This is a genomic window from Pseudomonas sp. NPDC099000, from assembly GCF_044759925.1.
GTDB lineage: Bacteria > Pseudomonadota > Gammaproteobacteria > Pseudomonadales > Pseudomonadaceae > Aquipseudomonas.
On the sequence record NZ_JBIWAF010000029.1, the window covers coordinates 1 to 57,198 of the forward strand.

The 57,198-nt window shown below is 59.7% G+C and carries 47 protein-coding genes and 1 tRNA gene; 32 read left to right on the top strand and 16 right to left on the bottom strand.

Annotated features, from left to right (window positions below; translation table 11 throughout):
• Positions 1-12 precede the first annotated feature (12 nt).
• From rpsU to ACIQV9_RS24490, 7 genes are all read left to right on the top strand, one after another.
• Positions 13-219: a 30S ribosomal protein S21 gene (gene rpsU, locus ACIQV9_RS24460; protein ID WP_403107114.1), complete on the top strand. Its 207-nt coding sequence runs from the start codon at positions 13-15 to the stop codon at positions 217-219.
• A 482-nt stretch (positions 220-701) separates the two neighbouring features.
• On the top strand, positions 702-2,681 hold the full coding sequence (gene dnaG / locus ACIQV9_RS24465) for a DNA primase (RefSeq protein WP_403106995.1): 1,980 nt from the start codon (positions 702-704) through the stop codon (positions 2,679-2,681).
• A 67-nt stretch (positions 2,682-2,748) separates the two neighbouring features.
• Positions 2,749-4,599, top strand: coding sequence for an RNA polymerase sigma factor RpoD (gene rpoD / locus ACIQV9_RS24470; RefSeq protein ID WP_403106998.1), 1,851 nt, complete (start codon positions 2,749-2,751; stop codon positions 4,597-4,599).
• Between the two features lie 122 nt (positions 4,600-4,721).
• The gene (locus ACIQV9_RS24475) at positions 4,722-8,468 is read left to right on the top strand and encodes a bifunctional diguanylate cyclase/phosphodiesterase (protein ID WP_403107001.1); all 3,747 of its coding nucleotides are present in this window, start codon (positions 4,722-4,724) and stop codon (positions 8,466-8,468) included.
• A 15-nt stretch (positions 8,469-8,483) separates the two neighbouring features.
• Positions 8,484-8,560: transfer RNA gene (locus tag ACIQV9_RS24480), tRNA-Ile, on the top strand.
• Positions 8,561-8,916: 356 nt separating this feature from the next.
• Positions 8,917-9,372, top strand: a complete 456-nt coding sequence (locus ACIQV9_RS24485; RefSeq protein WP_403107004.1) for a Panacea domain-containing protein — start codon at positions 8,917-8,919, stop codon at positions 9,370-9,372.
• Between the two features lie 6 nt (positions 9,373-9,378).
• Positions 9,379-9,828: a hypothetical protein gene (locus tag ACIQV9_RS24490; RefSeq protein ID WP_403107007.1), complete on the top strand. Its 450-nt coding sequence runs from the start codon at positions 9,379-9,381 to the stop codon at positions 9,826-9,828.
• A gap of 151 nt (positions 9,829-9,979) precedes the next feature.
• Here the strand turns inward: ACIQV9_RS24490 and ACIQV9_RS24495 are convergent, their stop codons facing one another.
• Positions 9,980-10,165, bottom strand: coding sequence for a hypothetical protein (locus ACIQV9_RS24495; RefSeq protein WP_403107010.1), 186 nt, complete (start codon positions 10,163-10,165; stop codon positions 9,980-9,982).
• Between the two features lie 450 nt (positions 10,166-10,615).
• Between ACIQV9_RS24495 and ACIQV9_RS24500 the strand changes: the two genes are divergently transcribed.
• On the top strand, positions 10,616-10,924 hold the full coding sequence (locus ACIQV9_RS24500; RefSeq protein ID WP_403107013.1) for a DUF3077 domain-containing protein: 309 nt from the start codon (positions 10,616-10,618) through the stop codon (positions 10,922-10,924).
• Between the two features lie 93 nt (positions 10,925-11,017).
• On the opposite strand, the gene ACIQV9_RS24505 is transcribed toward ACIQV9_RS24500, so the two are convergent.
• On the bottom strand, positions 11,018-11,689 hold the full coding sequence (locus ACIQV9_RS24505) for a peptidase M41 (protein ID WP_403107016.1): 672 nt from the start codon (positions 11,687-11,689) through the stop codon (positions 11,018-11,020).
• A 327-nt stretch (positions 11,690-12,016) separates the two neighbouring features.
• Here ACIQV9_RS24505 and ACIQV9_RS24510 point away from each other — a divergent pair, with 327 nt between their 5' ends.
• From ACIQV9_RS24510 to ACIQV9_RS24555, 10 genes are all read left to right on the top strand, one after another.
• Entirely contained in the window at positions 12,017-12,478 is a 462-nt protein-coding gene (locus tag ACIQV9_RS24510; RefSeq protein ID WP_403107018.1) for an Lrp/AsnC family transcriptional regulator, read from the top strand.
• A 220-nt stretch (positions 12,479-12,698) separates the two neighbouring features.
• On the top strand, positions 12,699-14,381 hold the full coding sequence (locus ACIQV9_RS24515; protein ID WP_403107021.1) for a flavin monoamine oxidase family protein: 1,683 nt from the start codon (positions 12,699-12,701) through the stop codon (positions 14,379-14,381).
• A 12-nt stretch (positions 14,382-14,393) separates the two neighbouring features.
• Entirely contained in the window at positions 14,394-15,188 is a 795-nt protein-coding gene (locus ACIQV9_RS24520; RefSeq protein WP_403107024.1) for a carbon-nitrogen hydrolase family protein, read from the top strand.
• Positions 15,189-15,236: 48 nt separating this feature from the next.
• Positions 15,237-17,663, top strand: coding sequence for a pyrroloquinoline quinone biosynthesis protein PqqF (gene pqqF, locus ACIQV9_RS24525; protein ID WP_403107027.1), 2,427 nt, complete (start codon positions 15,237-15,239; stop codon positions 17,661-17,663).
• 154 nt (positions 17,664-17,817) lie between these two features.
• Complete coding sequence (pqqA, locus tag ACIQV9_RS24530; RefSeq protein WP_009045898.1) at positions 17,818-17,892, top strand: pyrroloquinoline quinone precursor peptide PqqA; 75 nt, start codon at positions 17,818-17,820, stop codon at positions 17,890-17,892.
• Between the two features lie 78 nt (positions 17,893-17,970).
• On the top strand, positions 17,971-18,882 hold the full coding sequence (gene pqqB / locus ACIQV9_RS24535) for a pyrroloquinoline quinone biosynthesis protein PqqB (protein WP_403107030.1): 912 nt from the start codon (positions 17,971-17,973) through the stop codon (positions 18,880-18,882).
• A gap of 125 nt (positions 18,883-19,007) precedes the next feature.
• A complete protein-coding gene (pqqC, locus tag ACIQV9_RS24540) occupies positions 19,008-19,760 on the top strand; it encodes a pyrroloquinoline-quinone synthase PqqC (protein ID WP_403107033.1) in 753 nt (250 codons plus the stop codon).
• Positions 19,757-20,032 (top strand): pyrroloquinoline quinone biosynthesis peptide chaperone PqqD, encoded by a 276-nt coding sequence (gene pqqD / locus ACIQV9_RS24545; protein ID WP_403107036.1) that lies wholly within the window; start codon positions 19,757-19,759, stop codon positions 20,030-20,032. The genes pqqC and pqqD overlap by 4 nt, the downstream gene beginning before the upstream one ends.
• Before the next feature lie 4 nt (positions 20,033-20,036).
• Positions 20,037-21,179, top strand: coding sequence for a pyrroloquinoline quinone biosynthesis protein PqqE (pqqE, locus tag ACIQV9_RS24550; RefSeq protein WP_403107116.1), 1,143 nt, complete (start codon positions 20,037-20,039; stop codon positions 21,177-21,179).
• Entirely contained in the window at positions 21,145-22,971 is a 1,827-nt protein-coding gene (locus ACIQV9_RS24555) for a S9 family peptidase (protein ID WP_403107039.1), read from the top strand. The genes pqqE and ACIQV9_RS24555 overlap by 35 nt, the downstream gene beginning before the upstream one ends.
• Positions 22,972-23,077: 106 nt before the next feature.
• Here ACIQV9_RS24555 and ACIQV9_RS24560 read toward each other — a convergent pair whose 3' ends face one another.
• From ACIQV9_RS24560 to bioB, 11 genes are all read right to left on the bottom strand, one after another.
• The gene (locus ACIQV9_RS24560; protein WP_007904205.1) at positions 23,078-23,236 is read right to left on the bottom strand and encodes a YqaE/Pmp3 family membrane protein; all 159 of its coding nucleotides are present in this window, start codon (positions 23,234-23,236) and stop codon (positions 23,078-23,080) included.
• 373 nt (positions 23,237-23,609) lie between these two features.
• Entirely contained in the window at positions 23,610-25,388 is a 1,779-nt protein-coding gene (locus ACIQV9_RS24565; RefSeq protein ID WP_403107042.1) for an acyl-CoA dehydrogenase C-terminal domain-containing protein, read from the bottom strand.
• Between the two features lie 188 nt (positions 25,389-25,576).
• Positions 25,577-27,373, bottom strand: a complete 1,797-nt coding sequence (locus ACIQV9_RS24570; protein ID WP_403107045.1) for an acyl-CoA dehydrogenase C-terminal domain-containing protein — start codon at positions 27,371-27,373, stop codon at positions 25,577-25,579.
• A gap of 90 nt (positions 27,374-27,463) precedes the next feature.
• Positions 27,464-28,753 (bottom strand): GGDEF domain-containing protein, encoded by a 1,290-nt coding sequence (locus tag ACIQV9_RS24575; protein ID WP_403107048.1) that lies wholly within the window; start codon positions 28,751-28,753, stop codon positions 27,464-27,466.
• Between the two features lie 241 nt (positions 28,754-28,994).
• Positions 28,995-30,800 carry a phenylacyl-CoA dehydrogenase gene (locus ACIQV9_RS24580; protein WP_403107050.1) on the bottom strand — a complete coding sequence of 602 codons (1,806 nt, stop codon included), beginning with the start codon at positions 30,798-30,800 and terminating at the stop codon, positions 28,995-28,997.
• 280 nt (positions 30,801-31,080) lie between these two features.
• On the bottom strand, positions 31,081-31,377 hold the full coding sequence (locus tag ACIQV9_RS24585; RefSeq protein ID WP_403107053.1) for a pyrroloquinoline quinone biosynthesis protein PqqE: 297 nt from the start codon (positions 31,375-31,377) through the stop codon (positions 31,081-31,083).
• A gap of 107 nt (positions 31,378-31,484) precedes the next feature.
• A complete protein-coding gene (gene bioD / locus ACIQV9_RS24590; RefSeq protein ID WP_403107055.1) occupies positions 31,485-32,165 on the bottom strand; it encodes a dethiobiotin synthase in 681 nt (226 codons plus the stop codon).
• Positions 32,162-32,974 (bottom strand): malonyl-ACP O-methyltransferase BioC, encoded by an 813-nt coding sequence (bioC, locus tag ACIQV9_RS24595; protein ID WP_403107058.1) that lies wholly within the window; start codon positions 32,972-32,974, stop codon positions 32,162-32,164. Before bioC ends, bioD begins: the two co-directional genes overlap by 4 nt.
• Entirely contained in the window at positions 32,967-33,698 is a 732-nt protein-coding gene (locus ACIQV9_RS24600; RefSeq protein WP_403107061.1) for an alpha/beta fold hydrolase, read from the bottom strand. The genes bioC and ACIQV9_RS24600 overlap by 8 nt, the downstream gene beginning before the upstream one ends.
• Positions 33,691-34,869, bottom strand: coding sequence for an 8-amino-7-oxononanoate synthase (gene bioF / locus ACIQV9_RS24605; RefSeq protein WP_403107064.1), 1,179 nt, complete (start codon positions 34,867-34,869; stop codon positions 33,691-33,693). Before bioF ends, ACIQV9_RS24600 begins: the two co-directional genes overlap by 8 nt.
• Positions 34,870-35,035: 166 nt before the next feature.
• The gene (bioB, locus tag ACIQV9_RS24610; protein WP_010467114.1) at positions 35,036-36,091 is read right to left on the bottom strand and encodes a biotin synthase BioB; all 1,056 of its coding nucleotides are present in this window, start codon (positions 36,089-36,091) and stop codon (positions 35,036-35,038) included.
• A 92-nt stretch (positions 36,092-36,183) separates the two neighbouring features.
• Here bioB and ACIQV9_RS24615 point away from each other — a divergent pair, with 92 nt between their 5' ends.
• The 5 genes from ACIQV9_RS24615 (at position 36,184) to rarD (ending at position 41,932) form a co-directional block, all read left to right on the top strand.
• Entirely contained in the window at positions 36,184-36,924 is a 741-nt protein-coding gene (locus tag ACIQV9_RS24615; RefSeq protein ID WP_403107067.1) for a ComF family protein, read from the top strand.
• Positions 36,925-36,987: 63 nt separating this feature from the next.
• Positions 36,988-37,752 (top strand): TOBE domain-containing protein, encoded by a 765-nt coding sequence (locus ACIQV9_RS24620; protein ID WP_403107069.1) that lies wholly within the window; start codon positions 36,988-36,990, stop codon positions 37,750-37,752.
• Positions 37,753-37,810: 58 nt separating this feature from the next.
• Entirely contained in the window at positions 37,811-39,712 is a 1,902-nt protein-coding gene (locus tag ACIQV9_RS24625) for a PhoX family protein (protein ID WP_403107072.1), read from the top strand.
• A gap of 194 nt (positions 39,713-39,906) precedes the next feature.
• Positions 39,907-40,881: a serine/threonine protein kinase gene (locus ACIQV9_RS24630; RefSeq protein WP_109635384.1), complete on the top strand. Its 975-nt coding sequence runs from the start codon at positions 39,907-39,909 to the stop codon at positions 40,879-40,881.
• 163 nt (positions 40,882-41,044) lie between these two features.
• Positions 41,045-41,932, top strand: a complete 888-nt coding sequence (gene rarD, locus ACIQV9_RS24635) for an EamA family transporter RarD (RefSeq protein WP_403107077.1) — start codon at positions 41,045-41,047, stop codon at positions 41,930-41,932.
• A 215-nt stretch (positions 41,933-42,147) separates the two neighbouring features.
• On the opposite strand, the gene ACIQV9_RS24640 is transcribed toward rarD, so the two are convergent.
• Positions 42,148-42,666, bottom strand: a complete 519-nt coding sequence (locus ACIQV9_RS24640; RefSeq protein WP_094470306.1) for a glycine cleavage system protein R — start codon at positions 42,664-42,666, stop codon at positions 42,148-42,150.
• A 537-nt stretch (positions 42,667-43,203) separates the two neighbouring features.
• Between ACIQV9_RS24640 and ACIQV9_RS24645 the strand changes: the two genes are divergently transcribed.
• A complete protein-coding gene (locus ACIQV9_RS24645; protein WP_403107081.1) occupies positions 43,204-45,381 on the top strand; it encodes a malate synthase G in 2,178 nt (725 codons plus the stop codon).
• A 59-nt stretch (positions 45,382-45,440) separates the two neighbouring features.
• Here the strand turns inward: ACIQV9_RS24645 and ACIQV9_RS24650 are convergent, their stop codons facing one another.
• Positions 45,441-45,914 (bottom strand): response regulator, encoded by a 474-nt coding sequence (locus ACIQV9_RS24650; protein WP_403107084.1) that lies wholly within the window; start codon positions 45,912-45,914, stop codon positions 45,441-45,443.
• 252 nt (positions 45,915-46,166) lie between these two features.
• Here ACIQV9_RS24650 and ACIQV9_RS24655 point away from each other — a divergent pair, with 252 nt between their 5' ends.
• The 8 genes from ACIQV9_RS24655 (at position 46,167) to ACIQV9_RS24690 (ending at position 55,330) form a co-directional block, all read left to right on the top strand.
• Positions 46,167-48,107, top strand: coding sequence for a putative nucleotidyltransferase substrate binding domain-containing protein (locus tag ACIQV9_RS24655; protein ID WP_403107087.1), 1,941 nt, complete (start codon positions 46,167-46,169; stop codon positions 48,105-48,107).
• Positions 48,104-48,811: a PolC-type DNA polymerase III gene (locus ACIQV9_RS24660; RefSeq protein WP_403107090.1), complete on the top strand. Its 708-nt coding sequence runs from the start codon at positions 48,104-48,106 to the stop codon at positions 48,809-48,811. The genes ACIQV9_RS24655 and ACIQV9_RS24660 overlap by 4 nt, the downstream gene beginning before the upstream one ends.
• Before the next feature lie 241 nt (positions 48,812-49,052).
• On the top strand, positions 49,053-49,571 hold the full coding sequence (locus tag ACIQV9_RS24665; protein WP_403107093.1) for an RNA polymerase sigma factor: 519 nt from the start codon (positions 49,053-49,055) through the stop codon (positions 49,569-49,571).
• Positions 49,568-50,539 carry a FecR domain-containing protein gene (locus tag ACIQV9_RS24670; protein WP_403107096.1) on the top strand — a complete coding sequence of 324 codons (972 nt, stop codon included), beginning with the start codon at positions 49,568-49,570 and terminating at the stop codon, positions 50,537-50,539. The genes ACIQV9_RS24665 and ACIQV9_RS24670 overlap by 4 nt, the downstream gene beginning before the upstream one ends.
• 240 nt (positions 50,540-50,779) lie before the next feature.
• A complete protein-coding gene (locus ACIQV9_RS24675) occupies positions 50,780-53,206 on the top strand; it encodes a TonB-dependent siderophore receptor (protein WP_403107099.1) in 2,427 nt (808 codons plus the stop codon).
• Positions 53,207-53,280: 74 nt separating this feature from the next.
• Positions 53,281-54,414: a PepSY-associated TM helix domain-containing protein gene (locus ACIQV9_RS24680; protein ID WP_403107102.1), complete on the top strand. Its 1,134-nt coding sequence runs from the start codon at positions 53,281-53,283 to the stop codon at positions 54,412-54,414.
• Entirely contained in the window at positions 54,411-54,590 is a 180-nt protein-coding gene (locus ACIQV9_RS24685; RefSeq protein ID WP_403107105.1) for a hypothetical protein, read from the top strand. Before ACIQV9_RS24680 ends, ACIQV9_RS24685 begins: the two co-directional genes overlap by 4 nt.
• 110 nt (positions 54,591-54,700) lie before the next feature.
• Entirely contained in the window at positions 54,701-55,330 is a 630-nt protein-coding gene (locus ACIQV9_RS24690) for a glutathione S-transferase (RefSeq protein ID WP_403107108.1), read from the top strand.
• Between the two features lie 223 nt (positions 55,331-55,553).
• On the opposite strand, the gene creD is transcribed toward ACIQV9_RS24690, so the two are convergent.
• Positions 55,554-56,924, bottom strand: a complete 1,371-nt coding sequence (gene creD / locus ACIQV9_RS24695; protein WP_403107111.1) for a cell envelope integrity protein CreD — start codon at positions 56,922-56,924, stop codon at positions 55,554-55,556.
• Between the last annotated feature and the right edge of the window lie 274 nt (positions 56,925-57,198).

Genomic DNA, 57,198 nt, shown 5'->3' on the forward strand with positions numbered 1-57,198 from the left:
TGGTGGCCAGCGGTGAAAGTATATGAGTCCGACCCCTGCGACGTAGCTCTGCGTCGTTTCAAGCGCTCCTGCGAAAAAGCCGGTGTACTGGCTGAAGTTCGTAGCCGCGAATTCTACGAGAAGCCTACTTCTGAGCGTAAGCGCAAAGCAGCAGCCGCTGTTAAGCGTCACGCGAAGAAAGTTCAGCGCGAACAGCGACGCTCCGTTCGTCTGTACTAATACACAGACGTTCGTAGCAAGCTTCTGCCAAGCCCGGCCCTCAGCCGGGCTAATGGCATTTGCGGAAAACGCTTGATGCTTCACCGTCAAAGCCGCAGACGCGACCGAGACAAACCTGCTTCACAGCGTCAGACCTGGCTCTTTTGCCAGCGGTGCACGTCTTTTCTGACGAGCCTTCCAAGGCTACTGACGAGCACACCCACTGATTCCTCTCACGACGATCAGCCCAAGGCACCTTCTTGCGTGCCCGCTTATGAGCTATCCGAGGCCCTCGACTGGCCGCAGCGGATTTCAGCGAAACACTTTCATATAGTCGAATACTGATTGGTACTAACGTCAGTGGATTTTCGGCAGATACACTTCCCGACAGCGATTACGCAGACGACACCGGTCGAGCCGCACATTTTGCGCGCCTAAAACAACGACTCGCGTTCGGCCGCTCATCGTTTTGGGCCCCTTTAAGCGCAGATGACGAGAACGCCATGGCCGGGCTAATTCCCCAGAGCTTCATTGACGACCTTCTGAACCGCACCGACATCGTCGATGTGGTCAGCTCGCGCCTGCAAATGAAAAAGGCCGGCAAGAATTACACCGCCTGCTGCCCTTTTCATAAAGAGAAAACCCCGTCCTTCAGCGTCAGCCCCGACAAGCAGTTCTATTACTGCTTCGGTTGCGGCGCGGGCGGCAATGCCCTCGGCTTCATGATGGACCACGACAACCTGGATTTCGTCCAGGCGGTCGAAGAACTGGCGAAAGCCGCCGGCATGGAAATCCCCCGCGAAGAAAGCGGTCGGCCGCACAAACCGCGACAACCCACTGATTCGCCGCTGTACCCGCTGCTGACTGCGGCCGCCGAGTTTTACCGTCAAGCCCTGAAAAGCCATCCATCGCGCAAAGCGGCTGTGGATTACTTGAAAGGTCGCGGGTTGACCGGCGAAATCGCCAGGGACTTCGGCCTCGGCTTCGCGCCGCCCGGCTGGGACAATCTATTCAAGCACTTGAGCAGCGACACCCTGCAACAGAAAGCCATGGTCGACGCCGGCCTGCTGATCGAGAATGCCGAAACCGGCAAACGCTATGACCGCTTTCGCGATCGCGTGATGTTCCCGATCCGTGACAGCCGCGGACGCATCATTGCTTTCGGCGGCCGGGTATTGGGCGACGACAAGCCGAAATACCTGAACTCACCGGAAACCCCGGTATTCCATAAAGGCCAGGAACTCTACGGTCTTTATGAAGCACGCAAGAACAACCGCAACCTCGACGAAATCATCGTCGTCGAAGGCTACATGGACGTCATCGCCCTCGCCCAACAAGGCTTGCGCAATGCCGTCGCGACCCTGGGCACCGCCACCAGCGAAGAGCACTTGAAGCGGCTGTTTCGCGTCGTGCCCAACGTCCTGTTCTGCTTTGATGGCGACCAGGCCGGCCGTAACGCTGCGTGGCGCGCACTGGAAGCGGCGCTGCCGTGCCTGCAAGACGGGCGGCGCGCGCGCTTTCTATTCCTGCCCGAAGGTGAAGACCCGGACACGCTGGTCCGCTCCGAAGGCACTGACGCTTTCCGCGCGCGAATCAACCAGCACGCCCAGCCGTTGGCGGATTATTTCTTTCAGCAACTGACCGAAGAATCGGACCCACGCTCGCTCGAAGGCAAGGCCCACATGGCCACCCTCGCCGCGCCGCTGATCGACAAGGTCCCGGGCGCGAATCTGCGCATCCTTATGCGTCAACGCCTGACCGAAATTACCGGCCTCAGCGGTGAAGCCGTGAGTCAACTGGTGCAAAGCGCACCTCAGGATGCGCCACCGGCTTACGACCCGGGCATCGATTACGACGCCATGCCGGATTACAGCGACTACCATCAGCCGCAGGCACAAGAGATGTATGTGCCGCAGCAGGAGTGGACGCCGAAGAAACCCGGCGCTGGCGGCAAGAAGTGGGACAAGAAGCCCTGGGACAAAAATGGCAAGCGGGGCGGTGATCGCGATCAATATAGTGCCCCGCGTACACCGATCGCCGTCGAAGCTCCAACACTGATAGCACTGCGCACCCTCATTCATCACCCGGAACTGGCGGGTAAGGTAGAAACCGCCGATCACTTCGCGAATGAGAGCAATACATACGCGCAACTGCTGGTCGCCCTCATCGGGGCGGTACAGAAAAATCCTAAGCTAAACTCTATTCAACTGATGGCCCGCTGGCATGGGACTGAACAGGGGCGCCTGCTCAAGGCTTTGGCGGAAAAGGAATGGCTGATTGACGGCGACAACCTTGAACAACAGTTTTTAGACACCATTACTAGGTTATCGGCAAGTCAACACACGGATAGCCTGGAAGTACTCATCAGGAAAGCAAGGCAGCCAGGATTGACCGCGGAGGAAGCAAATCAGATCGCAAATCAGATGCGCGACCTATTAAAACGCAATATGGCTGTATCAGACCCGACCTCAACTGGCGCGTGAGGTCATAGCTCAGGTATAATCCTCGGCTTGTTTTTTGCCCGCCAAGACCTTCAGTGGATAGGGTGTTATGTCCGGAAAAGCGCAACAGCAGTCTCGTATCAAAGAGTTGATCACACTTGGTCGTGAGCAGGGTTACCTGACTTACGCGGAGGTCAACGACCACCTGCCGGAGGATATTTCAGATCCGGAACAGGTGGAAGACATCATCCGCATGATCAATGACATGGGGATCAACGTATTCGAGGTTGCGCCAGATAAGGATTCCCTTATGCTGGCCGACGCCGATACTGACGAAGCCGCGGCCGAAGAGGCAGCAGCAGCGTTGGCAGCGGTCGAGACCGACATTGGTCGCACCACCGACCCAGTGCGCATGTACATGCGTGAAATGGGTACGGTAGAGCTCCTCACACGTGAAGGCGAAATCGAAATCGCCAAACGTATTGAAGAGGGTATCCGTGAAGTGATGGGCGCAATCGCGCACTTCCCTGGCACGGTTGATCACATTCTCTCCGAGTACACTCGCGTCACCACCGAAGGTGGCCGCCTGTCCGACGTCCTGAGCGGTTATATCGACCCGGACGACGGCATTGCGCCACCTGCAGCCGAAGTGCCGCCGCCTGTCGATCCGAAAGCCGTGAAAGCGGACGACGATACCGACGACGACGAAGCTGAAGCCAGCACCGACGACGAAGAAGAAGCCGAAAGCGGTCCGGATCCGGTCATCGCAGCACAGCGTTTTGGCGCCGTCTCCGATCAGATGGAAATCACCCGCAAGGCGCTGAAAAAGCACGGTCGTGGCAACAAGCTGGCAATTGCCGAGCTGGTGCTGCTGGCTGAGCTGTTCATGCCGATCAAACTGGTACCGAAGCAATTCGAAGGCCTGGTCGAGCGTGTTCGCAGTGCCCTGGATCGTCTGCGTCAGCAAGAGCGCGCGATCATGCAACTTTGCGTTCGTGATGCCCGCATGCCGCGTGCCGACTTCCTGCGCCAGTTCCCGGGCAACGAAGTTGACGAAAGCTGGACCGATGCACTGGCCAAAGGCAAAAGCAAATACGCTGAAGCCATTGGTCGCCTGCAACCGGACATCATTCGTTGCCAGCAAAAGCTGACCGCGCTGGAAACCGAAACCGGTTTGACGATCGCCGAGATCAAGGATATCAACCGTCGCATGTCGATCGGTGAGGCCAAGGCCCGCCGCGCGAAGAAAGAGATGGTTGAAGCGAACTTGCGTTTGGTGATCTCCATCGCCAAGAAGTACACCAACCGTGGCTTGCAATTCCTCGATCTGATCCAGGAAGGCAACATCGGTCTGATGAAAGCGGTAGACAAGTTCGAATACCGCCGCGGCTACAAATTCTCGACTTATGCCACCTGGTGGATCCGTCAGGCGATCACTCGCTCGATCGCCGACCAGGCCCGCACCATCCGTATTCCGGTGCACATGATCGAGACGATCAACAAGCTCAACCGCATTTCCCGGCAGATGTTGCAGGAAATGGGTCGCGAACCGACCCCGGACGAGCTGGGCGACCGCATGGAAATGCCTGAGGACAAGATCCGCAAGGTATTGAAGATCGCTAAAGAGCCGATCTCCATGGAAACCCCGATCGGTGATGACGAAGACTCCCATCTGGGTGACTTCATCGAAGACTCGACCATGCAGTCGCCAATCGATGTAGCCACTGTTGAGAGCCTTAAAGAAGCGACTCGCGAAGTGCTGTCCGGCCTCACTGCCCGTGAAGCCAAGGTTCTGCGCATGCGCTTCGGTATCGACATGAATACCGACCACACCCTCGAGGAGGTTGGTAAGCAGTTCGACGTGACCCGTGAACGGATTCGTCAGATCGAAGCCAAGGCGCTGCGCAAGCTGCGCCACCCGACGAGAAGCGAGCATCTGCGCTCTTTCCTCGACGAGTGATCACAAAACCCCCGGCCCAGGCCGGGGGTTTTGCTTTATGCAGATTAAATCCCCCGCGCGTCCCCCCCGCCGAATTGCCCGTCTACACTCGAAACATTCCCCCGAGCCATAACGAGACCGTTATGCCCAGACTGCCGACCGTGCTTTTTTTGCTGTCGCTGATGACCTGGACCGCAACGGCTGGCGCGCTGACTCTGACCGACGAAGAACGTAGCTGGCTGGCGGCTCACCCGGACTTGCGCCTGGGTGTCGACGCCTCCTGGCCGCCGTTTGAATTTCGTGACGATCAGGGCCGCTATCAGGGTCTGGCGGCGGACTACATCAACGTGATCCGTCAACGGCTGGCCGTCAAACTGACGCCCATCGAGCCGATCAGTTGGACCGAGGTCCTGCAGCAGGCCAAGCAAGGCAAGCTGGACGTCCTGCCGGGCATCATGTCGACCCCGGAGCGCCAGTCGTACCTGTCATTCACTCGCCCCTATCTGGACTTTCCGATTGTTATCCTCGCTCATGTCGGAGGCCCCCAGCCGCGCAAGCTCGAAGAGCTCTACGGGCTGAAGATCGCCGTCGTGGAAAACTATGCGCCCCATGAGCTGTTGCGCACGCACCACCCCGACCTGAATCTGGTGGCGATGCCCAATGTCAGCTCGGCCTTGCAGGCGCTGGCCACCGATGAAGTGGATGCGGTCGTGGGCGATCTCGCCTCCAGTGTCTGGAGCCTGCGTCAGCTCAAGCTCGACGGCCTGTATGTCAGCGGCGAAACGCCCTATCGCTATCAATTGGCGATGGCCGTGCCCCCCAACAACAAGATTCTGGTCGGGATTCTGGACAAAGTCCTCGCGGACATGACTTCAAGTGAAATCAGCGCCATTCAGGAACACTGGATCGGCAACGTTCTGGATCATCGAACCTTCTGGTCGGATTTGCTGGTCTACGGTCTGCCCGGGCTGCTGTTTCTGATGATCATGCTGGCAGTGGTCATCCGGATTAACCGCCGACTCAGTTCGGAAATTGCCCGGCGCGTCGACCTCGAACAAGAGCTGCGCAGCAGCGAATACCATTACCGCGGGCTGGTTGAGAGCCTTTCCGCGATTGCCTGGGAAGCGCGGATCAGCGATTTCACCTACAGCTATGTGTCACCACATGCCGAAGAACTTCTTGGCTATCCGCTATCCCATTGGCTGATTCCGGGCTTCTGGCGCAACATCATCCACCCTGCGGACCTGACCCGGGCTCAGACTTTCTGCGACCACGAAGTATTGGCCGGGCGTGATCACAGCGTCGATTACCGCGTTATCACCGCCGACGGTCGCTGTCTGTGGGTGCGCGATATCGTCAGTCTGATCGAGCACGGGCATGAGCCGGTGATGCGTGGATTGATGATCGACATCAGTGACGCCAAGCGCACTGAAGAGGCCCTGAGCCTGTCCGAGCAAAAATTCGCCTCCGTGTTTCAGCAATGCCCGGACATCCTGGTGATCGCGCGGCTGTCCGATGGCTGCCTGATGGAAGTCAACAAAGCGTTCGAAGAACAAGTAGGTCTCAAGGCTGAAGATGTCATTGGCCAGACCGCCACCGACCTGAATATCTGGGGCATTCCCGGTGTCGGTCCGGGTTTGCTGCAGCGCTTGCAGGCCGGCAGCATCCGCAACCTGGAGATGCCCTTTCGCCGCAACAATGGCCAGGTGTTTACCGGCCTGATTTCCGCCGAGCCCTTCGACCTCGATACGACCCCCGCCCTGGTCGTCGTCGTGCGCGATATCAGTCAGCTCAAGGAAACCCAGCAGCAACTGCAAACCTCTGAAGAAAAATTCGCCAAGGCCTTCCACGCCTCCCCGGACGGCTTGCTGCTGTCCCGGCAGAGCGACGGATTGCTGCTGGAGGTCAACGAGGGTTTCAGCCGCATCACAGGCTTCAACAGCGCGATGTCTGTGGATCGTTCCGCCTTGGAACTGGGGATATGGGTCAATCTCAACGAGCGTAAACAGATGCTCGATCTGCTGCAGAGGGATGGCTTTGTTCGTGACTTCAGCTGCCACATCCGCCGCAGTGACGGGCAAATCCGCCTCTGCGAGGTTTCCAGCCGTCCGCTGCCCATCGGCGACGAAGACTGCATGTTGACCATTGCCCGGGACATCACCGAACGGCACCTGATGCAGGAAAAACTGCAACAGGCCGCCACGGTGTTCGAGAGCACCGCCGAGGGGGTGTTGATCACCGACACCCAACAGCACATCAGCGCGGTCAACCGAGCGTTCACCGAGATCACCGGCTACAGCGAGAGCGAAGCACTGGGCCACACCCCTCGCCTGCTCGCCTCGGGCCTCCACGACAGCGCGTTCTATGCAGCGATGTGGCATCAGCTGACGGACGAAGGTCACTGGCAAGGCGAGATTTCCAACCGCCGCAAGAATGGCGAGCTCTACCCGAGCTGGCTGACCATCAGCGCCGTGCGCAACCGGGAAAAATTCATCACCCACTTCGTGGCGGTGTTCGCGGACATTTCCAGCCTCAAACACGCGCAGGCCAAACTCGACTACCAGGCGCACCACGATCCGCTGACCGGCCTGCCAAACCGCACGCTGTTCGAGAGCCGACTGCTGACCGCACTCAATACCCAGCAGGAAAACGGAGGCCAAGGCGCGGTGCTGTTCCTCGATCTGGACCGCTTCAAACACATCAACGACAGCCTTGGTCACCCGGTCGGTGACCTGCTGCTCAAAGGCATCGCCGTGCGCCTCAAAGAGCAGTTACGCGATATCGATACCGTCGCGCGCCTGGGGGGTGACGAATTCATCATCCTGCTGCCCGGCCTGCAACAATCCAGCGATGCCGACAACATTGCCACCAAGCTGCTCAATTGCTTCGCCGCTCCCTTCCAGGCCGGCGAGCACGAGTTTTTCATCAGTGCCAGCATTGGCACCAGCCTGTACCCCAAGGACGGCTGCGACGTCGCCACGCTGGTCAAGAACGCCGATGCCGCGATGTATCGCTCCAAGGCCAAGGGCCGCAACCGGGTGGAAAGCTACACCCGCGACCTCACCGCCCAGGCCAGCGAGCGCGTGGCGCTGGAACATGAATTGCGGCGCGCCATCGAGCGCAATGAGCTGTTTCTCTACTACCAACCGAAAATCAGCCTCGCCGACCATCGGCTGGTCGGCGCCGAAGCGCTCATTCGCTGGCATCACCCGACCTTCGGCGCGGTGCCGCCGGAACACTTCATTCCCTTGGCGGAAGAAAACGGCATGATCCTGCAGATCGGCGACTGGGTACTGGAGACAGCCTGCCGACAGATGTATGAGTGGAACCAGGTCTATGAGTGCCTCGGCCCCCTGTCGGTCAACCTCGCCGGCGCTCAACTGCGCCAGCCGAACCTGCTCGGGCGGATCGAACAACTGCTGAAGGACAACGGCCTGGCGCCCGGTTTTCTGCAACTGGAAATTACCGAAAACTTCATCATGAGCCAGGCCGAAGAAGCACTGGCGGTGCTGCACCAACTCAAACACCTGGGGGTGCAATTGGCGATCGACGACTTCGGCACGGGCTACTCGTCACTGAGCTACCTCAAGCGTCTGCCGCTGGACATCCTCAAGATCGACCAGTCCTTCGTCCGCGGCCTGCCTGACGATCCGCACGATGCAGCGATTGTTCGCGCCATCATCGCCTTGGGCCGCAGCATGCAATTCACTGTCATTGCAGAGGGCGTCGAGACCCAGGCACAGCAACAATTCCTGGCCGAAGAAGGCTGCGAACAGATCCAGGGCTACATCGTCAGCCTGCCCCTTCCCCCCGACGAATTCGCCGCGACGTTTCTTCGTATTGCCGTATCGGATTTTTCGGATAGCACAGCCGAGAAACCATCGTTATAATCCGCGACCTACTGAGGGCCTATAGCTCAGTTGGTTAGAGCAGAGGACTCATAATCCTTTGGTCCACGGTTCAAATCCGTGTGGGCCCACCAAACAAGAAAGCCGCGCTGATGCGCGGCTTTCGTGTATCTGGCACTTAGGTAACCGTCGGATGTTTTTCGTTAGAAACAGCCGAAGTACCCAAAACGTGTCCACCTCGATTCGCCACCGCCCCTCGGGGATAAGGCTCGGCCTCTTGAAGCACGACCCTTGCTAAGCCGTCCGATAAGCGACGCGAAGTGGTGACAAAACAACTGTACATCTATACAGTTTAAACGACAAAGCGCGCTAGCCATGGTCCTACCGTAAGAGGATGCAAGGAGAGCATGTCGGGAATATATGCGCTATATATTCCCCTATATGGATTTGTGCGATGTATAGTCGCCCCGCAATGCTCATGGAGGTACACATGACCGTGAAACACACCCCTGTCAATGCCGCGGACGTTGCAGCTTTTGTCCTTGAGAAACAGGGAGAAATTACTGCGATGAAACTGCAAAAGCTTGTCTATTACAGCCAAGCGTGGTCCTTGGTTTGGGATGAGGCACCGTTGATCCGGGAAAAAATCCAGGCTTGGGCCAATGGCCCGGTTATCCCAGAACTCTACTTTGCACACAAAGGCAAATACACAGTGGCTCCTGGGGAGATAGAAGGGAACCCTGATGCTCTCGATGAAGATCAGCGTGAAACCATTGAGGCAGTCCTTAGCCACTATGGTGATAAGCACTCTCAATGGCTGAGTGATCTCACGCATGCAGAAGACCCTTGGAAGTATGCTCGGAAAGAAGCTGGTCTTCCCGATGGCGCACGCGGAACCACAGAGATCACCCAAGCGGCGATGGCTGAGTATTACAGCTCACTGTGAGGCTACATGGCTAAGGGAAACGGCAAAAAGATAGCAAAACACAAACCATCTCAGACTCCAGCCGAAAAGCCAGCTAAACAACCTCATTCCCGTCAAATCCCTGCCAGCGGCATATCTTGGCGATTCAGTCGTGCAGATAAGGGGGGGCCCTTTGCCTGGAGTAGTTTGGCGGACGCTGGTGATTACAAAGCTGTCATGGAACGACTTCACTGTTTTGAAACGATGAGTCTTGAAGAGATAGCCAAAAGCGGATCCCATGACATTGAGCTGAGTAGACTTTCAAGAGATGCCCAGCAGCGTCTTCAAGAGATACAACAAGACGACATCGATTCTCTTATGTCATTTCGAGTGACTGGCCCCAAGAGAGTCTTCTGTATAAGAGAAAGAGAGGTCATGCGGGTACTTTGGTTTGATTCGGATCATCAAGTTTGCCCCGCTCCGAAAAAACATACCTAACGCCCCTCTCCTTTCTTGCCACAAATCCAGCCATAGAAAAATCTCTCTGTGTCTAGCCCTGAAACAGGTGTAAACATATTCAGGACGAGACATACCAAGCCAAAAGCCGCGCAAATACGCGGCTTTTGGCTTTCTGAAGTTGGCAACGAATTTAGACCAGCGGAACCACCAAGGCAACGACAACAAAAGTCACCAGAGCAAACGCGGCGCCGAGACTAAACGGCAGCAGCATCGTTCGGGCCGCAGTGGGGGCCGGGCTACGCATGTCTTCCGCCAAAGCGGCCACGTCTCGGTGCAACTGCTCAATGCAGGCTTGAATTTTAGGGGGTATGGACATACTGCACCCTCCCGTCGGGCTCGGTTGAGCTTTGTGCGCTGCTCGAAGGCGGATCCTCCGTCATTTTCCCTGTCTGCCGTCTAGGTTACATTTTGCGCTGACGTCAGATTATCGGATGACGTCCGCCATGGTTGTAGGCAAACTCCGAGAATTGCGTAATGGGTGCGTTTAGGCACTTTGCCGCCTTGTTGGCGTTCTCTTCGACGGGATACTCTCCGGACGTCGCTGCAAATGCAGCGATCGGGTGTGGTAACCCGGGAACCAGCGCAACAGTGCACTCATCACGAAGATAGGCAGTTTTTTATGCCTGTGATCTCGATATGGCAGCTGTGCGTGGGACGCCTTCGGGCGTGCCGGTTTCCTTGGTTCCCGGTTTACCACCCTGCGTACAGCTGCCACCCTTTCGTGTGGTAACGAAAGTGGCAGCTCCTCGAACCCAGGAGTTATATCGTGAACAAAACAAATCCGTCCGCAATTTCAGACCTGAAAACCATCGGTTTCACCCCACTCATCTACTGCTCGGATCAGGCGTTGTTCAACGTCCGCGCCGGCGTCCCCATCGTTGATGCATTGTCACAAGCCTCCGATCTGCTGTTCCTCGCCAAATCATTTGCCGAAGACGCAGCCTACGCAAGAGACACTGACCGCCACGCTTGGGCCGCGCACTATCTGACGGCAATGGGTAAGGCGGTGATTGATGATGTGGTGAAGGTGCTGACACCGCGCCCCGCTCGGACCGCGACGGAATCCGAGGAATAGGGCGGCTTACCCCACAGAAAGAAGCCCCGATTATTCGGGGCTTCCAAATCGTGATCGGGCGTGCAATGCGCGCCCGCAATGTCGTTATTTCCTCTACGGATCGGCATCACTACAGCTGCCAGCCCAAACACACAACGCCGGAATCGCCTGCACCAACCCCATCCGCTCAAGCGCCTCCCTCGTCAACACTCCCTCATACGTATCCGCCGCCCGCCCCCATTGCTCCACGATATCCACACCATCAACCAACGCCTCGCCCAACCCAATAATCGTATCGGCCAATGCCTCAACGATTGTTTGAGTCCGCAACCACAGGCGATCCGTAATCTCTTTCAGCTCGGCCGCTACCCGTTCAGCCGAAGCCGGATCCGTCTCGGGGAAGGTGATGTTGCGCAGCAAGTGCCGTAATTCCCTTATTTTTGCGTAGTCCTGCTCCGCCCCAAGCTCTCCCTTCAGGATGGCGGTCGCTTTCGGCTGATCGACGCGTTTGCCGAGTGAACGTTTTGAAGTTAATGACTGCGCCATAGCGCCGGCAAAGAGGACCATCATCCGGGCTTCCAGATGCTCCTTCATGGCTTCAATCGACGAAATCGAATGCGCCAAGGTAATGGAAGCGCCCGCTTGATGCCTCAAGTCCATGGTGACTGTCAGACTCACGCCACCCGTCTCAAATCCCAGGGCCCGGGCAACGACGTAGTGGCCCATTTCGTGATTGGCAATCTGCACTGCGCGATCCCGTACAGCGGGAGGCATCTTCTTCGTCATTGTGGTCACCTCGCATCCCTCGATTTCGCATTCGACTACGACTGACTCTGTGTGTCCATCCTGTGGACCAAGCGTCCGGCCGAAGCAGTGATTGAGGCGCTTGCCAAACGCGGCGTCCTGGTGGGTCGGGTGTGGAAAGATTGACAGACGTGGATTCGGGTCAGCGTAGGAACAGAAGCGGAAATGCAGCGATTTCGGCAGACATTTGCCTCGGCCGTTCAAGCCTAAAGCCCGCAATGGCATGGTACCGAAGCCAGATCCCAGCTCCGCTGTGCCAGCCGTGCTGTAACATGCCAAGCCACTGATTTGTGTTACCGGAGACGACCCTTGCCTGACACCCGCCCACCCACTCTCGACGAAATCGACCGCCAACTGATCGCGGCCTTGCAGATCAATGCCCGCGAAAGCGTGGCCATGCTCGCTCGCCAATTGGGGATTGCACGGACCACGGTGACTTCACGTCTGGCGCGGCTGGAGAAGGCCAAAGTCATCACCGGTTACGGCGTGCGTCTGGGTCAACGGGTGGTGGACGGCGGATTGCAGGCTTACGTCGGGATTACGGTGCAACCGCGCTCGGGCAAGGAAGTGTTGCGTCGGCTCAGCGCCATGGCCCAGGTTCAGCAGTTGTGTGCGGTGAGTGGTGAATTTGATTACGTGGCGTGGTTGCGCACGGAATCGCCGGAGCAGCTGGATCAGTTGCTGGATCAGATTGGCAGTGTGGATGGGGTGGAGAAGACGACGACTTCGATCATCTTGAGCAGCAAGATTGATCGGGGGCAGCCGGTTTGAGTTTTGGCCGCAAGTTATGCGGTGCCTCGGCGGGCCTCTTCGCGGGCAAGCCCGCTCCAACATGGTCAATGTGTAGTCGTATATCGTCATAGTGATCTATTAATTGGCAAAACGACGACACATTGCGTCTTATTAACGTGTTCTACGCTCTCTAGAATGGCTGCCATCTTTTCCTATACTCAGATGCGCATTCCGCGTCGGGTCGCCAGTAAGGTCAGTCATGAACAAGAACAATCGCCATCCTGCAGACGGTAAAAAACCAGTCACCATTTTCGGCCCGGACTTTCCTTTCGGCTTTGACGACTGGATCGAACACCCGGCCGGTCTGGGCAGCATCCCGGCGCACAACCATGGCGCTGAAGTGGCGATTGTCGGGGCGGGGATCGCCGGACTGGTGGCCGCCTATGAACTGATGAAACTGGGCCTCAAGCCCGTCGTCTACGAAGCCTCGAAGATGGGCGGTCGTCTGCGTTCCCAAGCGTTCAACGGGACCGATGGCATCGTCGCCGAACTGGGCGGCATGCGCTTCCCGGTGTCGTCCACGGCGTTTTACCACTATGTCGACAAGCTCGGTCTCGAGACCAAACCCTTTCCCAATCCGCTGACGCCTGCCTCTGGCAGCACCGTGATCGACCTGGAAGGCAAAACCCACTACGCACAGAAGCTGGCCGACCTTCCTGCACTGTTCCAGGAAGTGGCTGACGCGTGGGCGGATGCGCTGGAGGCCGGCTCGCAGTTTTCCGATATCCAGCAAGCGATCCGCGACCGCGATGTGCCACGCCTCAAAGAGCTGTGGAACACCCTGGTTCCGCTGTGGGATGACCGCACGTTCTATGACTTCGTCGCCACCTCCAAAGCCTTCGCCAAGTTGTCGTTCCATCACCGCGAAGTCTTCGGCCAGGTCGGTTTCGGCACCGGCGGCTGGGACTCGGACTTCCCGAACTCGATGCTGGAAATCTTCCGCGTCGTGATGACCAACTGCGACGATCACCAACATCTGGTCGTCGGCGGCGTCGAACAAGTGCCACAAGGCATCTGGCGTCATGTGCCGGAACGTTGCGTGCACTGGCCCGAAGGCACCAGCCTCAAGTCGCTGCACAGAGGCGCGCCACGCTCCGGGGTTAAAAAAATCGCTCACGCCCCGGACGGCCGTTTTGCGGTCACCGATAACAACGGCGACACCCGCGAATACGCAGCAGTGCTGACCACCTGCCAGAGCTGGCTGCTGACCACCCAGATCGAATGCGACGAAAGCCTGTTCTCGCAAAAGATGTGGATGGCCCTGGACCGCACCCGCTACATGCAATCGTCGAAAACCTTCGTGATGGTCGACCGGCCATTCTGGAAGGACAAGGACCCGGAAACCGGCCGCGACCTGATGAGCATGACCCTCACCGATCGCCTGACCCGCGGCACCTATCTCTTCGACAACGGCGACGACAAGCCGGGCGTGATTTGCCTGTCTTACTCGTGGATGAGCGACGCGCTGAAAATGCTCCCGCACCCGGTGGAAAAGCGCGTGAAACTGGCGCTGGACGCATTGAAAAAGATCTACCCGAAAGTCGATATCGCCGCGCGCATCATCGGCGATCCGATCACCGTGTCGTGGGAAGCCGACCCGCACTTCCTCGGCGCGTTCAAAGGCGCCCTGCCCGGCCACTACCGCTACAACCAGCGCATGTACGCGCACTTCATGCAGGACGACATGCCGGCCGAGCAACGCGGGATATTCATCGCAGGCGACGACGTTTCGTGGACGCCGGCGTGGGTTGAAGGCGCGGTGCAGACCTCGCTCAACGCGGTCTGGGGCATCATGAAACACTTCGGCGGTGAAACTCACGCCGAGAACCCGGGTCCAGGTGATGTGTTCAACGAGATCGGTCCGATCGCCCTGCCCGAGTAAGAGGAATCCCAAATGCGCGTAGCCCTTTACCAATGTCCACCGCTGCCCCTGGATGTCGCAGGCAACCTGCAACGCCTGCATCAACTGGCGCTGGAGGCCAAGGGCGCGGATTTGCTGGTGCTGCCGGAAATGTTCCTGACCGGCTACAACATCGGCATCGATGCGGTCAGCGTGCTGGCGGAGGTGCACAACGGCGAATCGGCGCAGCAGATCGCGCGCATTGCCAAGACCACCGGGATCGCCATTTTGTATGGCTATCCTGAGCGCACCGAGGACGGGCAGATCTACAACGCCGTGCAGTTGATCGACGCTAACGGTGAGCGCCTGTGCAACTACCGCAAGACTCACCTGTTCGGCGAACTCGATCACTCGATGTTCAGCGCCGGGCAAGATGACTTTCCGTTGGTGGAACTCAACGGCTGGAAGCTCGGCTTTCTGATCTGCTACGACCTGGAGTTCCCGGAAAACGCCCGACGCCTGGCCCTGGCCGGTGCCGAACTGATCCTGGTGCCGACGGCGAACATGATTCCCTTCGACTTCGTCGCCGACGTCACCGTTCGTTCCCGCGCCTTCGAAAACCAGTGTTATGTGGCTTACGCCAACTACTGCGGGCAGGAAGGCGAGATCAACTACTGCGGCCAGAGCAGCATCGCCGCGCCGGATGGCAGCCGCATCGCCCAGGCCGGCCTGGATGAAGCCCTGATTGTCGGTGAGCTGGATCGTCAGTTGATGATCGATTCCCGTGCCGCTAATCGCTACTTGATCGATCGCCGTCCCGAGCTTTACGGCGACCTTAACAAGCGCTGATCCATCGTTATCCGCTAGCATTGGCACTTCTCTGTTCTGGAAGTGCTCATGCCTGCGCTGAATCAACCCCGCCCCCACACCGAAACCCTGGCCAACGGCCTGCGGGTGACGCTGCGTCACGCCCCCGATTTGAAGCGCTGCGCTGCTGCGTTGCGGGTTTTCGCGGGCAGTCATGACGTGCCGCTGGCATGGCCCGGCCTGGCGCATTTTCTTGAGCATTTGCTGTTTCTGGGGACAGAGCGCTTTCCCGCAGGGCAAGGGCTGATGGCCTACGTGCAAGGTCACGGCGGCCAGGTAAATGCACGCACCAGCGAACGCACAACCGACTTCTTTTTCGAACTGCCGCCGCAAGCCTTTGCCGGTGGGCTGGAGCGTCTGTCAGACATACTCGCTCATCCGCGTATGAATCTGGACGATCAGCGGCGGGAACGGGAAGTGCTGCACGCCGAATTTGTCGCCTGGTCCCGGGATGCCACGGCTCAGCAGCAGTTTGGGCTGTTCGACGGGCTGTCGGCCGCTCACCCGCTTCGGGCGTTTCATGCGGGCAACCGTTACAGCCTGCCGGTGCCGCAGCCGGAGTTTCAGCAAGCGTTGCAGGATTTCTATCAGCGGTTTTATCGGACCGGGCAGATGACGTTGAGCCTGGCGGGCCCGCAAAGTCTCGATGAGTTGAGGGCAATGGCTCAGCGCTTTAGCGATCCTGTTGCCGTAGGGGAAAAGGTCGCGCAACAAGCACCTGTACCGCTGATGGATTCTTCCGACACAAGTTATCAACAGGCTGGTGAGCGTCGGCTCGATCTTCTGTTCGCGTTCGAAGCATTGCCCGACTCCTCGCGCGAAGCATTAGCGTTTCTGTGTCACTGGCTGAACGCCGCGAAACCGGGCGGTCTGCTGGCTGAATTGCGTGAGCGCGGGCTGGCGGACAGCCTGAAAGCCGCGCCGTTGTACCAGTTCGCCGGGCAAGCCTTGCTGCATATTGGATTCATCACGGCTCGACCGGCGAGCGCGATTCGCGAGCGGCTTGTGGATTGGCTGGGCTTTTTTGCTTCTCAGCAAAACGGGACCGAGTTACGCCAAGAGTACGCCGCTCTGCTCGACCGTCAGCAACAGGTCAGCGGCGCTCTGCAACTGGCACAACTGGACAGTGAGCAGCTTCAGGCGGGCCTGACCGAACAGGGCGTCGTGGCGCTCAAGTACATTCTGAAAAAAATCGGTGCTGTGGATAACTTCAGCGGCAAATGGCAGTTGCCGACGCCTAACCCGTTTTTACGTGCCGAAGCGCCAGTGACCAATGCCGGGTTGATTCGCGGCCAGACCAGCAAACACCGTGGCCTGCGGACATTTGCCCAGGATCGCTCGCGCAGCCGTCGCGAAAACTCGCCGATGCAATTCAGTCAGGCGTTGCCGGATAACACGGATGAAGGTGCGATTTATCTACGTTGGCGGTTAGCTTCCAAACCTCATCCCCGTCTTCAGTCGAGCCTGAAAAATCGTCTGCAACCTATGCGCGAAGACGCCCGTCAGGCGGGGGTCGACTTTTCCTTCAGGGCATCAGGCAATGAGTGGCTGCTGAAGATGACCGGATTGCAGGAGCCCATGCCGACCGTCCTCGAACATGCGCTCAAAGAGCTGACAAAATCTGATGCCGGTTTCCCACAGGAAGAACCGCCAAGCGTGCCGTTGATGCCGATCAGACAACTGCTGAAAATGCTTTCCGAGCATTCACTTGAGCGCACCGCTGAAAGTGATGACCTGCAGCAGCTGTGGGCGAGCGCACGCTGGCAAGGTCTGGCGATGGGCCTGTCGGCGCAGACTCAAGCGGCGATGGGCCTGGCACTGAGCCGCGTGCCCGGCGTTGCGGACGATCAGCCGTCGCCGCCCGTCTCGATCAACTCGCTGCACCTTTGGAGCACTGTCGACACCGGCTCCAGCGAACACGCGCTGTTGCTGTTTTGTCCGACGGCCACGCGGGACATCGCCGACGAGGCCGCGTGGCGCTTGCTCGCTCACCTGTGCCAGACGCCGTTCTATCAGCGCCTGCGTGTTGAGCTGCAATTGGGGTATGCCGTGTTCAGCAGCCTGCGCCAGATCCATGGGCAGACCGGGCTGCTGTTTGGCGTTCAATCACCGAGCGTTGCCCCTCAGGATCTGCTGGAACACATAGAGCGCTTCTTGAACGAAATCCCCGCAATGATTGAAGGCATCGATGAGGCGACCTTCGTTGCCCAGCGCCAGGCCCTGGCCGATCAATTCCATAGCAGCGCACTGCCCCGCGCTCAGGCGGCAGAACTGCTCTGGCAGGGCAAACTGGCGGGCCACTCGTCGGATTATCTGGAGCGTTTGCCTGAAGCGATCCGGATGATCGATCGCAAAGCATTGAAAGACGCCGCCCGACAACTGAATCAAGCCGAAGGTGGCTGGCGCTGCCTCGCCAGCAGTGCTTGCCCGACGGCGCCTTGGCAAGCGGCAAAATGATCATTACCGACGCTGCAATTAGCTTTCTCAAAGATTCGCGGCCAATCGCTCTGTAATTTTGAGTAACATAGCCACCTAACTATCTGAACATCTCCGGCTGGAGGTGGACTATATGTATAGGTCTTACTTTCTCATCACCTGAAGGAGCGCTCCCATGTCCTGGTCCAAACCTGCTTACACCGACCTGCGTATCGGCTTTGAAGTCACCATGTACTTCGCAAGCCGCTAAGTCTGCCGTTGTAATGATGTGCAACGCCTCGGTTTACCGGGGCGTTTTTATTTTCAGCGTTGAAATGATGGAGCGCCCATGTTTGTCCAGATTCTAGGTTCCGCCGCCGGCGGCGGTTTCCCCCAGTGGAACTGCAACTGCGTGAACTGCGCAGGTTTTCGCAACGGCAGCCTGAACGCCAAGGCGCGCACCCAGTCGTCCATCGCCCTGTCCGATGACGGCGTGAACTGGATCCTGTGCAACGCATCGCCGGACATCCGTGCCCAACTCCAGAGCTACCCCCCGATGCAACCGGGCCGCGCCCTGCGCGACACCGGCATCAGCGCAATCATCCTGATGGACAGCCAGATCGACCACACCACTGGCCTGCTCAGCCTGCGCGAAGGTTGCCCGCATCAGGTCTGGTGTACAGACATGGTCCACGAAGACCTGAGCACCGGCTTCCCGCTGTTCACCATGCTCAAGCACTGGAATGGCGGGCTGAACTGGAACCGCATCGAACTCGACCGCAGCTTCACCATCCCGGCCTGCCCGAGCCTGCGCTTCACCCCGCTGCCCCTGCGCAGCGCCGCACCGCCCTACTCGCCGCACCGCTTCGACCCGCACCCGGGCGACAACATCGGCCTGATCGTCGAAGACCTGAACACCGGCGGCAAATTGTTTTATGCGCCGGGCCTGGGCAAAGTCGATGCGCCGCTGCTGGACATCATGGCTGGCAGCGATTGCTTGCTGGTGGACGGCACGATGTGGGATGACGACGAAATGCAGCGCCGTGGTGTCGGCACGCGTACCGGGCGGGAGATGGGCCATCTGGCGCAAAACGGGCCCGGCGGCATGCTCGAAGTGCTGGAACAGTTGCCCAAGCATCGCAAGGTGCTTATCCACATCAACAACACCAACCCGATTCTTGATGAGGATTCGCCGGAGCGTGCAGAACTGGTTCGGCGCAATGTTGAAGTGGCGTATGACGGCATGAGTATTGTGTTGTAGCGGATGGCCCTATCGCGGGCAAGCCCGCTCCCACAGGATTGTGCATAACTTGTGGCAGCGGGCTTGCCCGCGATGACGTCCGACCAGACACCACAGAATCCACCGGTCGTACCCGGAGAACCGAAATGACTGACACCCCCATGTCCCCCGCCGAATTCGAGGCGGCCCTGCGCGCCAAAGGCGCCTATTACCACATCTATCACCCGTATCACGTGGCGATGTACGAAGGCCGGGCAACGCGCGAGCAGATCCAGGGCTGGGTCGCCAATCGCTTCTACTATCAGGTGAACATTCCCCTGAAGGACGCCGCGATCCTCGCCAACTGCCCGGACCGCGAGATCCGTCGCGAGTGGATTCAGCGGCTGCTGGATCACGACGGTGCCCCCGGCGAAGACGGCGGCATCGAAGCCTGGCTGCGTCTGGGCCAGGCCGTCGGCCTCGATCCGGATCAACTGCGCTCGCAGGAACTGGTATTGCCCGGCGTGCGTTTCGCCGTGGACGCCTACGTCAACTTCGCCCGTCGGGCCAGTTGGCAGGAAGCCGCCAGCAGCTCGCTGACCGAACTGTTCGCGCCGCAAATCCACCAGTCGCGCCTCGACAGCTGGCCGCAGCATTACCCGTGGATCGACCCGACCGGTTACGAGTATTTCCGTACCCGCCTGGGTCAGGCGCGCCGCGACGTGGAACACGGCTTGGCGATCACTTTGCAGCACTACACGACGCGGGCCGGTCAAGAGCGCATGCTGGAAATTCTCCAGTTCAAACTGGACATTCTTTGGAGCATGCTCGATGCCATGAGCATGGCCTACGAATTGAACCGCCCGCCGTATCACAGCGTGACCGACCAGCGGGTCTGGCATAAAGGAATCACCTTATGAGTTTTGATCGCAGCAAGACCCCGACCTGGCGCACCGGCTACCGTTTCCAATACGAACCGGCGCAAAAAGGCCACGTGCTGCTCTATCCGGAAGGCATGATCAAACTCAATGAAAGCGCCGCACTGATTGGCGGTTTGATCGACGGCGAACGTGACGTAGCGGCGATCATTGCCGAACTGGACGCGAAGTTCCCCGGCGTGCCCGAGCTCGGTGAAGACATCGAGCAATTCATGGAGGTTGCCCGTGCTCAGCACTGGATCGAACTTGTCTGATTCCGTGTCAGACAATTTACCGCCAAAACCTGAAATCGGCCTGCCCCTGTGGCTGCTGGCCGAGCTGACGTACCGCTGTCCGCTGCAATGTCCGTACTGCTCCAACCCGCTGGACTTCGCCGAACAAGGCAAAGAACTGAGCACCGAACAGTGGATCAAGGTATTCCGTGAAGCCCGGGAAATGGGTGCCGCACAACTGGGCTTTTCCGGCGGTGAACCGCTGGTGCGCCAGGACCTCGCCGAGCTGATCGCCGAGGCGCGCAAACTGGGCTTCTACACCAACCTGATCACCTCCGGCATTGGTCTGACCGAGCAGAAAATCAGCGACTTCAAGAAGGCGGGTCTGGACCACATCCAGATCAGCTTCCAGGCCAGTGACGAGCAAGTGAATAACTTGCTGGCCGGTTCGAAAAAGGCCTTTGCGCAGAAGCTGGAAATGGCGCGCGCGGTGAAGGCCCACGGTTATCCGATGGTGCTGAACTTCGTGACCCATCGGCACAATATCGACAAGATCGACCGGATCATCGAGCTGTGCATCGCCCTTGAGGCCGACTTCGTCGAACTCGCGACGTGCCAGTTTTACGGTTGGGCGCAGCTCAATCGGGTCGGTCTGTTACCGACCAAGGAACAACTGGTCCGCGCCGAACGCATCACCAACGAATACCGCGCCAGGCTGGAAGCCGAAGGGCATCCGTGCAAGCTGATTTTCGTCACGCCGGACTACTACGAAGAACGCCCGAAAGCCTGCATGAATGGCTGGGGCAGCATCTTTCTTACAGTTACGCCGGACGGAACCGCACTGCCGTGTCACGGTGCCCGACAGATGCCGGTGCAATTTCCCAACGTGCGCGACCACAGCATGCAGCACATCTGGTACGACTCGTTCGGCTTCAACCGATTTCGCGGTTACGACTGGATGCCTGAGCCGTGCCGCTCCTGCGACGAGAAAGAAAAAGACTTCGGCGGCTGCCGTTGCCAGGCGTTCATGCTCACGGGTGACGCGAGCAACGCCGACCCGGTGTGCAGCAAGTCGCAACATCACGGCGTGATTCTCAAGGCCCGCGAAGAAGCCGAGCACGCGACCCAGACCATCGAACAACTGGCCTTTCGCAATGAACGAAATTCACGACTCATCGCTAAAAGCTGAACCCTTCAGTGCCTCCCGGGCCGTCGCAGCCGGTATCGACTTCGCCGAATTGCTGGTCGGCCAGCACGGTCTGTTCTGGAACGAATACCGCCCCGAGGATGCTGCCTGCAGGATCTGGCATTGGCGCGACGGCCAGGCCCGTTGCCTGACGCCAGCCGGTTTCAGCGTACGCAGTCGGGTGTACGAATATGGCGGTGGCGCGTTTTGTCTGACGGATGACGGTATTGTTTTCGTCAACGAAGCGGACCAGCAACTCTATCGGCAATCGCTGGCGGGCGAGACCCCTGAGGTGCTGACCTCCGGAGAATGCCGTTACGGCGATCTGCAGTTTGCCAATGGACAGGTTTTGGCGGTTGAAGAAAACCGGGATCGGCATCGACTGGTGGCTATCGATGTGGCTGACGGAGTACGTCATCTGCTGGCCGAAGGCGCTGATTTCTATGCCGCGCCGACGTTGAGTCCTGACTCGCAACGATTGGCGTGGATCGAGTGGAGCCGCCCGGATCAGCCATGGACCGCCACTCGCCTGATGGTTGCCGAACGCCAGAACGATGGGCGCGTTGCTCAACCGCGTTGTGTGGCGGGCGAAGGTGTTCAGGAGTCGCTGCAACAACCTCGTTTCGATAGCGACGGCCGCCTGTTTTGCCTGACGGATCGCGCCGGTTACTGGCAGCCTTGGGTGGAGTCCGCAGAGGGCTTGAGTCCGCTGCCGAGTGCCGCCGCGGATCATGGACCAGCGCCGTGGCAGTTGGGTGGCAGCACCTGGTTGCCGCTGAGCGATGGCCGCTACCTGGCCAGCTGGACCGAAAGCGGGTTTGGCAGACTGGGTCTTTGTGGTGAGTCCTGTGAAGATTTCACGGGCGATTACAGCCGCTTCCGCTCTCTCGCACTGGATGAGCAGTTCATTTACTGCATCGCCGCTTCGCCAGTCAGTTCGTCGTCAGTCATTGCCATCGACCGCCAGACGCGGCAGGTCAAAACACTGGCTGGCGGTATTGCACCGTTGCCTGCCGAGCACATCAGCATCCCGCAAACCTTGCGCTATCCGAGTGGTTCAGGCGAGGCCCATGGCTTCTTCTATCCGGCGATGACCGGTGAGGCGAAACCGCCGCTGGTGGTGTTCATCCACGGCGGCCCGACATCGGCCTGCTACCCGATGCTCGATCCGCGCATCCAGTACTGGGCGCAACGCGGCTTCGCCGTGGCCGACCTCAACTACCGCGGCAGCAGTGGCTATGGCCGGGCTTATCGCCAGGCGCTGCACTTGAGCTGGGGCGAAGTCGATGTGGAGGACGCCTGCGCCGTAGTCGCTCATCTTGCCGAACGAGGATTGATCGACGGCGACAAAGCGTTTGTTCGCGGTGGCAGTGCCGGCGGTTACACCACCCTTTGTGCGTTAGCCTTTAACAATGTTTTCCGCGCGGGTGCCAGCCTTTACGGTGTCAGCGATCCCGTTGCACTGGGCCGGGCGACCCACAAGTTCGAAGGCGATTATCTGGATTGGCTGATTGGCGATCCGGTTGAGGATGCCGAACGATACGCCGCGCGCACTCCGCTGCTGCATGCGAGCAACATCAGTGTTCCAGTGATTTTCTTTCAGGGTGAACTGGATGCCGTGGTGGTGCCGCAACAGACCCGCGACATGGTCACGGCGCTACAGGACAACGGCATTCTGGTGGATGCGCATTACTACGCGGACGAACGCCATGGCTTTCGCAAGGCCGGTAACCAGGCCCATGCGCTGGAGCAGGAGTGGTTGTTTTATCGGCGGGTGATCGAACTCGCAAGCTGAAACCGCGTCGCGCCCTTCGCGGGCAAGCCTCGCTCCTACAGGTACGGTGTTATCCCCGATGGAGCGAGGCTTGCCCGCGAAAGCGATCTATCTGACGCCGCAGAACTCAGCGCTTGGCAATGATGTACACCGCATGCACGATCCCCGGAATGTAACCGCACAGTGTCAGCAGAATATTCAGCCAGAACGCGCCGGCGAAACCGACTTGCAGAAACACACCCAGGGGTGGCAACAGAATGGCAATGATGATGCGAATGAAATCCATGGGGCAGCTCCTGATTTGAAGTGGGCTCGTGAAAGCCCTACAGCTAATCGACCTGCGGTGACCGTCAGGGTTCAAGTACGGCAGATCTGGCAGACACAACGGGCTGAACACTTGAACAACTCGACCACGCTCGACGGGCGGAGCTGAATACTTTTCTGCGGGCAAAAGAAAACCCCGCCGAAGCGGGGCTTTGCAGACTGTTTCCCTGACATCCATTTCACTCCACCGTCCTGGCAGAATCCTACGTGTCCGTGTTGTTGCTTTGCGCTTCCTGCGCGACGTCCATGTGAAGTAGATTAGCTCTGGATCCAATCTTCGCCTATGGGAGAACAGCAGCACGTCATGTAAGAGAATGCTTACATGACGCTACCGGTCAGAACTGTCCGGCATCCAGCAGGAACAGCGATTCGCTCCCCGCCTTCACCGACGCACTCAGCGAGTGAATACGCGGCAGCAGACGGGCGAAATAGAACCGCGCCGTGCCCAGCTTGCTCGCGTAGAAATCGTCCTGCGCTTCTTTGCCGAGGGCCGCCTTGGCCATCAGTGCCCACATGTAGCCGTACGCCACATAACCGAAGGTTTGCAGGTACTCGACCGACGCCGCGCCGATTTCGTTCGGGTTGTTTTTTGCCCGGTCCAGCAACCACGCGGTCAGTTCGTCGAGGGTGGTCACGGCATCGTTCAGCGGCTTGGTGAACTCTGCCAAGTCAGCGCTGGCAGTGGCGGTGAAGTGACGGATCTCGTCCGCGAACAGGTTGTAGAACGCCCCGCCCGTGCCGACGATCTTGCGTCCTACAAGGTCCAGCGCCTGAATGCCGTTGGTGCCTTCGTAGATCTGGGTGATGCGCACGTCGCGCACCAGTTGCTCCTGGCCCCACTCACGGATGTAACCGTGGCCGCCGAACACCTGCTGGCCGTGCACGGTGGTTTCCAGACCGAGGTCGGTCAGGAACGCCTTGGCCACCGGAGTCAGCAAAGCGACCAGATCTTCCGCGCGTTTGCGGGTGGTGGCGTCTTCGCTGAACTTGGCGGTGTCCAGTTGCATGGCCACGTAAGTGGAAAACGCACGACTGCCTTCGTTCGAGGCTTTCATGGTCAGCAACATGCGACGCACGTCCGGGTGGACGATGATCGGGTCCGCGACCTTGTCCTTGTTCTGCGCGCCGGTCGGCGAACGGCTTTGCAGACGGTCGCGGGCGTATTCGACGGCGTTCTGGTAGGAACGCTCGCCGGTGGCCAGGCCTTGGATACCGACGCCCAGACGCTCGTAGTTCATCATGGTGAACATCGCCGCCAGGCCTTTGTTCGGCTCGCCGATCAGGTAACCCACGGCTTCGTCGAAGTTCATCACGCACGTCGCGGAGGCCTGGATACCCATCTTGTGTTCGATCGAGCCGCAGTTCGCCGGGTTGCGCGCGCCCAGGCTGCCATCGGCATTGACCATGAACTTCGGCACCAGGAACAGCGAAATGCCTTTCGGCCCCGCCGGTGCGTCGGGCAGTTTGGCCAGCACCAGATGGATGATGTTTTCGGTCAGGTCGTGTTCGCCGCCGGTGATGAAGATCTTGGTGCCGCTGACTTTGTAGGAACCGTCGGCCTGAGGCTCGGCCTTGGTGCGGATAATCCCCAGGTCCGTACCGGCGTGCGGCTCGGTCAGGCACATGGAGCCGGCCCAGACGCCGGCGTACATGTTCGGCAGGTACGCGGCTTTCAGCTCTTCGCTGGCGTGGGCGTTGATCGAGAGGCAGGCGCCGGCGGTCAGCATCGGGTACAGACCGAAGGACAGGCTGGCAGAGTTGACCATTTCTTCGACTTGCGCCGACACGGCCTTGGGCATGCCCATGCCGCCGTAGGTCGGATCGCCGCCGACGCCAACCCAGCCGCCTTCGGCATACGTCTGATAAGCCTGTGGGAAACCTGCCGGCGTGGTGACGGCACCGTCCGCCCAATGGCAACCTTCTTCGTCAGCCGCACGACTCAGGGGTGCGATGCTTTTGCTGGTGACCTTGCCGGCCTCTTCGAGGATGGCTTCGACCGTTTCCGCATCGACGGTCTCGGCCAGCGCAGGCAGCTCGGCCCAGAGTTTGGCGACCTCGAAGACTTCATTGAGAACGAAGCGCATATCGCGCAGGGGCGCTTTGTAGTCAGCCATGGCAAACCTCGCAAGATCTAAACAGGTGATTCGTGGGAATGGTGTTTTCGTTGGGTCCGAGTGTAACCCAACAACTTTTGCGACACATAGGGTCAGCCAGTGACCGTTTTGTAATGTTTAGTCACTGACTAAACAGTCATAAAAAAGCCCGCAATAATGCGGGCTCCTTTGTCACTGGTTTTAAAGATTTAAAGCGCAAACAGCTCCGCCGGTAGTTTCATCAGGCAATCGCTCCCTGCTTCGATGGCCGCCCGATGAGCGGCAGTGCGTGGCAGCAAACGCTTGAAGTAAAACTCGCTGGTTGCCAGTTTGCCCTGACAATAATCGGCATCACCGCTGCCCGCGTCGAGTTGCGCCTGGGCCACCAGCGCCATGCGCAGCCACAGATAGCCGAGAATGATGTAACCGCTGTACATCAAATAATCCACCGACGCCGCACCGACTTCGTCCGGATTCTTCATCGCGGCCATGCCGACCTTGGTGGTCAACTCGCCCCATTGCTGATTCAGTCCATTGAGTTGCGCCACATAGCTGGCCAGTTGTGGATGCTCGGCATTCGCCGCGCAGAACTTGTGGACGATTTTGGTGAAGCCACGCAGCAGTTTGCCCTGGCTGCCAAGCACTTTGCGCCCGAGCAGATCCAGCGCCTGAATGCCGTTGGTGCCTTCGTAGATCGGCGCGATCCGGCAGTCGCGAACCAGCTGCTCCATGCCCCATTCACGGATGAAGCCGTGACCGCCAAACACTTGCATGCCGTGGTTGGTCACTTCCAGCCCGGTATCGGTCATGAAGGCTTTGCAGATAGGCGTGAGGAATGCCAGAAGGTCTTCGGCGTCCTGGCGCGCCGTTTCATCCGGGCTCAAGTGCGCCACGTCCAGCAATTGCGCGGTGAAATAGGTCAGCGCGCGGTTGCCTTCGTTGAAGGCTTTCATGGTCAGCAACATCCGGCGCACGTCAGGATGCACGATGATCGGGTCGGCGGCTTTTTCCGGTGCTTTCGGGCCGGTCAGCGCGCGCATTTGCAGGCGATCGTTGGCGTACTTGATGGCGCCCTGGAAACTCGCCTCACCCAGACACAAACCCTGCATGCCGGTGCCGAGCCGTGCGTGGTTCATCATGGTGAACATGCAGTTCAAGCCCTTGTTCGGCTCGCCGATCAAGAAACCCTTGGCCTCGTCGAAATTCAGCACGCAGGTGGCCGAGGCCTTGATGCCCATTTTGTGTTCGATCGAGCCGCAGGAAACGCCGTTGCGCTCGCCGGCTTCACCCTCGGCATCGGGTAGGAATTTGGGAACGATGAACAGGGAAATGCCCTTGGTGCCTGCCGGAGCGTCCGGCAGTTTCGCCAACACCAGATGAATGATGTTGTCGCTCATGTCGTGTTCGCCGGCCGAGATGAAGATCTTGCTGCCGGAAATCGCGTAACTGCCGTCGGCTGAAGGCACGGCACGGGTTTTGATGATGCCCAGGTCAGTGCCGCAATGCGCCTCGGTCAGGCACATGGTGCCGGTCCATTGGCCAGCCGTCAGCTTGCTCAGGTAGGTGTTCTTCTGCTGCTCGGTGCCATGCGCGTGGATGGCCGACATTGCGCCATGGGTCAAGCCGGGGTACATGCCCCACGAGGTATTGCTGGAGCCGACCATTTCACTGATGACCAGACCCAGTGAACTTGGCAAACCCTGGCCGCCATAAGCCGGATCAGCCGCCAGACCATGCCAGCCACCTTCCACGTATTGCGCGAAAGCCTGCTTGAAGCCTGTAGGCGTTGTCACCACGCCGTTGTCGAAATGGCAGCCTTCTTCGTCGCCGCTGCGATTCAGCGGCGCCAGAACGTTCTCACAGAACTTTGCGCCTTCTTCGAGGATCGCATTGATCATGTCCGGGCTGGCATCGGTGGCGCCGAGCGCGGCGTAGTTGGCGTGGAAGTCGAAGACGTGGTCGATCAAAAAGCGCATGTCGCGCAAGGGAGCTTTGTACTCAGGCATGGTCGTTTCTCCGTCAGCAGATCGTTCAAACCTACTGCCGCCCACCCTGCCTCACAATCACAGTCCAGACGCTGAATGCGCCATCATCACTCAACCCGCAGCGGCGTCCATGCGCACCGCGCCACGGCGAGTCTGACCGAAGGCCACCACACAATTTCGCCCGGCGCCCTTGGCGCTGTAGAGCGCTTCGTCAGCGGACTTGAGCACTTTTTCCGGGGTGCGCTGCTCCACACGTTCAGCGACGCCGATGCTCACGGTCACCGACACGCTTGAAGCGCCCGACCCCGCGCGACGCTGGCGACCTTGCTGGTCGTCTTGCGGGCGGGCGTCCTGATTGCGCAATTGAATGTTGTACGTCGCGATGGATTCGCGGATGACTTCCAGGTGCGGCATGCACTCTTCGAGAGTCTTGCCCGCGAATACCAGGGCAAATTCCTCACCGCCGTAGCGATACGCCCTACCGCCTCCGCCGATTTTCGACAGCTTGCTGGCGACCAGTCGCAACACCTGATCTCCGACATCGTGACCGTGGGTGTCGTTGAATTTCTTGAAGTGATCGACGTCGCTCATGGCCAGCACGTAATTGCGCCCCAGCCGCTGCATCCGCTCGTTCAAGGCGCGGCGCCCCGGCAGACCGGTGAGCTCGTCGCGGAAAGCCATTTGATAGGCCTCGTGGGCGACCGCTGCGGCAATCATCAACATCACCTGGCTGCACATGATGTTCAGGGTGAACGGCAGGATGAAAGTTTTCGGCAGCGCCCAGAACAACCCGAGCAACCCCACCAGTTGTGCGGCGTGCAAGGGTCTCGGGTTACGCCAGTACTGCCAGCTCAGCAGCAGGAACGAGGCGATGAACACGGGATAGGACAACTGGATCAGGCTCATCCAGGCGCCATGCAGCGCTGGCCAGCGAATTTCCGACAGCCACATCAGCAAGGCCTGGGGATAACTTTGCTCCAGCCCCAACGCGACACTGCCGACGGCCAGCAACACCGCGAAGCGCGCCACCATGTCCTGAAACAAGTGGGTGCGCTCCTGCCAGGCAGCGAATACGCCGAACAACAGCGGCAGCAGCAGGCAACACAGGTGGAACACCACTGCTGCGTCATCACGGACCTTGCCGTTGTCGCGGTAATAATCGGTCTGGGTGTCGAGCAGAAAGTAGGCGATGTACACCGTCACCATCAGAAACAGTTCGCGCTGACGTCGGTAAACCGCGCAGTACGCACCGCCGAGCAATAGCACCAGAGTGGGCAGCACATTGAATAGCGAGGTGAAAAAGACGTTGAGGTCCTTGATGTAGGCGGCCGCAAGCCCCGCAAGTAAAAGCAGTAACGACGGTAGGAAATGGCTGAAACGTACAGCGGAAGAACGCGGCAAGGGTAAAGCTCCGACCGTCATGACAATAGATGGCATTGTGCCCACCTACTGTAACGGCAGAAATGCCGACTTACTGAGTCAATTGCCAGGTTTTTTTAGCGGGTGTGTCAGTGGACGCAGACCGGATGGGAAGTGCCTGGCTCCCATCAAAGATCGCGGGCGATTGCTTTTACTTTTTCCAAGCACAAAAAAGCCGCTACCCCCGAAGGGATAGCGGCTTCGTGAAGAACTGCGTTAAGGCTTAGTAGCCCAGCGCGAAGTCCTCTTCTTTCATGTCCATCAAGTTGTTGGCACCCGACAGCATGGTTGCAACGTGAGTGCGGGTACGCGGCAGGATGCGCTGGAAGTAGAAGCGCGCAGTCTGCAGCTTGGCGGTGTAGAACGCCTCTTCGGTAGTGCCGGCAGCCAGTTTCTCGGCAGCCAGACGCGCCATGTCAGCCCAGAAGTAGGCCAGGCAGGCGTAACCGGAGTACATCAGGTAGTCCACCGACGCCGCGCCGACTTCTTCGCGATCTTTCATGGCAGCCATACCGACCTTCATGGTCAGCTCGCCCCATTCTTTGTTCAGCGCAGCCAATGGCTCGACGAACTCTTTGACCGCTTCGTTGCCTTCGTTGGTCTGGCAGAACTTGTGGACGATCTTGGTGAAGCCTTTCAGGGCTTCGCCTTGAGTCATCAGCACTTTACGACCCAGCAGGTCGAGTGCCTGGATACCGGTGGTGCCTTCGTACAGCATCGAAATGCGGCTGTCGCGAACGTTCTGCTCCATGCCCCACTCGGCGATGAAGCCGTGGCCGCCGTAGATTTGCACGCCGTGGTTGGCGGATTCGAAGCCGACTTCAGTCATGAAGGCTTTGGCGATCGGGGTCATGAAGGCCAGCAGTGCGTCGGCTTTCTTCTTCTCTTCTTCATCTACGCCGTATTTGACGATGTCGACTTGCTTGGCGGTGAAGTAAACCATCGCGCGGTTGCCTTCGGCGAACGCTTTCATGGTCAACAGCATGCGACGGACGTCAGGGTGAACGATGATCGGGTCAGCGGCTTTTTCCGGCGCTTTCGGGCCAGTCAGCGAACGCATTTGCAGACGATCGCGAGCGTATTTCAGGCCGCCCTGGAAGCCGATCTCGGCGTGGGCCAGACCTTGCAGCGCGGTGCCCAGACGTGCGGTGTTCATGAAGGTGAACATGCAGTTCAGACCTTTGTTCGCCGGGCCGATCAGGTAACCGGTGGCCGCGTCGAAGTTCATCACGCAGGTGGCGTTGCCGTGGATGCCCATCTTGTGTTCCAGGGAACCACAGGTCACGGCGTTGCGTGCGCCAATCGAACCGTCAGCGTTCGGCATGAACTTCGGCACGATGAACAACGAAATGCCTTTGGTGCCAGCCGGTGCATCCGGCAGGCGAGCCAGCACGATGTGGACGATGTTGTCGGCCATGTCGTGTTCACCGGCCGAGATGAAGATCTTGGTGCCGGAGACTTTGTAGGAACCGTCGGCCTGAGGTTCGGCCTTGGTGCGCAACATGCCCAGGTCGGTGCCGCAGTGCGGTTCGGTCAGGCACATGGTGCCGGTCCATTCGCCGGACACCAGTTTGGTCAGGTAAGCCTCTTGCTGCTCAGGCGTACCGTGCTCGGAAATGGTGTTCATCGCGCCGTGCGACAGGCCTGGGTACATGCCCCACGACCAGTTGGCTTCGCCAACCATTTCGCTGACGGCCAGACCCAAAGACTCCGGCAGGCCTTGGCCGCCGTGCTCTACGTCATGGGCCAGGCTTGGCCAGCCGCCTTCAACGAATTGCTTGTAGGCTTCTTTGAAGCCAGTCGGGGTCTTAACGCCGGACTCGCTCCAGGTGCAGCCTTCGGTGTCACCCACGCGGTTCAGCGGAGCCAGCACCTGCTCACAAAACTTGGCGCCTTCTTTGAGAATGGCGTCAACCATCTCCGGAGTCGCGTCCGCGCAAGCCGGAAGGCTCTGATAGTGCGCTTCGTAGCCGAGCAGTTCGTCACGAACGAAGCGAATATCACGCAAGGGGGCCTTGTAGTCAGGCATAGCGATAAACCTCTGCTGATGTAACCGGGAATGAACGACCGTGTTGATTTGTTGTGACGGTCAAACAGTTGTTTGAAACATACGTTTACGCCCAAAACTTGTCAAGCGCCGATCTTTTGCCGTTCGTCATCACGCCACGCAAATGCCGGACACACAGCCACGCTGCTGCTGTTGACAACGCAACAGGCCATGCAGGAAAGATTAGTTGAGGGAGAAGGACTTACGCACAAAAACGCCGCGAATAGTCGCGGCGTTTTAGTGATGCGGATTCAGCGAGGGATCATGCGAAGGTATCGATCAGCGTACCAAGCACTTCATCGGAAGCTTTGGCGACTTTGGCGCCAGCCTCAACCTGAAACTTGCCCTGTGCCATCTCGACCATATTGCTGGCCAGGTCCGATTGCTGGCTGCGATCAACCGAACGCAGGCGGTCTACCTGAACCTCGGAAGACTGGCTGGTCACCGAACGCTCGATGGTGCTGCTGGCGATCTGGCTGGAAGCCTGATCGACACGGTTCTGCCCTGTCTGAATAGTGCTCAGACCGGCATAAAAAGCGGTGTTTCCTGAGATTTCCATAGGGGAACTCGTCCTACAAAGGATCAATGGCGGCCATTGAACCAGACCTGATGGCAAAAGGCCCGACAAAAACACTAATGGCACAGTGCCTTGTCATAGGCAAAATCTCAATCCAGCAAATCCAGTTGCAGATGTTCCGCCACCGCTTCTGCAGTCACCGATTTGAGTTTCGGCACTCGCCCAAGGCAAGGCGCGGGAATTCGCTCGGCGAGGGTCGCGAGGTTCTCTTCCAGGCGCGAGGTTTTCGGATCGATGATGTTGGCCACCCATCCCGCCAGCTGCAAACCGTCCTGGGCAATTGCCTCAGCGGTCAGCAGCGCATGATTGATGCAACCCAGTCGCACGCCGACCACCAGGATCACCGGCAGATCCAAAGCCATCGCCAGATCCGACAGATTGTCCTGATCCGCCAACGGCACGCGCCAGCCGCCGGCACCTTCGATCAAGGTGAAATCCGCCTGCATGTCGAGAATTTCGAGCATCGGCGCCAATAGGGATTGCACCGTCAGCGCCACGCCCGCCTCCCGCGCGGCCAGGTGCGGAGCGATTGGCGGTTCGAATGCCACCGGGTTGACCTGAGCATAAGTCAAAGGCAACGAACACTCGGCCAGCAGCGCCAGCGCATCGGAATTACGCAACCCCTTGGGCGTCACATCACAGCCAGAAGCGACCGGCTTGCCCGCCGCCGTACTCATGCCCGCCGACCGCGCGGCATGCAACAAGCCGGCAGCAATGGTGGTCTTGCCGACATCGGTGTCCGTGCCGGTGATGAAATAAGCAGCGCTCATACGGGTTTCTCCAACACGGCGTAGACCACCTGATAAGTCGCCGGCAATCCTTCGGCCTGACGAAACTGCTCATAAGCCTCGACCAAACCGAGGATCCGCGCCCGCCCGGTCAAACCGCCCGGCCGACCAGGGTTCAAGTTGTGCGCACCCAACGCCTTGAGTTCATGCGTCAGGCTGCGCACGTCCGGGTAATGCAACACATGAGCACGGGTTTGCAGACTGACAACCCTCAAGCCGCTGGAGGCACACAGCTGTTGATAAACACCGAACTCGCGGAAGCGATTGACGTGCACCATGCCATCCACCTGACGCCAGCTGTCACGCAACTCAAACAGCGTCCCTACACAAAGACTAGCAAACGCGAAAATCCCACCCGGCTTCAGTGCCCGATACGCCTCACTGAGCACCGATTCGAAATCCGCGCACCATTGCACCGCCAGGCTGGAGAAGATCAGATCACAGGTCGAATCCTGCAGCGGCAAACGCTCCGCATCCCCGGCGATGAAATGGCTGGCGCCGCCCAATGGCCGGGCGTGGTTGAGCATGCCCTCGGCGATGTCCATTGCCAGTCCGTTGCCCGTAGGAAAACGCTCGCTCAATGCCCGGCTGAAATGCCCGGTACCGCACCCCAGATCCAGCCAGACACCCGGCACAAAATCACCGGGCAAACGGCTCAACAACTGGCTGCCGACATCGCGCTGCAATTCGGCCACGCTGTCGTAACTCGCCGCCGCGCGGGAGAAGGAGGCCGCCACCTGGCGCTTGTCGGGCAAACCGCCGGGCAGATTGGGGAGAGATAAGTCAGTCATCACCGGACTCGTGCAAAAAGGCCTGGATCGCCCCCGCCACACCGTGGGGGTCTTCCAGAAGAAACGCATGGCTGGCCTGTTCAATCAGACCGATTTCGACGTCCGGCAGCAAGGCCAGAAGTTCTCCGGCCGCTTCGGCCGGGACCAGGCCGTCATGGCCGGCAAACAGATGCAACTGTGGGCCCTGAAAATCCAGCAAAGCCTGGCGTGTGCTCAACCCACCCAACAACTCCAGGCCACTGAGCAGCACTGGGCCGGACGTTTTGGGGGCGCCCGCCAACAAGAGCCGCGCCAGGGATCGTGGGTCGGCAGAGCCCTGCGAGCAAAGCAGACTGAAGCGCTTCAATGTCGCGCCCGGATCAACACGACAGCCGTTGAGGAAGGCATTGAAATCCTCTTCGCGCATGGCATTGGTCCAACCAGCCCAAGCCACGAAACAGGGATTGCTCGCCAGTGTCAGCAAGCCACAGCAACGATCCCCCCGACGCGCTGCCAGCTCAGACGCAAGCATCCCACCGAGGGACCAACCACCGAGCCAGGCGTCTTGCGGGATCGTCGAATCCAGCTCATCGAGCCATTCTTCAAGCTCGCTCGATTCCATGTCCGGCAACGGCTCGATCTCGACCCGCAGATGCTCATCCAGCCCCTGCAAGGCGGCCGCCAAAGGTTCCAGCGGTGAAATTCCGAGGCCCCAACCGGGCAGCAGAATCAATCGATCACGCATGGTTTGGCTCCGGTCCAAGTTGTTGAAAACAATCGGCCAGTCCATTCAACAATAGCTGCACCTGCGCCTCGCTGTGGGCGGCGGTCAGGGTCACGCGCAGACGGGCGCTGCCGGCGGGCACGGTGGGCGGTCGAATCGCCGTGACCATCAGCCCGCGCTCGCGCAGCATCTGCGACAGTCGCATCGCACGCCCGGCATCGCCGATCATGATCGGCTGGATCGGCGTGAAGCTGTCCATCAACTCCAGGCCGATCTGTTCGGCGCCATGGCGGAACTGGCGGATCAAGACGTTCAGATGCTCACGACGCCAATGTTCAGCGCGCAGCAGCTCGAGGCTTTTCAACGTTGCGCAGGCCAAGGCCGGTGGCTGGCTGGTGGTGTAGATGTAGGGGCGGGCAAACTGGATCAGGCTCTCAATCAGCTCTTCGCTGCCAGCCACAAAGGCACCTGCCGTTCCGAACGCCTTGCCAAGGGTACCGACCAATACCGGCACGTCTTCCTGGCTCAGACCGAAATGCTCGACGATTCCGCCGCCATTCGCGCCCAGCGGACCGAAGCCATGGGCGTCATCGACCATCAGCCACGCGCCTTTGGCCTTGGCTTCCCGGGCCAGCGCCGGCAAGTCGGCGATATCGCCGTCCATGCTGAACACGCCGTCGGTGACCACCAGCGTATTGCCGGTCGCCTTCTCCAGACGCTTGGCCAGACTGGCCGCGTCGTTGTGCAGATAACGATTGAAACGCGCGCCAGACAACAACCCGGCATCCAGCAACGAGGCATGGTTGAGGCGGTCTTCCAGCACCGTGTCGCCCTGCCCGATCAACGCGGTAACTGCGCCGAGGTTGGCCATGTAACCGGTGGTGAACAGCAGCGCACGCGGGCGCCCCGTCAAATCGGCCAAAGCTTCTTCCAGCGCGTGATGGGGCGTGCTGTGGCCAATGACCAGGTGCGACGCCCCACCACCAACGCCCCAACGGGCAGCACCGGCGCGCCAGGCTTCGATCACTTGCGGGTGATTGGCCAGGCCCAGGTAGTCGTTGTTACAGAACGCCAGCAACGGCTGACCGTCGACCACCACTTCCGGGCCTTGAGGGCTTTCGAGCAATGGGCGCTGGCGGTAGAGGTTTTCGGCACGACGGGCAGCAAGGCGTGCGGCGAGATCGAAAGACATGCAGGCCTCGTGGATCAGAATTCAGTAGCGATCGCAGTACCTGTGGGAGCGAGCTTGCTCGCGATAAGGCCATGACATCCAACATCTATGTTGAATATTAAAATGCTATCGCGAGCAGGCTCACTCCTACAGGGTTTTGCATTCCTTCAGAAGGATCAGTGGAGCGTTAAACAGCCGCGTTATAGAACTGCTCGCTGCTCTTCTGCTCAACCAGCGCTTGTTCGATCGCGGCCTGATGCACTTCGTCCGCGTGCTCTTCGCGCGCTTCCGGCAGGATCCCCAGGCGCGAGAACAGTTGCATGTCCTTGTCGGCCTGCGGGTTGGCGGTGGTCAGCAGTTTTTCGCCGTAGAAAATCGAGTTGGCACCGGCAAAGAACGCCAGGGCCTGCATCTGCTCGTTCATCGCTTCGCGGCCGGCGGACAGGCGCACGTGGGATTGCGGCATCAGGATGCGCGCGACGGCGAGCATGCGGATGAAGTCGAACGGGTCGATGTCTTCGGCATTTTCCAGCGGCGTACCGGCGACTTTCACCAGCATGTTGATTGGCACCGACTCTGGGTGTTCCGGCAGGTTGGCCAGCTGGATCAGCAGATTGGCGCGGTCATCGAGGGACTCGCCCATGCCGAGGATGCCGCCGGAGCAGATCTTCATCCCGGACTCACGCACGTAGGCCAGGGTTTGCAGGCGCTCGCTGTAGGTGCGGGTGGTGATGATGCTGCCGTAGAACTCCGGCGAGGTATCGAGGTTGTGGTTGTAGTAGTCGAGGCCGGCGTCAGCCAGAGCGACGGTCTGGTCCTGATCCAGGCGACCCAGGGTCATGCAGGTTTCCAGGCCCATGGCTTTCACGCCTTTGACCATTTCCAGCACATACGGCATGTCTTTGGCCGACGGGTGTTTCCACGCCGCGCCCATGCAGAAACGGGTCGAACCAATGGCCTTGGCGCGAGCGGCCTCTTCGAGGACCTTCTGCACTTCCATCAGTTTTTCTTTTTCCAGGCCGGTGTTGTAGTGACCGGACTGCGGACAATATTTGCAATCTTCCGGGCAGGCGCCGGTCTTGATCGACAGCAAGGTGGAAACCTGGACACGGTTGGCGTCGAAATGCGCGCGGTGCACCGTTTGCGCCTGGAACAACAGGTCGTTGAATGGCTGAACGAAGAGTGCTTTGACTTCGGCCAAAGACCAGTCATGACGCAGGGTTGCAGAGGTGCTGGCGCTCATGGGCGTTTCCTTTGTTTTATGCTTGGCAAGCGGTCGGGGGATGGAATACCCACAGACGCGACACGGATGTTCGGCATATTTAAGGAAGAGCGATGCGCTGTCAACCACCATACGTAGGACCGGTTTACATCTGGTTAAACAATGATCAACACTGCTTACTCTGCAGCGAGGCCACCGAAGAAGTCAGGCCCATCTGCATGGCCTGTGAAACCGACCTGCCCTGGCTGGGCGATCACTGTCAGACCTGCGCCCTGCCCTTGCCTGCGTCGGGCCTGACGTGTGGCCCATGTTTAAAGCTGCCGCCGGCCTTCGAGCGGGTCGCCGCGCCCTGGACGTATAGCTTTCCGGTGGACACATTGATCACGCGCTTCAAGCACAGCGCCAAGTGGCCGTTTGGCCGCCTGCTCGGCGAACTTCTCGCGCAGTTCCTGCAACATCGCTTCGATGAGGATCTTGATCGTCCTGACGCTCTGGTCCCTGTTCCGCTTGCGGCAAAACGCCTGCGCCAACGGGGTTTCAACCAGGCGGCGATGCTAGCCCGCTGGCTCAGTAGCAGCCTCGACATTCCTTGCGATGAAAAACTGCTGCTGAGGATTCAGGACACCAGCGCGCAACAGGACCTGAATGCCGACGCTCGCAAAAAGAACCTGCGCAACGCCTTTGCCCTGGTGTCTGGGGCATCCATCAAGGGTCGGCACCTGGCGATAGTGGACGACGTGCTGACCACCGGCGCCACGGCCCAGGCCCTGGCTCGCCTGTTGATGGAGGCCGGCGCCGCGCGGGTCGACGTCTACTGCCTGGCCCGCACGCCCAAACCCGGCGATGCGCCCTGACTTGACTCCCGAGCCCCAAGCCGCCAACGTCCTTCCCATCGCCACAGCCCAAAGCGTCTTGCCATGTCCTTGCCTACGTTGTTGTCGCAGCACATTGTCCGTCGTCCGCAGCGCATTGCGCTGCTGCAACACATCGCCGAACAAGGCTCGATCACCCGCGCCGCGAAAAGCGCGGGGCTGAGTTACAAAGCAGCTTGGGACGCCATCGATGAGTTGAACAACCTCGCGCAAAAACCGTTGGTGGAACGCAACGTCGGCGGCAAGGGCGGTGGTGGCGCCAAGCTTTCAAGCGAAGGCCAGCGAGTGCTGCGCCTGTATCAAAAACTGCAAGCCTTGCAGGCCCAGGTGCTGGAAGCCGCCGAAGATGCCAGCGATCTCGACCTGCTTGGCCGACTGATGCTCAGAACCAGCGCGCGCAATCAACTGCATGGCAAGGTTGTGGCGATTGATACCCAAGGGCACAACGACCGGATTCGCCTTGAACTGGCCCAAGGCTTGACCCTCGATGCGCAGATCACGCACGACAGCACCCTGCGCCTGGAGCTGGAGACCGGCACCGAAGTCGTGGCCCTGATCAAGGCCGGTTGGCTGGAGTTACTGGGCATTGATCAACAAGCAACACCGGGCAACAACTTTCTGAAGGGCATCATCGAAGAAATTCTCGACGCCGAGGACGGCCCCAGCGAAGTGCGCATCGGCCTGCCCAATGGCCAGACACTCTGCGCGCTGGCCGAACCGCTGCACTTGAGAACCCTCGGTCTGGCCGCCGATAAACCGGTGCTGGTGCAGTTCGCGCCATCCAACGTTTTACTCGGTACACCGCTTTGAAACACAAGTGTCATTAACGCTCATTAAGGTGACTGCAAAAACCCGCAGGGAGCCTGATGTGAGCCTATTAGAAGACAACCAATCCACCGACCTCGAGAAAATGGTCGGCCTCAGCCGTCGTGGTTTCATCAGCGCCGGCGCCCTCTGCGGTGCCGCCATGTTCCTCGGCGGCAACCTGCTGAGCCGCAGCGTGCTGGCCGCGAGTGTCAGCGCAGGCTCCAGCAAACTGTTGGGTTTTGACAGCATCCCCGCCGCCACCAGTGACGCAATCACCCTGCCGCCGGGCTACAAGTCTTCGGTGCTGATCAGCTGGGGCCAACCCCTGCAGAAGAACGGCCCGGCATTCGACCCGAGCGGCAACGGCACGGCCGAACATCAGGAAGTCCAGTTCGGCGACAACAACGACGGCATGAGCCTGTTCGAATTTCCGGGTGAAACAGACCGGGCGCTGATGGCGATCAATAACGAGTACACCAACTACCGTTATCTCTACCCGCACGGCGGCATGCCGCAATCAGCCGGGGACGTGCACAAAGCCTTGGCTTGCGAAGGCGTGTCGGTGATCGAAGTGCAGCGCAAGAACGGCCAATGGCAATTCGTCCAGGGCTCGCGCTACAACCGGCGCATTCACGGCAATGCACCGATCAGTCTGAGCGGCCCGGCCGCCGGCCACGCGCTGGTGAAAACCAGTGCAGACCCGCACGGCAAGAATGTCCTCGGCACCTTCCAGAACTGCGCCAACGGCATGACGCCGTGGGGCACTTACCTGACGTGCGAAGAGAACTTCACCGATTGCTTCGGCAGCAGCAACGCCGAGCAGAAATTCGATGCCGCACAGAAGCGCTACGGCGCAGTGGCGGCCAGTAAAGAGATCAACTGGCATCAACACGATGAGCGGTTCGACCTGGCGAAGAACCCCAACGAGCTCAACCGTCACGGCTGGGTCGTGGAAATCGACCCGTTCGATCCGCAATCGACGCCGGTCAAGCGCACGGCCCTGGGCCGCTTCAAACATGAAAACGCTGCGCTGGCTGAAACCCATGACGGTCACGCCGTGGTGTACATGGGCGACGATGAGCGCGGCGAGTTCATCTACAAATTCGTCAGCCGCGACAAGATCAACCACAAAAACCCCAAGGCCAACCGCGATCTGCTAGACCACGGCACCTTGTATGTGGCGCGCTTCGATGCGGGCGACAGCAACGCCGATCATCCGAAAGGCCAGGGCGAGTGGATCGAACTGACCCACGGTAAAAACGGCATCGACGCCAGCAGCGGTTTTGCCGATCAGGCCGAAGTGCTGATTCACGCGCGCCTCGCGGCCAGCGTGGTGAAGGCCACGCGCATGGACCGGCCGGAATGGATCGTCGTCAGCCCCAAGGATGGCCAGGTTTATTGCACCCTGACCAACAACGCCAAGCGCGGCGAAGACGGCCAACCCGTGGGCGGGCCGAACCCGCGCGAGAAGAACGTTTACGGGCAGATTTTGCGCTGGCGCACTGACCGCGACGATCACGGCTCGAAAAGCTTTGCCTGGGACCTGTTTGTGGTCGCCGGCAACCCGGGCGTTCACGCCGGTACGCCGAAGGGCGGCTCGTCGAACATCACGCCACAAAACATGTTCAACAGTCCGGATGGCCTGGGCTTCGACAAGGCCGGACGGTTGTGGATTCTCACTGATGGCGACTCGAGCAATGCCGGGGATTTTGCCGGTATGGGTAACAACCAGATGCTGTGTGCCGACCCGGTGACCGGAGAGATTCGTCGGTTCATGGTTGGGCCGGTTGGCTGTGAGGTCACGGGGATCAGCTTTTCGCCGGATCAGAAGACGCTCTTTGTCGGGATTCAGCATCCGGGAGAGAACGGGGGATCGACGTTCCCTGAGCATCTGCCGAATGGCAAGCCACGGTCGTCGGTGATGGCGATTTCCCGCGAGGATGGCGGGATCGTCGGCGCCTGATAAACGCCCCCCTAGTGATCGTTCCCACGCTCTGCGTGGGAATGCAGCCCGGGACGCTCTGCGTCCCAGAAACGGACGCGGAGCGTCCGGAGAGGCATTCCCACGCAGAGCGTGGGAACGATCCCCCTAAAGAAGCCCCGTCTGCGCTACCATGCTTGGCCGGACGCGGCAGCCTGCTGCGCGCAGGAGTCAGCATGGCCCACCCGTTTGCAACCCTCACCCCAGACCTCGTGCTCGATGCCGTCGAAAGCATCGGCTTTCTCAGCGACGCGCGCATCCTGGCACTCAACAGCTACGAGAACCGCGTCTATCAAGTCGGCATCGAAGACTCCGAGCCGTTGATCGCCAAGTTCTACCGCCCACAACGCTGGACCAACGAAGCGATTCTCGAAGAACACCAGTTCACCTTCGAGCTCGCCGAGTGTGACGTGCCGGTGGTGGCGCCGATGATTCACAACGGTGCCAGCCTGCATGAACACGCCGGTTTCCGTTTCACCCTGTTCCCCCGCCGTGGCGGCCGTGCGCCGGAGCCGGGCAATCTCGATCAGCTGTATCGCCTGGGCCAGTTGCTCGGCAGGCTGCACGCCGTCGGTGCGACCAAGCCGTTCGAACACCGTGAAGCGCTCGGCGTGAAGAATTTCGGTCACGACTCGCTGACCACCTTGCTCGAAGGCAATTTCGTACCCAAAAGCCTGCTGCCCGCCTACGAGTCCGTGGCCCGCGACCTGCTCAAGCGCGTGGAAGAGGTCTACAAAGCCACGCCGCACCAGAACATCCGCATGCACGGCGATTGCCACCCCGGCAACATGATGTGCCGCGACGAAATGTTCCACATCGTCGACCTCGACGACTGTCGCATGGGCCCGGCCGTTCAGGACATCTGGATGATGCTGGCCGGCGATCGCCAGGAATGTCTCGGTCAGTTGTCGGAGTTGATGGACGGCTACAACGAATTCCACGACTTCGACCCGCGGGAACTGGCGCTGATCGAACCGCTGCGCGCCTTGCGCTTGATGCATTACAGCGCTTGGCTCGCCCGCCGCTGGGACGACCCGGCGTTCCCGCACAGCTTTCCATGGTTCGGCAGTGAGCGGTATTGGGGGGATCAGGTGTTGGCGTTGCGTGAGCAACTGGCTGCACTGAATGAAGAACCCCTGAAACTCTTCTGACCAACACATCCCCTGTAGGAGCGAGGCTTGCCCGCGAAGAACGATAACGCGGTATTCCAGGCAGACCGCGTTATCGTTCTTCGCGGGCAAGCCTCGCTCCTACAAAAAATACAACACATCTATACAATTCCCACTTTGTTAGCTGCCTAAGCAAGGATTCTGCATGCAAGCTGCCAACCCGCGTCGCGGGTACATCCTGGGTCTGAGTGCCTACATCATCTGGGGACTTTTCCCGCTCTACTTCAAAGCCATCGCCAGCGTGCCCGCCGTGGAGATCATCATCCACCGAGTGCTCTGGTCCGCGCTGTTCGGCGCCTTGCTGCTGATGGTGTGGAAACATCCGGGCTGGTGGCGCGAGTTGCGGGACAACCCCAAACGCCTGGCGATCCTGGCCCTGAGTGGCACGTTGATCGCGGCCAACTGGCTGACCTACGTTTGGTCGGTGAACAACGGGCGCATGCTCGAAGCCAGTCTCGGTTACTACATCAACCCGCTGGTGAACGTGCTGTTGGGCATGCTGATCCTTGGCGAACGGCTGCGGCGCATGCAATGGCTGGCGGTTGGCCTGGCAGCGGTCGGCGTCGCACAGCAGGTCTGGCAAGTCGGCAGTCTGCCGTGGGTGTCGCTGGTGTTGGCGCTGACGTTCGGCTTCTACGGCCTGATCCGCAAGCAAGCGCCCGTCAAGGCATTGCCGGGACTGGTGGTGGAAACCTGGATGCTGGTGCCGATTGCCATTGCCTGGCTGCTGTTCAATCAGACGGCCACAAGCGCTCAGCCCGAGTTCTGGACCACTTCCGAAGCCTGGTGGCTGGTGGCGGCCGGGCCGGTGACGCTGGTGCCGCTGGTGTGTTTCAACGCCGCCGCACGGCATCTGCCCTACACGACGCTGGGATTCCTCCAGTACCTGGCACCGACGCTGGTGCTGTTGCAAGCCGTGCTGCTGTTTGGCGAGCATTTGTCTTCCAGCACGCTGGTCGCCTTCATCTTTATCTGGGCCGGTCTGGCGATTTACAGCGTCGATGCGGTGATCAGTATGCGCCGCCGCAGCTGATCAAAAAACACACAAACCTCTACAGACCACGTCCTTCGTGGCCTGCAGCGATCCTTCCCAAGGTTATCCACAGCGTGATCCCCGCTGTTTGTGCGCAACTTGTTGAAACTGATGGTTTTTTGATCAGAGCTTGAAGACGCCCGGCCCGCCTGGGCTGGCGGGCTGTCTCTACAGGTTATCCACAGGCAGGTGCACGTTTAACTTGGATAACCCTGTCAGGGTTCACTGCGCAGCACCAATTCCACCATCAAATCGTCGGCCAGGGTTTCCAGGCGCGACTGCAAGACATCCAGCGACAAGGTCAGCGGTACCGCCAGAATCGCTTCGGCGTGGAACAGCGGCTCGCTGCTCATCGGCGCCGGACGTACTTCGGTCACCAGACGCTCCAGGTTCACGCCTTGCTCACTCAGCAGGCGAGTGATGTCTCGGACAATCCCCGGGCGGTCATTGCCCACCAACTCCATGGCAATCGGTTTCCAGGTGCAGGATTGCTCGATGCCGCTTTCGGCGATCAGCACGCGAATGCCGTGGGCGGACAACGCCTTCAGGGCATCGACCAGCTCATCGTAGGCCTCGGCCGGCACGCCCACCCGAAGAATCCCGGCGAACTGCCCGGCCATGCGCGACATGCGGCTCTCCAGCCAGTTGCCGCCATGCTCGGCAATGCATTGGGCAATGCGCTCGACCTGCCCTGGCTTGTCCGGAGCGAAAACAGTGAGTACGAGGTGGTCCATGGCGCAGCCCTCTTTTGTTATAGAAAAAGAAGTATAGGCAAGGGTTGTTGCTGCGTTGATTCGGCGGACGCCTTCGCGGGCAAGCCTCGCTCCTACAAGGAACCACGCACCCCTGTAGGAGCGAGGCTTGCCCGCGAAAGGAGCGCCGCGATGAACCTGCAAACAACAAATCGTGTACAAGTTTTTATATTTAACTGGAACAATCCAATAGTTTTTTGAGAACATCCCGTGCCCCGACGTGACTGCAATGCGTCATGGGGTCGCAGAACGACGTAATTAGTCTAATTTTCACAAGCGCAATTCATCATGTAGTATGCCGCAGCGCGCACTACATAACGCTGGATCGATGTCTGCCACAGGCACACTCGCAGCCCTGAAAGCCCTATCAGCAAGGCCTCAAAGCCGTTGATCGGTTCCATCCCAGCCGCCCGAAATGGCATGTACTGGTGGAGGGGGTTTGTGGTTTAAATAGCCAGGGGCTTCATTGTTAATTTGAAGAGCTGAAAAGCGAAATAGCTGAGCAGAGTGAGGCAAGCAATGACTGAACACGTTCAAGTCGGTGGCCTGCAGGTCGCCAAAGTCCTGTTCGACTTCGTGAACAACGAAGCCATTCCCGGTACCGGCCTCACCGCCGATAAGTTCTGGGCCGGTGCCGACAAGGTCATTCATGACCTGGCGCCGAAGAACAAAGCCCTACTCGCCAAACGCGATGATTTCCAGGCTCGTATCGATGGCTGGCACCAATCCCGTGCCGCTCAACCACACGACGCTGTGGCCTATAAAGCCTTCCTGCAAGACATCGGTTATCTGCTGCCAGAAGCGGCCGATTTCCAGGCAACGACGCAAAACGTCGATGACGAAATCGCCCGCATGGCCGGTCCACAGCTCGTGGTGCCGGTGATGAATGCCCGCTTTGCGCTCAATGCCTCGAACGCCCGCTGGGGTTCGCTGTACGACGCGCTCTACGGCACCGACGCCATCAGCGAAGCCGACGGCGCGGAGAAAGGCAAAGGCTACAACAAGGTTCGCGGCGACAAGGTCATCGCCTTCGCCCGTGCCTTCCTCGACGAAGCCGCGCCATTGGCGGCCGGCTCCCACGTCGATTCCACCGGCTACAAGATCGTTGACGGCAAACTGGTGGTCGCCCTTAAAGGCGGCAGCAACACCGGCCTGCGCAACGACGCCCAACTGATCGGTTTCCACGGCGATGCAGCCGCACCGACCGCGATCCTGCTGAAAAACAACGGCCTGCATTTCGAAATCCAGGTCGACGCCAGCACCCCGGTCGGCCAGACCGACGCTGCCGGTATCAAAGACATCCTGATGGAAGCCGCGCTGACCACCATCATGGACTGCGAAGACTCCGTCGCCGCTGTCGATGCCGATGACAAAGTGGTGATCTACCGCAACTGGCTCGGCCTGATGAAGGGCGACCTGTCGGAAGAAGTCTCCAAGGGTGGTCAGACCTTTACCCGCACCATGAACGCTGATCGCACCTACACCGGTGTCGACGGCAAGGAACTCAGCCTGCACGGTCGCTCGCTGTTGTTCGTGCGCAACGTCGGTCACCTGATGACCATCGATGCGATCATCGACAAAGACGGCAACGAAGTACCTGAAGGCATTCTCGACGGCCTGATCACCAGCCTTGCGGCGACCCACAGCCTCAACGGCAACAGCTCGCGCAAGAACAGCCGCACCGGTTCGGTCTACATCGTCAAACCGAAAATGCACGGCCCGGAAGAAGCCGCGTTCACCAACGAGCTCTTCGGTCGCATCGAAGAAGTGCTCGGTCTGCCGCGCAACACGCTGAAAGTCGGGATCATGGACGAGGAGCGCCGGACCACGGTCAACCTCAAGGCCTGCATCAAGGCCGCCAGCGAGCGCGTGGTGTTCATCAACACCGGTTTCCTCGACCGCACGGGCGACGAAATCCACACCTCCATGGAAGCCGGCCCGATGGTGCGCAAGGCGGACATGAAGGCCGAGAAGTGGATCGGCGCCTACGAAAACTGGAACGTTGATATCGGTTTGAGCACCGGCCTGCAAGGTCGTGCCCAGATCGGTAAAGGCATGTGGGCGATGCCCGACCTGATGGCTGCGATGCTCGAACAGAAAATCGCTCACCCGATGGCCGGCGCCAACACCGCCTGGGTTCCGTCACCGACCGCTGCCGCGTTGCACGCGCTGCATTACCACAAGGTCGACGTGTTCGCCCGTCAGGCCGAGCTGGCCAAACGTGCCCGCGCTTCGGTGGACGACATCCTGACCATCCCGTTGGCCGTCAATCCAGACTGGACCGCAGAGCAAATCAAGAACGAACTGGACAACAACGCCCAGGGCATTCTCGGTTACGTGGTGCGCTGGATCGACCAGGGCGTGGGTTGCTCGAAGGTGCCGGACATCAATGACATCGGCCTGATGGAAGACCGTGCGACGCTGCGTATTTCCAGCCAGCACATCGCCAACTGGCTGCGTCACGGCATCGTCACCGAAGAACAAGTGATGGAAAGCCTCAAGCGCATGGCGCCGGTGGTTGACCGTCAGAACGCCAATGACCCGCTGTACCGTCCGCTGGCACCGAACTTCGACAGCAACATCGCCTTCCAGGCGGCGGTCGAACTGGTGGTTGAAGGCACGAAGCAGCCGAACGGCTACACCGAGCCGGTCCTGCACCGTCGTCGTCGCGAGTTCAAGGCTGCCAATGGCCTGTAACTGAACGCTGACACCGGACAAAAAAAAGGCCCTGATCGAAAGATCAGGGCCTTTTTGCTTCAAATCGGTTCCTGCACATCCATTCCCAACTCATGCTTGACCAGTTCCAGCAACCTGCCGGTATCGATAGGCTTAAGCAGAAAATCCACCACACTCAAATGCATCGCCTCAATGGCGTCTTTCACATCGGCGTCGCCAGACACGATTATGATTGGCAAAGCCGCCCGAGCTGACTCACGTACCTGACGGACTAAATCCAGGCCATCTACATTGCCCATGCGTAAGTCGGTGATCACCAATCCGATTGAAAGCTTTTTCAGTTCCTCATCATTAACCAACATTTTGAGTGCAGTTTCGCCACTAGCGGCGGTCCTGCATCGAATACCATCAAGCTCCAGAATCTGCGACAACAGCTCCCGCGCGTCTTTATCGTCATCAACGATCAGCACCCGCTGCATCGGCAAGTCAGGTTCCAGCATGACGGCACTCAGCGCCTCGCGCTCGGCGTCACTCAAAATATCGTGGTCGGACATGGCTTTCTCTACGTATTCAATTCAATCCCCTAGCACTTTCGTCAGACATCGCTAAGCAGACCTACAATGTGCACTTCGTCGGAAACTTTTCCTATAGCCAATGTAGGAGGTTTTTCCTGCATTTGCGTCAGACATTTCCTAACTTCCGACGCCTGCAACGCCCGACCTAGACTTACGTCCAATGGGCACCCCGCGCGCAGGGGCCGACCATGGCGTAGTCATCCGACAACAATTCAAAAAAAGACTGCGGTAATGGTTATGAGTAAAGAGGACGCCTTTACACAGGCAGGGAAGACCGCGGTGTTGCAGAACATCCAGGGCACTTTGCAATTCCTTCAGCGCTTCCCGCCCTTCAATCAAATGGAACACGCGCACCTGGCGTACCTGGTTGAGCAATGTCAGATGCGTTTCTACGCCCCTGGCGAGAGCATCATCAAACCTGTCGACGGGCCGGTTGAGCATTTCTACATCGTCAAACAAGGCCGGGTGGTGGGTGAACGTCCGCATACGGCCAAGGGCGGCACCGAAACCACCTTCGAAATCACCACCGGCGAGTGTTTCCCCCTCGCCGCGCTGCTGGGCGAGCGTGCGACCCGCACCGAACACCTGGCCGCCGAAGACACCTTTTGCCTACAGCTGAACAAGCTGGCGTTCATCAAGCTGTTCGCACTTTCCACCACGTTTCGCGACTTTGCCCTACGTGGTGTCAGCAGCCTGCTGGATCAGGTCAATCAGCAAGTCCAGCAAAAAGCCGTGGAAACCCTAGGCACCCAATACTCGCTGAACACGCGGCTGGGCGAATTGGCCATGCGTCATCCGGTGACCTGCAGCCCCGCCACGCCATTGCGTGAAGCCGTGACCCTGATGCATGAGCAGCAGGTCGGCAGCATCGTGATCGTCGACGAGCACAAAGCCCCGCTGGGCATTTTCACCCTGCGCGACCTGCGCCATGTGGTGGCCGACGGCACTGACGACTTCAACGAAGTGATTGAACGCCACATGACCCAGGCGCCGTTTTTCCTGTCGCCGGATCACAGTGCCTTCGATGCGGCAATCGCCATGACCGAACGCCACATCGCTCACGTCTGCCTGGTGAAAGACCATCGTTTGTGCGGCGTGGTGTCCGAGCGAGATCTGTTTTCATTGCAAAGGGTCGATCTGGTGCACTTGGCGCGGACCATTCGCAGCGCCCAGAAACTGGAAAACCTGGTGGCGATACGCGGCGAGATCGGCCAATTGGTCGAACGCATGCTGGCGCACGGTGCCTCCTCGACCCAGATCACCCACATCATCACCCTGCTCAACGATCACACGGTGTGCCGGGTGATCGAACTGACCCTCGCCGAGAAAGGTGACCCCGGCATTCCGTTCAGCTGGTTGTGCTTCGGCAGTGAAGGCCGCCGTGAACAGACGCTGCACACCGATCAGGACAACGGCATTCTGTTCGAAGCCCGGGACGGGGCGCATGCCGCCGAAATTCGCGGCAAATTACTGCCCATTGCCCAGCAGATCAACCAGAGCCTGGCGCTCTGCGGCTTCACGCTGTGCAAGGGCAACATCATGGCCGGCAACCCCGAACTGTGTCTGTCCCGGGCCGAGTGGGCGCGGCGTTTTGCGGCGTTTATTCGCGAGGCGACGCCGGAGAACCTGCTGGGTTCGAGCATTTATTTCGACCTGCGCGTGGTCTGGGGCGACGAGCAAGGCTGCGAGCAGCTGCGTCAGGGCATTCTCGACCAGGTGAATGACAACCGCCTGTTCCAGCGGATGATGGCCGAGAACGCCTTGCGCAACCGTCCGCCCGTAGGACGTTTCCGTGAGTTTGTGCTGGCGCGCAAAAATGGTGAAAAAGCCACGCTTGATCTGAAGGTCCAGGGACTGACACCTTTCGTTGACGGCGCTCGACTGCTGGCCATGGCCTATGGCATCGAGTCCAACAATACCCTGGAGCGCTTTCGCGAATTGGTGGCCAAAGAGGTCATTGAACGGCTGGACGGCGCCGCGTATGAAGAGGCCTACCACTTCATCCAGCAAACCCGCATGCAGCAACATCAGCTACAAACCCGGGAAAACTTGCCGTACTCCAACCGGGTTGATCCAGACAGTCTCAATCATCTGGACCGCCGGATCCTGCGTGAATCCCTGCGCCAGGCTCAACGCCTGCAAAGCAGCCTGGCCCTGCGGTATCAGCTATGAGCCTGTTTTCATGGCTGCGCCCGGCGGGTCCAAGCCTGACTGGCGAACTCCAGCAACGTCTGCAACGCTTGCCCTCGGCGGCAGAGCTGAGTGAATGCAGCCTGCGCGAGCAGCGCTGGGTCGTGCTCGACCTGGAAACCACTGGCCTGAACCTGAACAAGGATCGGGTGCTGTCCATCGGCGCGGTGGTGATCGAGGACGGCGCGATCGACTTCAGCCAGCAATTCGAACGCACGCTGCAATGCGCCGATATGAAGCTGGGGCCCAGCGTATTGATTCACGGCCTGGGGCCGAGTGCGATTGCCGCTGGCAGCGATCCGGGGCTGGCATTGCTCGACTTCATGGAGTTTGTGGGTGACAGCCCGGTGCTGGCGTTTCATGCGCCGTTCGATCAACACATGCTTGGGCGTTCGCTGAAAGATCATTTGGGTTACAAATTGCAGCATCCGTTCCTGGATGTGGCGGACATCGCACCGCTGCTGTGTCCTCAGGCGCACATTCGCGATACCGGGCTGGATGAGTGGATCGACTGGTTCAAGCTGGAGGTTTTCGAGCGCCACAACGCCAGCGCCGATGCATTGGCCACGGCGGAGTTGGCGTTGATTCTGTTCAGCCGGGCGCGGCAGCAGCAGATTCATAGCCCGTTGAATTTGCAGCAGCGGGTAAGCCAGTGGAAACGCAGGCAGCGGGCGCCGTCCTTTTAGATTTTCGGTGGCTGTTCTGGCCTCTTCGCGGGCAAGCCTCGCTCCTACAGGATGTCGTCGTTCCACAGATCGGCACAAAACCTGTAGGAGCGAGGCTTGCCCGCGAAGAACGATAACGCGGTCCAACTGAAGTCCTCCCCATCAAAACCACCTGACCAGTGGCCAATTGCTTACCTCCCCCGCCTCTGCCACAATCGCGAACAATTCTCGTTAGTTAACACTTCCCAATCGGTGATGCTGCGTGTCGTCAGTCCAAAGCCCCCAAAGTGAGCTCGTTGGTGCGTTGTATCGCGACCATCGCGGTTGGCTATTGGCTTGGCTGCGACGCAATGTGGCCTGTCCGCAACGGGCCGAAGACCTGAGTCAGGACACCTTCGTGCGCTTGCTGGGCCGTAATGAGCTGAAGGAGCCTCGCGAACCGCGGGCGTTTCTGGTGGCAATCGCCAAGGGCTTGCTGTTCGACTATTTTCGTCGCGCAGCGCTGGAACAGGCCTACCTCACCGAATTGATGCTGATCCCCGAAGGCGAACAGCCGTCGGTGGAAGAACAGCAACTGATCCTCGAAGACCTGAAAAACATTGATCGCCTGCTCGGCCAGCTTTCAAGCAAGGCCCGGGCAGCGTTCCTCTATAACCGCCTCGACGGCCTCGGCCATGCGCAAATCGCCGAGCGTCTGGGCGTGTCGGTGCCCCGGGTTCGCCAATACCTGGCCCAAGGCATTCGTCAGTGCTACATCGCGCTGTACGGTGAGCCGGTATGAGCCCGGCCAGTTCCAAACCGGTGTCAGCCCACGTGCTGGATGCTGCGATTGCCTGGCAATTGTCCCTGGATTCCGGCAGCCCGGTGGAGCGCGAAGAATTCGCCAAATGGCATGCCGCCCACGAGGAACACGCTCGGGCCTGGCGTCAGCTGGGCATGCTCGACCAGCGTTTCAGCGTCGCCAGCGGCCCGGCGCGCACGGCGTTACTGCAATCGCGCGAAAGCATTCGCCGACGGGTGCGCAAGCTCGGCAGTGGCCTGGCCAGCATCGTCGCGGTGATCGGCCTGGCGCTGTTCGCCGGTGATCGTTATCTGCCCATCGACTATTGGCTGGCCGACCAGCGCACCGCCACCGGCGAGCAGCGCACCCTGCGCCTGACCGACGGCACGCTGATCAACCTCAATACCCACAGCGCGGTGGACGTGCGTTTTGACGAGAAGCAGCGACTGATCATCCTTCAGGCAGGGGAAATTCTCGTCGAAACCGGTCATGGCGATGCCCGGCCGTTTATCGTCGAAACCCGTGAAGGCAGCCTGCGCGCGCTGGGCACGCGGTTCCTGGTCAAGCGCGAGGACGACGGCACGCGACTGAGCGTGTTGCAGTCCGCGGTGGCGGCGCATCCGCAGTCGAGTCCTGAAGAGCAAATCTTGCGTGAAGGCCAGCAAGTGCTGATGCGCAGCAATGGCCTGGGGACCATCGTCGCGCTGAACCTCGGTGCCGATGCCTGGACCCGCGGCATGCTGGTGGTGGACAACGCACGACTGGAAGACCTGGTGCACGAACTCGGTCGCTATCGACGCGGGCATTTGGGTGTTGCGCCGCAGGTTGCTGACCTGCGGATCACCGGCAGCTTCCCGCTGCACGACACCGACAAGGCCCTCAGCGCGCTGCTGCCAACCTTGCCTGTGCAGATCGAACAGCACACGCCGTGGTGGGTGACGGTGGCGAAGGCTGACACCAAGCCCTGAGATGATCGTTCCCACGCTCCGCGTGGGAATGCAGCCCGTGACGCTCCGCGTCACATGCCGAAGCGGACGCAGAGCGTCCATTGAGGCATTCCCACGCAGAGCGTGGGAACGATCATCACATCCAACGATCTTTAAGCGCTCACTTACTGAATCGAAATTATTTTCATCCAGCCCTATCACTTTTGAATTCTCGCTCGGCACCTAGGCAATTGAGAAATATTTCCATTCAGGAGCCGCTGTATGTCCCGTTCGCTAGACACCTTGTTGCGCCCCAGCTTGCTGGCTGTCGCCATTGCCCTTTGCGCCCCGCTGGCCAGCACTCCGCTGATGGCCGCTGAACAGGCGTCCAGCGTTCGCGCCTACAACCTGCCGGCCGCGCCATTGGCCAGCACGCTGAACCAGATCGCCAGCCAGGCGGGCCTCGCCCTGTCGTTGAACCCATCGCTGGCAGCGGGCAAGACCTCTGCGCCGGTCAAGGGTCAGTTCGACGCCGCCGGCGCCCTGCGTGAAGCCTTGCGCGGCTCCGGTCTGCAACTTGAACAAAGCAGCGCCGGCACCTACAGCCTGGTCGCCATTCCCGAGGGCACACTGGCCCTGCCGGAAACCGCTGTCATCGGCGTCGAAAGTACTGAAAGCGCCTGGGGCCCGGTGGAAGGCTACCTCGCCACGCGCACCGCCGCCGGCACCAAGACCGACACCGCGCTGGTCGAAGCGCCGCGCTCGATTTCGATCGCCACCCGCCAGCAAATGGAAGATCGCAATGTGCAGAACCTCGATGACGCCGTGCGCTACATGCCCGGCATCGTCGCCAGCAGCTACGGCAGCGACACACGCGCCGACTGGCTGCGGGTACGGGGTTTTGAACCGACGCAGTTCCTCGATGGCCTGCCTCTGCCAAAAGGCGTCTACGCCAACCCGAAACAGGAAACCTGGAACCTCGATCGCCTCGCCCTGCTGCGCGGCCCGGCGTCGTCGGTCTATGGCCAGACCCCGCCGGGCGGCCTGCTGGACATGGTCAGCCGCCGTCCAACCGCTGAAGACAGTCACGAGATCCAGCTGCAATACGGCAGCGACAACCAGCGCCAGATCAACTTCGCCAGCACCGGCAAGATTGATGACGAAGGCCAGTTCCTCTACAGCCTTAGCGGCGTAGTGCGCGACAGCGGCACGCAGATCGACCACGTCGACAACAAGCGCTACAACATTGCGCCGAGCCTGACCTGGAACATCGACGAAGACACCAAATTCACCTTGCTCACGCAATTCACCCGCGACGATACCGGCATCACCAGCCAGTTCCTGCCGGTGCAGGGCACCAAGATCGACATGCCGTTCGGCAAGGTTTCTCATCACAAGAACCTCGGCGACCCGGACTGGGAATACTACGACCGCACCTACTACGCGCTGGGCTATGCGTTCGAACATCGCTTGAACGACGTCTGGCAATTCAAGCAGAACCTGCGTTACACCAAATCCGATTTGTCGTTCCAGGGGCTCACTGTCGGCTCGTATCCGTTCACCCAGGTGGATAACGAAGGCAACGTCGGGCGCACCAGTACCACCGTCGATGAAGACATCAGCCAGTTCGCCGTGGATAACAATTTGCAGGCCGACTTCGCCACCGGCGATGTCCGTCACACGCTGCTGCTCGGTCTCGACCACCAGCGCAGCAACACCAACTACACCTCTATTTTCGGCGACGGACTGACCACCAACGTCAACAACCCGATCTATGGCCAGCCCATCGTTCGTCCGCCGCGTTCCACCGCGTTCTACGACTACAACCAGAAGACCTACCAGACCGGCCTGTACGTGCAGGATCAAATGGCCCTCGACCAATGGCGCCTGACCGTCGGCGGACGTGAAGATTGGGTTCACACCAGCACCGAGTTCTTCAACAAGGGCGACGCCACCAACACCCAGCGCGACAAGGCCTTCAGCGGCAACGCGGCGATCAGCTATGTGTTTGACTCGGGCTTTGTGCCGTACCTGTCGTACGCCGAATCCTTCCAACCCACCACCGGCGCATCGGCCTCCAGCACCGAATCGTTCAAGCCGACCGAAGGCAAGCAGTGGGAACTGGGTATCAAGTATCAGCCACCGGGCAGCAACACCCTGCTCAGCGCGGCGGTGTATGACCTGACCCAGAAAAATGTCTCGGTCACCACCACCGTCGGCGCGACACCGATCACCAGCCAGACTGGCGAAGTGAAGGTCAAGGGCCTGGAGCTGGAAGCGGTATCCGACGTTACCGAAAACCTGAAAATCATCGCCGCCTACACCCTGGCCAAATCCGAAGTGCAAAAAGGCGACAACAAAGGCAACCGTCTGCAACTGATGCCTAACCAACAGGCTTCGCTGTGGGCCGATTACACCTGGCACAACGGCGTGCTGGACGGCTTCGGCATTGGCGCCGGCGCTCGCTATACCGGCAACACCTACGGTGATCAGGCCAACACCTGGCTGGGCAAGGCCGACGCTTATACCGTGTTCGACGCCGCGGTCCATTACGACCTCGGCCGTCTGGACAACACCTTGAAAGGCGCGTCGCTGGCACTGAACGCCACCAACCTGCTGGACAAGGACTACATCTCCACCTGTGACAGTTTCTACTGCTACTACGGCGACCAGCGCAGCGTCGTCGCCAGTGCAACTTACAAGTGGTAATTGCCTGAGCTGAAACGCTCCAAGACCCAAGCCGTCCTTCGAGGACGGCTTTGGTATTTCTAAGGGCTCATGAAATGAAAAGTAAAACAATTCGCCGCTGGTCCTTCGTCCACACCTGGACCAGCCTGATATGCACCGTGTTCCTGCTGATGCTGGCGCTGACCGGCCTGCCGTTGATCTTCCACCACGAGATCGACCACTTGCTGGGCGATGCCGCCGAATTGAAGCAAATGCCGGCGGACACTCCGCAACTGAATTTGCAGCAGTTGGTGCAGGCGGCGGAAAAACATCGCCCCGGCGAAGTCATGCAGTATTTCGGCTTTGACGAGGAAGAGCCCAACGCCGCGATCGCCATCATGGCGGCCACTGCCGGTACCGAACCCAATTCGTCGCACACCTTCATGCTCGACGCCCGCACCGGCGAAGCACTGGAGATGCCGTCGGCCAACGGCGGTTTCATGATGGTGATGCTGCGCCTGCACGTGGACATGTTCGCCGGGCTGCCGGGCAAGTTGTTGCTGGCGTTCATGGGGCTGATGTTTGTCGTGGCCATTATTTCCGGGACGGTGCTGTACCTGCCGTTCATGCGCCGGTTGAAATTCGCCACCGTGCGCCAGGACAAATCCACTCGCCTGCGCTGGCTCGACCTGCATAACCTGATCGGCGTGGTCACCCTGACCTGGGCGCTGGTGGTCGGGGTGACCGGCGTGATCAGTGCCTGCGCCGACCTGCTGATCGCCGCCTGGCGCAACGACGCACTGAGCACGATGATTGCACCGTACCGCGACGCGCCACCGCTGACGCAACTGGCGCCCGCGACCCGTTTGCTCGACATCGCCAAGGAAGTCGCGCCGGGCATGCAACCCGATTTCATCGCCTTCCCCGGCACACGGTTTTCCAGCGAACACCATTACGCCGTGTTCATGAAGGGCAGCACCCACCTGACTTCGCACCTGCTGACCCCGGTGTTGATCGACGCCAGTACGCTGCAAGTCACGGCGGTGGCCGAACGACCGTGGTACATGGACGCCATGGGCATGTCGCAACCTCTGCACTTTGGTGATTACGGTGGCATGCCGATGAAAATCCTCTGGGCGACCCTGGATGGGCTGACCATCATCGTGCTGGGCAGTGGGGTTTATCTGTGGGTGGTGCGGCGCAGGGCGGCGAAAAAACCTGTGCTCGAACAAGCGGAGGCTCAGGCATGAGGCCACGACAGTCGAACTTCTGGAAGGTCTTCGCCACGCCTACCGTGATCGCGCTGCTCAGCGCCGCGGGGTTGTTCGCCGCGTTGCTGGGCGATGGCGTGTGGGATGCCTTGAGCTGGCTCGGCCTGGGCGTTCCCGCCGTCCTTGCCCTGCGCGGACTCCTGCAACACCACTGATCCTTGTGGGAGCGAGCCTGCTCCCACAGGGTTAGGTGTTCATTTCTGATCTTGAGCAATCGGACCAACGCGCTATGCTGCCCAGCACTGCCCAACACCGAGACGTTGCCATGTCCGCCCCCAGCATGACCCTGTTCCACAATTCGTTATCGCCCTTCGTTCGCAAAGTCATGGTGCTGTTGCACGAAACCGGTCAGACCGACCGCGTGGCGCTGCAAGACTGCGTGCTCACGCCGGTAAACCCGGACCAGACGCTCAACGAAGACAACCCGCTGGGCAAGATCCCGGCCCTGCGCCTGGCCGACGGCAACGTCATCCATGACAGCCGGGTGATCCTCGATTACCTCGACCATCAACACGTCGGCAACCCGCTGATCCCCCGCGACGGTTCGGCTCGCTGGCGCCGTTTGACCTTGGCCTCCCTGGCCGACGGGATCATGGACGCTTCGGTGATGGTTCGGTACGAAGTGGCCCTGCGCGCCCCGGAAAAACACTGGGATGAATGGCTCGATGGCCAGCGCGACAAGATTCGTCGCGCGCTGGCACTGTTGGAGAAGGACGCGATTGCCGAACTGACCAGCCATTTCGATGTGGCAGCGATCAGTGTGGCGTGTGCGTTGGGTTACCTCGACTTGCGCCATCCGGATCTGGGATGGCGCGAGGCGAATCCGCAACTGGCGGCCTGGTATTTTGAAGTGAGTCAGCGGCCTTCGATGGTGGCGACGATGCCGAAGCTCTAGATCTTCGCCGACTGTACCGGCCTCATCGCGGGCAAGCCCGCTCCCACAGGGTCCTTGGCGTGCGCGAAATTCGTGTTCGCAGAAGATCCCTTGTGGGAGCGGCGGTGCGGCGATCCGACTTGCCCGCGATGGCACCCCACCGGATCTACCGGAAACAACACCGCAATCAGCGTCGCCAACACCTCCCCTTCCCGCTGATCCTCGCGCAACCCCAGCGACCGGCTCATTCCACCGCCCCAATATCAAACGCCAGCGGCTTGGCCGGTTTCTGCCCGATCCCGTACCAATCCAGCTTGCGGGTCAGCACCATGAATACGCCGAGCAAGCCGAACAGCAACAACGAGCCCATCAATAGCGCGTAATCCTCGGCACTCAACAAGCCGTAGAGCAAGCCATACAGCGCCGCCAAGCCCGCCGAAAAGCTCAAGCCGTGGCGCGCGCTACGCAGCACATGACAGACATAAAAGCCGATCAGCAACACACAACCGCCCGCCGACAACAGATAGGCCAGGGCAAAACCGATGTGCTCCGACAGCGACAGCAGTAACAGGTAGAAAAACGCCAGCGCCACGCCCACCAACGCATATTGCACCGGGTGCACCGCCAGGCTTTTCAGCACTTCGAAGAGGAAGAATCCGGCGAAGGTCAGCACGATGAACAGCAGCGCATATTTGATCGCTCGGTCGCTCTTCAGGTACTGGTCCACCGGATCGATGAAACTCACGCCAAAACTGCGGCCGCTGTACGCCTCGCACCCACCGCCGGACACACAACTGCTCAGCGCCTCTTGCAGGTTGGTGGAGAAAAACGAGGTCTGCCAGTTGGCGGTAAAACCCTGATCGCTGACTTCACGCTGCGCCGGCAGGTAGTTGCCGATGAAGCTTGGGTGCGGCCAGTTGGCGCTCAGCGACACCTTGCTGGTCTTGCCCACTGGAAGGATCTGCAACTGACCGGTGCCTTGCAGCCGCAGGTCGAAACCGAAGGTCAATTCCGTGGCTTGCTTTGCATCCAGCGCTGGCAACGTCACGTGTACACCTTCACCTAACCAGCCCACCTGGGTGCCCGGAACAAAGTCCAGGCGCTGGTCATTGAGTTCGAGTTTCAGGGCGTTTTCGATGCCGCGAATGTCGCTGATACCGACAGCCAGAAATGGCTGGTCGAACTGGTAATCGGCGAAGTCTTCCTTGATGCCCAGTTGCGCCGGGACCGAGAAATGTCCGCTGATGCGGTTGTCGGCGTGGAACAGTCGCGCCTCGTAAATGCCTCGGGAACGCAGTTCGGTCTGCACCTGGCCATCGAGTTCGAAGCGTTCCGGGAGGAAGTACAGACGACCGCGTTCCTCACCGACTTCCTGGTAGCGCTCGTTGGTTTTCTCGTTGAGTTTCCAGGTGCGCACCACTTTGCGATACGGCACCACCATCAGCGGTCCGCTCAGTTGCTGGCTGTAGCTGGAACTACGGGCAATGTCTTCGAGCACACCGTCACGCAATTGCTGGCGGTCCTGGATAACGCCGTTGATCATCAGCAACGGTATGAGCAATAACAGAATCAGAAGGGCAATGGCCCCGAGTTTTATGGTCAGGCTGCGGTTCATGGGACTCTCCCTGTTTGGATGGGCAGAGTCTGGAATGGGTGTGTGGGGGATTTATGAGGAGAATATGGAGATTTGTGGAGACTGGGTCGGCCCCTTCGTCGGAACGCCGCCCGGAGCAGGCTCACTCCTACATTTGACCGCGATCCCCTGTAGGAGTGAGCCTGCTCGCGATTGGCCGCGAGAGTGTCAGATTTTTTGTGTGCGGGCCGGTAACGGCCTGCCGTCAGGCAGGCCTTGATTTTCACCAGTTCGGCCTGATGAATCGATCTCCGTA

Bases quoted from the DNA above. Each gene is read 5' to 3' on its own strand.
- ACIQV9_RS24670 (WP_403107096.1), top strand. From the start codon at position 49,568: ATGAGCCCGGCCAGTTCCAAACCGGTGTCAGCCCACGTGCTGGATGCT.
- rarD (WP_403107077.1), top strand. From the start codon at position 41,045: ATGCAAGCTGCCAACCCGCGTCGCGGGTACATCCTGGGTCTGAGTGCC.
- ACIQV9_RS24675 (WP_403107099.1), top strand. From the start codon at position 50,780: ATGTCCCGTTCGCTAGACACCTTGTTGCGCCCCAGCTTGCTGGCTGTC.
- ACIQV9_RS24570 (WP_403107045.1), bottom strand. From the start codon at position 27,373: ATGCCTGAGTACAAAGCTCCCTTGCGCGACATGCGCTTTTTGATCGAC.
- ACIQV9_RS24660 (WP_403107090.1), top strand. From the start codon at position 48,104: ATGAGCCTGTTTTCATGGCTGCGCCCGGCGGGTCCAAGCCTGACTGGC.
- bioF (WP_403107064.1), bottom strand. From the start codon at position 34,869: ATGTCTTTCGATCTCGCCGCACGCCTTGCTGCCCGTCGTGCCGAAAAC.
- ACIQV9_RS24680 (WP_403107102.1), top strand. From the start codon at position 53,281: ATGAAAAGTAAAACAATTCGCCGCTGGTCCTTCGTCCACACCTGGACC.
- ACIQV9_RS24615 (WP_403107067.1), top strand. From the start codon at position 36,184: ATGCGCTGTCAACCACCATACGTAGGACCGGTTTACATCTGGTTAAAC.
- ACIQV9_RS24490 (WP_403107007.1), top strand. From the start codon at position 9,379: ATGGCTAAGGGAAACGGCAAAAAGATAGCAAAACACAAACCATCTCAG.
- dnaG (WP_403106995.1), top strand. From the start codon at position 702: ATGGCCGGGCTAATTCCCCAGAGCTTCATTGACGACCTTCTGAACCGC.
- ACIQV9_RS24520 (WP_403107024.1), top strand. From the start codon at position 14,394: ATGCGCGTAGCCCTTTACCAATGTCCACCGCTGCCCCTGGATGTCGCA.
- ACIQV9_RS24600 (WP_403107061.1), bottom strand. From the start codon at position 33,698: ATGCGTGATCGATTGATTCTGCTGCCCGGTTGGGGCCTCGGAATTTCA.
- bioC (WP_403107058.1), bottom strand. From the start codon at position 32,974: ATGACTGACTTATCTCTCCCCAATCTGCCCGGCGGTTTGCCCGACAAG.
- ACIQV9_RS24650 (WP_403107084.1), bottom strand. From the start codon at position 45,914: ATGTCCGACCACGATATTTTGAGTGACGCCGAGCGCGAGGCGCTGAGT.
- rpoD (WP_403106998.1), top strand. From the start codon at position 2,749: ATGTCCGGAAAAGCGCAACAGCAGTCTCGTATCAAAGAGTTGATCACA.
- ACIQV9_RS24620 (WP_403107069.1), top strand. From the start codon at position 36,988: ATGTCCTTGCCTACGTTGTTGTCGCAGCACATTGTCCGTCGTCCGCAG.
- bioB (WP_010467114.1), bottom strand. From the start codon at position 36,091: ATGAGCGCCAGCACCTCTGCAACCCTGCGTCATGACTGGTCTTTGGCC.
- ACIQV9_RS24495 (WP_403107010.1), bottom strand. From the start codon at position 10,165: ATGTCCATACCCCCTAAAATTCAAGCCTGCATTGAGCAGTTGCACCGA.
- ACIQV9_RS24515 (WP_403107021.1), top strand. From the start codon at position 12,699: ATGAACAAGAACAATCGCCATCCTGCAGACGGTAAAAAACCAGTCACC.
- bioD (WP_403107055.1), bottom strand. From the start codon at position 32,165: ATGAGCGCTGCTTATTTCATCACCGGCACGGACACCGATGTCGGCAAG.
- ACIQV9_RS24690 (WP_403107108.1), top strand. From the start codon at position 54,701: ATGTCCGCCCCCAGCATGACCCTGTTCCACAATTCGTTATCGCCCTTC.
- ACIQV9_RS24580 (WP_403107050.1), bottom strand. From the start codon at position 30,800: ATGCCTGACTACAAGGCCCCCTTGCGTGATATTCGCTTCGTTCGTGAC.
- pqqD (WP_403107036.1), top strand. From the start codon at position 19,757: ATGAGTTTTGATCGCAGCAAGACCCCGACCTGGCGCACCGGCTACCGT.
- ACIQV9_RS24645 (WP_403107081.1), top strand. From the start codon at position 43,204: ATGACTGAACACGTTCAAGTCGGTGGCCTGCAGGTCGCCAAAGTCCTG.
- ACIQV9_RS24560 (WP_007904205.1), bottom strand. From the start codon at position 23,236: ATGGATTTCATTCGCATCATCATTGCCATTCTGTTGCCACCCCTGGGT.
- ACIQV9_RS24585 (WP_403107053.1), bottom strand. From the start codon at position 31,377: ATGGAAATCTCAGGAAACACCGCTTTTTATGCCGGTCTGAGCACTATT.
- ACIQV9_RS24475 (WP_403107001.1), top strand. From the start codon at position 4,722: ATGCCCAGACTGCCGACCGTGCTTTTTTTGCTGTCGCTGATGACCTGG.
- ACIQV9_RS24555 (WP_403107039.1), top strand. From the start codon at position 21,145: ATGAACGAAATTCACGACTCATCGCTAAAAGCTGAACCCTTCAGTGCC.
- ACIQV9_RS24485 (WP_403107004.1), top strand. From the start codon at position 8,917: ATGACCGTGAAACACACCCCTGTCAATGCCGCGGACGTTGCAGCTTTT.
- ACIQV9_RS24685 (WP_403107105.1), top strand. From the start codon at position 54,411: ATGAGGCCACGACAGTCGAACTTCTGGAAGGTCTTCGCCACGCCTACC.
- ACIQV9_RS24640 (WP_094470306.1), bottom strand. From the start codon at position 42,666: ATGGACCACCTCGTACTCACTGTTTTCGCTCCGGACAAGCCAGGGCAG.
- creD (WP_403107111.1), bottom strand. From the start codon at position 56,924: ATGAACCGCAGCCTGACCATAAAACTCGGGGCCATTGCCCTTCTGATT.
- pqqB (WP_403107030.1), top strand. From the start codon at position 17,971: ATGTTTGTCCAGATTCTAGGTTCCGCCGCCGGCGGCGGTTTCCCCCAG.
- ACIQV9_RS24630 (WP_109635384.1), top strand. From the start codon at position 39,907: ATGGCCCACCCGTTTGCAACCCTCACCCCAGACCTCGTGCTCGATGCC.
- ACIQV9_RS24505 (WP_403107016.1), bottom strand. From the start codon at position 11,689: ATGACGAAGAAGATGCCTCCCGCTGTACGGGATCGCGCAGTGCAGATT.
- pqqF (WP_403107027.1), top strand. From the start codon at position 15,237: ATGCCTGCGCTGAATCAACCCCGCCCCCACACCGAAACCCTGGCCAAC.
- pqqC (WP_403107033.1), top strand. From the start codon at position 19,008: ATGACTGACACCCCCATGTCCCCCGCCGAATTCGAGGCGGCCCTGCGC.
- ACIQV9_RS24655 (WP_403107087.1), top strand. From the start codon at position 46,167: ATGGTTATGAGTAAAGAGGACGCCTTTACACAGGCAGGGAAGACCGCG.
- ACIQV9_RS24565 (WP_403107042.1), bottom strand. From the start codon at position 25,388: ATGGCTGACTACAAAGCGCCCCTGCGCGATATGCGCTTCGTTCTCAAT.